Below are 47058 nucleotides of genomic sequence, written 5' to 3'. Positions count from 1 at the left end.
CGAGCAGAGGGCGGCGGCAGATCAAGGGGGCTGAGAATGCCAGCGGGAGACATCGGCTCGATATGGTGGCGATGGGCCGGCACCCGGCCCGTTGTGTCGGCCCCGCGCTGATCTGCCTGCTTATTTCGCGTTCAGATTCTTAGCCGCAATGGGGTCGATCCCGCGGTGCACCAACCGACGCGCCGCGAACGCCGCCTCGCGCGCCTCGGCAAGAGAGACGAGGCCGACGGGGCCGAGGCCGACGGGGCCGAGGCCGAGCTGACGCTGGCGGCCCTGCCAGCGGAACCGCAGTAGCCACGACTTATGGTCCGGTCCCCTGACCTGCAGCCACAGTCCGCCTCCGTCGCCGTAGCGACCCGGCTCCTCCAGTTTGCTGACGCGTAGCGCCGTCAGCTTGCCCCCGACCGCCATGCTTACCAGCCCGCACACCAGCCCATACCGCGGGGCTGGATGTCACCGGTCATCCTAGGGCATCGCTGGAACTGGTGGCGACGCAAATCCCCCGGATTCCGGGGCTTGTGAGGCGTCTCAGGGCGTGATTGGGCATCGGAGTGGCGGAGGGGATGGGATTCGAACCCACGATACAGGTTGACCCCGTATAACGGTTTAGCAAACCGTCGCCTTCAGCCACTCGGCCACCCCTCCGCAGGCGTGACAGGCTCACGACGTATGCAGGCCTGCTCTTACAGGCGGGCGGGCCGATCGTCAAACCGTCAGACGACCCGGCCGGCACCTTTTCGCCCCGGAAGCGGGCGCCCCCTTCAGGAGAGCGGTACCTCGAAGCCCCTGGCCGTCGCCGGCCGGGCCATCATGCGCGCATACCAGGCGGCGACATTCGGCAGGTCGTCGAAGGGCACCTGATGCCGCTCATGCCGCCAGGCCCAGCCGAGGATGGCGAAATCGGCGATGCTCGGCTCTCCCTCCGTCGCCACGAACTCCCGGCCCGCCAGCCGCCTGTCGAGCACGCCGTAGAGCCGCCTGGTCTCCGTATGGTAGCGCCTGAAGCCGTACTCCTTGGCCGGCCCGTCCGGCTGCAGCAGGAAATGGTGCACCTGGCCCGGCATCGGCCCGAACCCGCCCATCTGCCACATCAGCCATTCATAGACCGGCACCCGGGCGCGGAGGTCCTTCGGCATGAATCGTCCGGTCTTCTCCGCCAGGTAGAGCAGGATCGCGCCGCTCTCGAAGACCGTGATCGGCTGCCCGCCCGGCCCCTCCGGATCGATGATCGCGGGAATCCGGTTGTTCGGGCTGAAGCGCAGGAAGTCCGGGTTGAACTGCTCGTTCTTGGTGATGTCCACGGGCTTCACCCTGTACGGCAACCCCATCTCCTCCAGCGCCACGCTGATCTTGCGGCCATTCGGGGTGTTCCAGGTCCATAATTCGATCATCGGGCGCTCCGTTCCGGCGTCTCTCCATGGTCAGCCTAGCGAAGCCGCTGCCGCCCGGCGAGAGCAGGCCGTGTCCGCGCCGCCACGGCGGCCGGGAGACCTATCGCAAAACGCGAAATACCTTCCTTTCTGCATGCCGTTGCAGCACTTTCCTCCCCATACCGTTGCGCCAGGGGTACGAGCAGCGGCTCATCGGGGGAAGTATCGAATGCAAGCGGTGTTGTCGTCCGGTCCGCACCGGAAATCGGTGGGGCTTGCCTATCTGTTGCTGGCGCTGTTCGGCCTCTTCGGCCTGCACCGGCTCTATCTCGGCCGCAGCCTGTCCGCTGCCGGCATGGCGGCGATCACGGTCCTCTCCATCCCCCTGATCTGGAGCGGCCTCGGCCTGCTGGGCTTCGTCGCGACCGGCACCTGGGCCCTGGCCGATGCGCTGCTGATCCCGAGCATGGCGCGCGAGACGAAGGAAGGCATGCCGGCCCTCGCCTGAGGCAGGGGCCGGATCGCCACGGGGCGGAGCCGCCCCGCAGACCTGTCGGGGCCGCCCCCCTGGCCCCGGTCTTGCTTCCTCTCCCGGCCCCCGACGGGAGAGAGCCTTGTACAGACGAAGCTTCCTGGCTGCTGCCGGCCTGCTCGCCGCCCCGCCTATCGTCCGCGCCGACGAGACGCGCCTGCTGCGGTTCGTGCCCTATGCCGATGTGGCGATCATCGACCCCATCTGGAGCACGAACTACGCCACGCGCACCCATGCCCATCTGGTCTTCGAGACCCTCTACGGCGTGGATGAGGATCTGGTCCCGCGCCCGCAGATGGTCGCGGGCCATGTGGTAGAGGCGGATGGGACGCTCTGGCGCCTGACGCTGCGCGAGGGGCTTCGCTTCCATGACGGCACGCCGGTGCTGGCGCGGGACTGCGTGGCGAGCCTGCAGCGCTGGGCGAAGCGGGACGGCTTCGGCCAGGCGCTGATGGCAGCCACCGATGAACTCAGCGCCCCGGACGACCGCACCATCCTTTTCCGGCTGAAGAGGCCCTTCCCGCTGTTGCCCGCGGCCCTGAGCCGCCCGAGCGCCCTGGTCCCGGTCATCATGCCGGAGCGGCTGGCCAGCACCGACGCCTTCACCCAGGTGCCGGAGGCGATCGGCAGCGGCCCCTACCGCTTCCTGCCGCAGGAACGGGTGCCCGGCGCCCGCCTCGCCTATGCCCGCCATGCCGGCTATGTCCCACGCCCGGACGGCGTGCCCAGCATGACGGCCGGCCCGCGCATCCCGCATTTCGACCGCATCGAATTCCACGTCATCCCCGACCCCGCCACCGCCGCGGCGGCACTGCAGGCCGGGTCGGTGGACTGGGTGGAGCAGCCGCTGATCGACCTGCTGCCGGTGCTGCGCCGATCCCGCGACATCGCGGTCGAGGTAAAGGACCCCTGGGGCCTCATCGGCCATCTCCGCTTCAACCACCTGCACCCGCCCTTCGACAATCCGGCGATCCGCCGGGTGCTGCTGCAGGCCATCCGCCAGCAGGACTGCATGGAGGCTGTGGCGGGCAACGAACGGTCGCTCTGGCGCGCCGATATCGGCGTCTTCCCGCCCGGCACGCCGATGGCCAGTGAGGCGGGGCTCGGCCATCTGAAGGCGAAGCCCGACCTCCCCGCGCTGCGCCGGGCGCTGCAGCAGGCCGGCTACAAGGGGGAGCGGGTGGTGATGCTGGCCGGCACCGATGTGCCGCGCATCAACGCAGTTTCCGAGGTGACGGCGGAGGTGATGCGCCAGCTCGGCTTCAACCTGGACTATGTCGCGACCGATTGGGGCACTGCCAACCAGCGCTTCCCGGTGCGCCGCCCGCCATCCGAGGGCGGCTGGAACTGCTACTGCATCTATTCCTCGGGCTTCGACCAGATGAATCCGGCGGTCTACACCGCGCTGCGCGCCAACGGCCTGCGGGCCGGCATCGGCTGGCCGGACATCCCGAGGATGGAGGCGCTGCGCCAGGCTTGGCTGGATGCACCGGACGAGGCGGCGCAGAAGGCCATCGCGCAGGAGATCCAGGCTCTGGCGATGGAGCAGGCGATGTTCGTGCCGCTTGGGCTCTTCGCGCAGCCGGTCGCCTACCGAAAGACGCTGGTGGATATGCCGAAAGGGCCACCGCTGTTCACGGGGCTGCGGAAGACAGGCTGAGAAAGAGGAATCCGGGGGAGAGTATTCCCCCGGACCCTCTTCTGTTTCCGTGAGCTTGGCACCTGCCGGGCGGAAGCGCCCGGCCTCAGCCCAGCAGTTTCTTGACTGCCTCGTTGACCAGGGCCGGGTTGCCCTTGCCCTGCATGGCCTTCATGGTCTGGCCGACGAAGAAGCCGAACAGTTTCTCCTTGCCCGATTTGTACTCGGCCACCTTGTCGGCATTCGCCTCCAGCACCTGGGCCACGATGCGCTCGATCGCGCCGGTATCGGTGACCTGGCGCAGGCCGCGCTCCTCGACGATGGCGCCGGGCGACCTGCCCGTCTCCACCATCGCCTCGAAGACCTCCTTCGCCAGCTTGCCGGACAGCGTCCCGTCCTTCATCAGGTCGAGCAGCACGCCGAGATACTCGGCCTTCACCGGCGGCTCGGCGATGCTGGTCCTGGTGCGGTTGATGGCGGCAAACAGGTCGCCCATCACCCAATTCGCCGCGATCTTGGCATCGCGCCCCTTGGCCACCGTCTCGAAATAGGCGGCCGTCTCCTTCTCGAGCGTCAGCACATGCGCGTCATAGGGGCTGAGGCCCATGGCGACGTAGCGCGCGCGCCGCTCATCCGGCAGTTCCGGCAGGCTGGCCTTGAGCTGGTCCACCCAGTTCTGCTCCAGCACCAGTGGCGGCAGGTCCGGGTCGGGGAAGTAGCGATAGTCATGCGCATCCTCCTTGGAGCGCATGGAGCGCGTCACGCCGCGCGCCGTGTCGAACAGCCGCGTCTCCTGCTCGACCGTGCCGCCCTCCTCCCAGATCTCGATCTGCCGGCGCGCCTCGGCCTCCACCGCCTGCATGACGAAGCGGATGGAGTTGACGTTCTTCACCTCACAGCGCGTGCGGTAGCCCTCACCCGCCTTCCGGACGGAGACATTGACGTCGGCCCGCATCGAGCCCTCGTCCATGTTGCCGTCGCAGGTGCCGAGATAGCGCAGGATCTGCCTGAGCTTGGTCAGATAGGCGCCGGCTTCCTCCGGGCTGCGCATGTCGGGCTCGGAGACGATCTCCATCAGCGCGACGCCGGAGCGGTTCAGGTCGATATAGCTCTTGGTCGGGTGCTGGTCGTGCAGGCTCTTGCCCGCATCCTGCTCCAGATGCAGGCGGGTGATGCCGACCGTCTTGGTGCTGCCGTCGGCCAGTTCGATCTCGATCGCGCCCTCGCCCACGATGGGGTGGGCGTACTGGCTGATCTGGTAGCCCTGCGGCAGGTCCGCATAGAAGTAGTTCTTGCGGTCGAAGCGGGACCACAGATTGATCTGCGCCTTCAGGCCAAGGCCGGTGCGCACCGCCTGCGCCACGCATTCGCGGTTGATCACCGGCAGCATGCCGGGGAAGCCGGCATCGATGAAGCTCACCTGCGTGTTCGGCGCGGCGCCGAAGGCGGTGGCCGCGCCACTGAACAGCTTGGCGTTGCTCGTCACCTGGGCATGGACTTCCAGGCCGACGACGATCTCCCAGGGGCCGGTCCGGCCCTCAAGCGTATAGGACATGGCCTCGTTCCTTCTCTGCCCAGGCGAAGACGCGCTGCTGCTCCTCGGCCAGGAATGCGGCGGCATCGCCGCCGATGATGCGCCCCGCACGCTCCGCCGCGCGGGCGAAGCCGATCAGCGGCCTGCCGCGCATGGCGCCATGCGCGACGCTGTGCTTGTCCACCACGATGGCCGAGAGCAGCGGCCAGCCGCGCTCCGTCGCCCATCGGCAGAGCGCGAAGAGATGCGGGTCCATCCGCCGGCGCGCCGCGTTCCAGGGCAGGCCGCTGGCCGCGGCGACCTCGCCGTAGCTGAGGAAGCGCCGCTCCTCGGCTGCGCCCCGGATCAGGGCGAAGCTTGCCTCCAGGCGCAGCCCCTCCCCTGTTCCCTGGTTCGGCTGAGGGCGCCGTTCCTCCGTCACGGCCACATCCCCCCATCGTGGGGCGGCACCGCGCCGCGACGCTCGCCCGGCCGGGGAGACCTCGATCACACCCCTGCCCTCAGGGTCGGCACGGCGCGGAAATCCGCCGCCGTCTCGATCGCGGCACCGACGGCGAAGACCGTCTCCTCGTCGAAGGCGCGCCCGATCACCTGCAGGCCGAGCGGCAGGCCCTGCCGGTCCAGCCCCGCGGGCACCGCGAGGCCCGGCAGGCCGGCGAGGTTCGCCGTCACGGTGAAGACGTCGTTCAGGTACATCGTCACCGGGTCGTCCTGCTTCTCGTCCATCCCGAAGGCGGCCGAGGGCGTCGCCGGGGTGACGATGGCATCGACCGTCCGGAAGGCATCGTCGAAGTCGCGCTTGATCAGCGCGCGGATCTTCTGCGCCTTCAGGTAGTAGGCGTCGTAATAGCCCGCGCTCAGCACATAGGTGCCGATCATGATGCGCCGCTTCACCTCCGGCCCGAAGCCGGCGGCACGCGTCCGCTCATAGAGGTCCTTGAGGTCGCTGTCCTTCGCCGCCTCCCGCAGGCCGAAGCGCACGCCGTCATAGCGGGCGAGGTTGGAGGAGGCCTCGGCCGGCGCGACGATGTAGTAGGTCGGCAGCGCGTATTTGGTGTGCGGCAGGCTGATCTCGACCGTCTCGGCGCCCTGGTCGCGCAGCCATTGCAGGCCCTGCTCCCACAGCGCGCCGATCTCGGCCGGCATGCCTTCCAGTCGGTATTCCTTCGGCACGCCGATGCGCAGCCCCTTCACCCCGCGGGCGCAGGCGGCGGCGAAGTCCGGCACCGGGACATCGGCGCTGGTGCTGTCCTTCGGATCGAAGCCCGCCATGGATTTCAGCAGGATGGCGCAGTCCTCGACGGTGCGCGCCACCGGGCCGGCCTGGTCCAGGCTGCTGGCGAAGGCGACAACGCCCCAGCGGCTGCACCGGCCATAGGTCGGCTTGATGCCGGCGATGCCGCAGAAGGCGGCGGGCTGGCGGATGGACCCGCCCGTGTCGGTCGCGGTGGCACCCAGCGCCAGCCGCGCCGCGACGGCCGCCGCCGAGCCGCCGGAGGAGCCGCCCGGCACCAGCCGCGTGTCGGGGTCGTTGGCGCGCGACCAGGGGTTCTCCACCGGCCCGAAGGCGCTGGTGGTGTTGGAGGACCCCATGGCGAACTCGTCCAGGTTCACCTTGCCCAGGAACACGGCGCCGTCCCGCAGCAGGTTGGCGCTCACCGTGCTCTCATAGGGCGGGACGAAATTGCCGAGGATCCGGCTCCCCGCGGTGGTCAGCGTCCCCGCGGTGCAGAACAGGTCCTTGATGGCGAGCGGCACACCCTCGAGCGGGCCCGCCACGCCCTCGGCCCGGCGCGCGTCGCTGGCCCGGGCCTGGGCCAGCGCCTGCTCCGCCATCACCGTGATATAGGCGTTGAGTCGCGGGTTGAGCTTCTCGATGCCGTCCAGATGCGCCCTCGTCAGCTCGACGCTGCTGATGAGGCCCTCGTTCAGCGCCTCGATGGCGCCGCGGAGCGAGAAATCGGTCGGGTGCATTATTCGACCACCTTCGGCACGCCGAAATATTCGCCGCCTTCGCCGCCCTGGCGATCGGGGGCGTTGGCCAGGATCTTCTCCGGGATGCCGCCATCGGTCACGAGGTCGTCACGCATCCGGAGCGAGACGGCGCCGCCGCCCGCCATGGGCTCGACGCCGTCGGTCGGCACCGCCTGCAATTGCTCGATCCAGCCGAGGATGCCGTTGAGCTCGGCCTGCATGCGGCCGACCTCCTCCTCCTCCAGCCGGATGCGGGCAAGCGAGGCGATGCGCCTCACGGTCGCGGTGTCGAGGGACATGCGGGAATTCCAGAACCTACCGGGCCCAGGGCTATAACGGCCGCCATGGCCCTCTTCAACCTGACCGACCTTCGCGCCGCCCTGCCCCGCGGCCAGCGCCTGATTGGCCTCGATCCGGGATCGAAGCTGATCGGCGTCGCGCTGTCCGATGTGCTGCTGATGCTGGCCAGCCCCTATGGCGCGCTCAGGCGCGGCAAGCTGAAGGCGAATGCCGCGGAGGTGGCGGCGATTGCCCGGAAGGAGGGCGCCGGCGGGCTGGTCGTCGGCCTTCCCCTCGGCATGGATGGCTCCTTCGGCCCGGCGGCCCAGGCGGCCAAGGACTGGGCCATGGCCATGGGCGAGGCGACCGGCCTGCCCGTCGCCCTCTGGGACGAGCGGCTGTCCAGTTCCGCCGTGAATCGCATGCTCATCGGCGAGGCAGACCTCACCCGGGCGAAGCGGGCCGCGGTGGTGGATGCGGCGGCAGCCGCCTACACCCTCCAGTCGGCCCTGGATGCCACCGCCGCCCGCGGTTAGGTTGCGGCCGACCCACCGGCGCCGAGTCCGCATGTCCTTCTCCTACCGCATCCTGCCAGCCGGGCATCTCCTCGCCATCGAGGGGCTGGAGCCGCCGCATATCGGCGCGCTGCTCGACCTCGCCGAGAGCTACGCCCTGCTCAACCGCTCCGGGAAGACCCAGCGCGACCTCCTCCGGGGCCGCACGCTGATCAACCTGTTCTTCGAGGACAGCACCCGCACCCGAACCAGCTTCGAACTGGCCGGCAAGCGCCTGGGCGCGGATGTCATCAACATGTCCGTCTCGACCAGCAGCGTGAACAAGGGGGAGACGCTGATCGACACGGCCACCACCCTGAACGCCATGCATTGCGACCTGCTGGTGGTGCGCCATGCCCAGTCCGGCGCGCCGGCGCTCCTCTCCCAGAAGGTCTCGGCGAGTGTCATCAATGCGGGGGACGGAACCCACGAACACCCCACCCAGGCCCTGCTGGATGCCCTGACCATCCGCCGCCGCAAGGGGCGGCTGGAGGGGCTGACGGTTGCCATCTGCGGCGACGTGCTGCACAGCCGGGTCGCCCGCAGCAATATCCACCTTCTGACCGCGATGAATGCCCGCGTCCGGGTGGTCGGCCCGCCGACCCTGATCCCGGCCGAGGCGACGCGTCTCGGTGTCGAGGTCTTCCACGACATGAAGGCGGGCCTCGCCGGTGCCGATGTGGTGATGATGCTCCGGCTGCAGAAGGAGCGGATGACGGGCGGCCTCGTGCCCTCCTCCCGCGAATTCTTCCGCTTCTTCGGCCTCGACCGGGAGAAGCTGGGCGTGGCGAAGCCAGACGCCATCGTCATGCATCCCGGCCCGATGAACCGCGGCATCGAGATCGACAGCGCGATCGCCGACGATCCGGAGCGCAGCGTGATCGGCGAGCAGGTGGAGATGGGCGTCGCCTGCCGCATGGCGGTGCTGGACGTGCTGGCACGGGACCTGCGGCGGAATGCTTGAACACGCAAACCCGGACCGGTCCAGGCCGGGTTCCGGCCTGGTAGGGGGGCCTGGGGGGACAAAGTCCCCCCAGTTGATCGCTGCATGACAGACACTCTCTTTGTTGGTGCCCGCCTGCTCGACCCCGCCTCGGGGCTCGATGCGGTGGGCGACCTGCTGGTCCGCGACGGGCTGATCCTCGATCACGGCAACACTCTCGGCCGCCCCGACGGGGCCGAGGCGGTGGACGCCGCCGGCCTCTGCCTTGCCCCCGGCCTGGTCGATCTCCGCGCCGCCATCGGCGAGCCGGGCGCGGAGCACCGCGAGACCATCGCTTCGGCCGCGCAGGCCGCGGCGGCGGGCGGGATCACCACCCTCTGCGTCCTGCCGGACACCGACCCGGCGCTGGACGACCCCGCGCTGGTGCAATTCGCCCTTCGCCGCGGCGAGGCAACCGGGTCGCTGACCCTCCTCCCCTACGGCGCCGCGACCAAGCGGTGCGAGGGCAGGGAACTCGCCGAATACGGGCTGCTGAAGGAAGCCGGGGCGATCGCCTTCACCGATGGGCGCCGGGCCATCGGCAATGCGCGGACCATGCGCCTCGCCCTCTCCTATGCCCGGGCCTTCGGCAGCTTCATCATCCAGCACCCCGAGGAGCCCAGCCTGGCCGCCGGCGGCGCCGCGACCGAGGGCGAGCTGGCGACCCGGCTCGGCCTGCCCGGCATCCCGCCCGCCGCCGAGGCCATCATGGTGGCGCGCGACATCGCGCTGGCCCGCATCACCCGCGGCCATGTGCATTTCGCCCATGTCAGCACGGCGGCGGCGCTCGACCTGATCCGGGCGGCGAAGGCGGAGGGGCTCTCGGTCACCTGCGACACCGCGCCGCCCTATTTCGACCTGAACGAGACGGCGATCGGCGACTGGCGGACCTATGCCAAGCTCTCCCCGCCGCTCCGGCCGGAGGCCGACCGGCTGGCGGTAGTGGCCGCGCTGAAGGACGGCACCATCGATGCCATCGCCTCCGACCACCAGCCGCGCGACGCCGATGACAAGCGCCTTCCCTTCGCCCAGGCGGAGGCCGGCGGGGCCGGGCTTGCCACGCTGCTCGGCGTGACCCTGGCGCGGGTGCATGGCGGCGATCTCGGCCTGCTGGCCGCGCTCGACCTGCTGACCGCGAAGCCGGCGACGCTGCTGGGCCTGCCGGTGGGGCGGCTGGCCAAGGGCGCGCCGGCCGATCTGGTGCTGATCGACCTGGAGCGGGGCTGGCAGGTGAAGGACGGCCAATTGCCGGGCAAGGCGCAGAACTCGCCCTTCGATGGCCGGGCGCTGGAGGGCCGGGTGGCCGGCACCTGGAAGGCCGGAAGGCGGGTCTTCGGATGAGCGCGCTCCTCGCCCTCGCCCTCGGCTACCTGCTGGGCTCCATCCCCTGGGGTCTCCTGCTGACCAAGGCGGCCGGACTCGGCGACATCCGCAGCATCGGCTCGGGCAATATCGGCGCGACCAATGTGCTGCGCACCGGGAACAAGGCCCTCGCCGCCGCCACCCTCGGCCTCGATATCCTGAAGGGCGTGGCGGCGCTGCTGATCGCCAACGCCCTCTGGGGAGAGACGGCGGGGCTGGTCGCCGGCTTCGGCGCCATGCTCGGGCATGCCTTCCCAGCCTGGCTCGGCTTCAAGGGCGGCAAGGGGGTCGCGACCGGCGGCGGCGTGCTGCTGGCGGCGGCCTGGTGGCTGGGGCTCGGTGCCCTCCTGGTCTGGCTGGCGACGGCCTTCGCCACGCGCATCTCCTCGGCCGGCGCCATGGCGGCCTGCGTGGCGGCGCCGGTGATCGCGGCCATTGCCGGACGCTGGGACCTAGCGCTGTTCTCGGCCGGGATCGCCGCGCTGGTGATCTGGCGGCACAAGGCGAATATCGCGCGGCTGCTGGCCGGGACGGAGCCGCGGATCGGCCGGAAGGTTTGACGGCGCTTCCCTCGGCCAGCACAATGCGGCGCATTCCTCGGCGCCGCGGCCAGCTCTGGGGAGAGTAGCCGCTTCAACCCATCGGCCGTGTGCTGCGCGCCTCCGGGATGGAAGGGTTGGGCTGCGGCATCGGCGCCGGTGTGCCTTCCGGCACCACGCCGCCATGAGCAGCACGCTTCCGCCGGGCGCGCGCAGCCGGTCGGGTGAGCGGCCAGTACAGCGCCTCAAGCCCGCATCACCGATGCGCCACCGGCCGAGAGACGCAATTCCTGGTTGTGGACGGCAGCAGAACGAAAGCGTAGTGGTGGATGCGGGATGGCAACAGACTCCCGCCGGACAACAACACGCTGCCATGGCCGTGACCCGACCGATCCCGCCGACCGCAAGAGGCTGTCCGCCGCCGCTCGCCCGGCCAGGCTGGCCGATGCCATGCCAGCCCGGGCGCGTCCGATGACGCGGGACGGCGACCGGGACCTGCCCCCCGCCGAGGCGATCGCCCGCCTCCGCCTTGCCCGCACCGAGGGCATCGGCCCCCTCACCTTCGGCCGGCTGCTGGAGCGGCACGGCACAGCCACCGCCGCGCTCGCCGCCCTGCCCCGCCTCGCCGCCCGCCGCGGCGCGCCCTTCGCCCTCCACCCCGAATCGGAGGCCCGGCGCGAGATGGAGGCCCTGCACCGCATGGGCGCCCGCCTTCTCTTCGCCGGCCTGCCGCCCTACCCGCCCCTGCTGGCGATGCAGGAGGACGCGCCGCCCGTCCTCGCCCTGCTCGGCGACCCGACCACCCTGTCCCTGCGGGCCGTCGCCCTGGTCGGTGCCCGCAATGCCTCGGCGGCCGGCCGTCGCATCGCGGAGGATCTGGGGGAATCGCTCGCCGCGGCCGGCCTTGCGGTGGTCTCCGGCCTGGCGCGGGGGATCGACGCCGCCGCGCATCTGGGTGCCCTGCGCAAGGGCCGCACCATCGCCTGCATCGCCGGCGGCCTCGATGAGCCCTACCCGCCCGAGCATGCCAGGCTGCAGGCCCGCATCGCCGATGAGGGCGGCGCCGTGCTGGCCGAGGCGCCGCTCGGCACCGCCCCCCTTGCCCGCCACTTCCCGCGCCGCAACCGCATCGTCGCCGCCCTCTCCCTCGGCGTGGTGGTGGTGGAGGCGGCGCCGCGCTCCGGCAGCCTGATCACCGCCCGCTTGGCCCTGGAAGCGGGGCGGGAGCTCTTCGCCGTGCCGGGCAGCCCGCTCGACCCGCGCGCGCGGGGCGCCAACGACCTGATCCGCCAGGGCGCGCACCTGACCGAATCGGCCGAGGACGTGCTGGCCCATCTGCCCGAGGCGCCCCGCCCGGCCCGGCTTTTCACCCCGCCGCCGGCCTGGGAGAGCGCCGATGCGGCCGAGGAACTCGTTCCATCGGTGCCGTCGACTCCGGAAACATCTTCTCAAGTCCTTGATTTGATTGGGGGCAGCCCGATAGCGGTTGACGAGGTGATGCGGCGCTGCCACCTCTCGCCCTCCGCGATCCAGGCGATCCTCCTTGATCTCGAACTGGCTGGACGGGTGGAACTGCTGCCGGGCAACCGCGTGGCGCTCACCGGTCGGGACCAGAACGGGCGCTAGGGGCCGCCCGCCGCGCTGCCCGCCGCAACCCCAATCCCCGGGTCGGCCACAGGATGTGTGGAGTCCATGCCGGACGTCGTCGTCGTCGAAAGCCCCGCCAAGGCCAAGACCATCAACAAGTATCTCGGCCGGGACTTCACGGTGCTGGCAAGCTTCGGCCATGTCCGCGACCTGCCCCCGAAGGACGGCTCCGTCCGTCCGGAGGAGGATTTCGCCATGGATTGGGAGTCGGAGGACCGCGGCGAGCGGCAGGTCAACGAGATCGCCCGCGCCCTGCGCGGCGCCCGGCGCCTCTTCCTCGCCACCGACCCGGACCGGGAGGGCGAGGCGATCTCCTGGCATGTCCAGGACATGCTGGCCCGCAAGGGGGCGCTGAAGGGCGTCGAGGTCCGCCGCATCACCTTCAACGAGATCACCAAGCGGGCCGTCCAGTACGCCATCGACCATCCCCGCGACCTGGATGCGCCGCTGATCGACGCCTATCTGGCGCGCCGCGCGCTGGATTACCTGGTGGGCTTCACCCTCTCGCCGGTGCTCTGGCGCAAGCTGCCGGGCAGCCGCTCGGCTGGACGGGTGCAGTCGGTCGCGCTGCGCCTGATCTGCGAGCGGGAAGCCGAGATCGAGGCCTTCCGGGCGCGGGAATACTGGACCGTCGAGGGCCGCTTCACCACGCCGGCCGGCGCCCCCTTCACCGCCCGGCTGACGCATCTCGACGGCAGGAAGCTCGAGCAGTTCGACCTGCCGGACGAGGCCAGCGCCCTGCGCGCCAGGGCCGCGGTCGAGGCGGGCGAGTTCGGCGTCCTCTCGGTCGAGAAGCGCCGGGTCCGCCGCAACCCGCCGCCGCCCTTCACCACCTCGACGCTGCAGCAGGAGGCCAGCCGCAAGCTCGGCTTCGGCGCGCAGCTGACGATGCGGACCGCGCAGCAGCTCTATGAGGGCGTCGAGATCGGGGGCGAGACGGTCGGCCTCATCACCTATATGCGGACCGACGGCGTGCAGATGGCGCGGGAGGCGATGTTCGCCATCCGCGACCATGTGAAGGAGGCCTTCGGCGCCGACTACCTGCCGGGCGCGCCCCGCGAGTACCAGAGCAAGGCGAAGAACGCCCAGGAAGCGCATGAGGCGATCCGCCCGACCGATGTGCGCAACACGCCGGAGCGCGTCGCCCGCTATCTCGATGACCGGCAGCGCAAGCTCTATGAGCTGATCTGGAAGCGCGCCGTCGCCAGCCAGATGCAGTCGGCCGAGCTGGACCAGACCACGGTCGAGATCGCGGATGCGGCGAGGAAGACCATCCTGCGCGCGACGGGCTCGGTCATCGCCTTCGACGGCTTCCTGAAGCTGTACCGGGAGGATCAGGACGATTCCGAGGCCGACCGGCGCGCCGGTCTGGTGACGGGCGCGGCCGAGGACGAGGACAGCCGCACCCTGCCGCCGATGCGGGAGCGCGACCCGCTGAAGCGCGGCGAGGTCACGGCGCTGCAGCACTTCACCCAACCGCCGCCCCGCTATTCCGAGGCCTCGCTGGTCAAGAAGCTGGAGGAGCTCGGCATCGGCCGGCCCTCCACCTATGCCTCCATCCTGCAGACCCTGCAGGACCGGGACTATGTGAAGCTGGAGAAGCGCCGCTTCATCCCGGAGGATCGCGGCCGCCTGGTCACCACCTTCCTGGTGAAATTCTTCGAGCGCTACGTGGACACCGGCTTCACGGCGGGGCTCGAGGAGCAGCTCGACGACATCTCGGGCGGCAAGATCGACTGGCGCGCGGTGATGCGGGCCTTCTGGGACGAGTTCAAGAAGGCGGTCGATGCCACCAAGGACCTGAAGATCAGCGACGTCATCGACGCGCTGGACGAGGAGCTGGGGCCGCACTTCTTCCCCGAGCGCGAGGGCGGCACGGATCCGCGCGCCTGCCCGGCCTGCAGCAACGGCCGGCTCGGCCTGCGGCTCGGCCGCACCGGGGCCTTCATCGGCTGCAACAACTACCCGGAATGCCGCTACACCCGCCCGCTGATCGCCCCGGGCGCCGAGGGCGAGGGCACGACGGGCCTGACCGAGGGCCCGCGCGAGCTGGGCCGCGATCCCGCGACCGGCGAGCAGGTGACGGTCCGCCGCGGACCCTATGGCGTCTATGTCCAGCTCGGCGAGGGCGGCACGGACGAGAAGGGCAAGCCCACCAAGCCGCGCCGCGCCAGCCTGACGCGGGACATGGACCCGGACACGCTCGACCTCGACCGGGCCCTGCGCCTGCTCTCCCTGCCGCGCGTCATCGGCCGCGACCCGGAGAGCGGCGAGGAGATCCAGGCCGGCCTCGGCCGCTTCGGGCCGTACATCAAGGTCGGCAGCATCTTCCAGTCGCTGGAACCGGGGGACGATGTCCTCTCGCTCGGCATGAACCGGGCGATGGAGCTGCTGGCCAAGGCGCGGGCCAAGGTCCGCTTCGTCGGGCCGCATCCGAAGGACGGCACCCCGGTCGAGATCCGCAAGGGGCGCTTCGGCCCCTATGCCCAGCACGGCAAGACGGTGGCGAACCTTCCGCGCAATGCCGCGATGGAGGAGATCACGCTGGATGAGGCCGTCGCCCTGCTGGCCGAAAAGGGCAAGGAGTTGGCGCCGAAGGGCAAGGCCGGGGCCAAGGGCAAGGCCAAGTCTGCCACGAAGCGCGCCGCGCCGAACGGCGCCGAGGCCGAGGCGGCGCCGGCGAAGCCGGCCGCCCGCAAGGCGCCGGCGCGCGCGACCCCGGCGCGGAAGGCGGCCGAGTGCGCAGCGCCCGCCGCCAAGGCGCCGGCCCGCCCGGCCGCCTCCCGCAAGCCGGCTGCGGCCGCCAAGCCCACCGCGAAGACGCCCGCCGCGAAGAAGCCGGCGGCGCCCAAGAAGACGGGCAAGGCCTGAGATGGCCCGCCGCCCCGCCGGCGGCGCGCCTGCCCGGCCAGCCCGGCGCAAGCCGGGCGGCCCCGAAGCCCCGCTGCCCTCGAAGGAAGCGCTGCGGCGCTTCCTCCAGGCCAGCCCCGGCAAGGTCGGCAAGACCGAGATCGCCCGGCATTTCGGCCTCTCCTCCGACCAGCGCCCCGCCCTGCGGGAATTACTGAAGGCGCTGAAAGCGGAAGGCAGCGCCGCCCCCGCCGGCCGCCGCGGCGTCACCGCGCCCGGCCGCCTGCCGGAGATGGCGGTGATCGAGGTGACCGGCACCGACCCGGATGGCGACCCGATCGCCCGCCCCCTCGGCTGGAAGCCGGAGGAGCAGGGCCGCATGCCGGTGATCTTCATGCGGCCGGAACGCGCCGGGCAGCCGGCCCTGGCGCCGGGCGAGCGGGTGCTGGCCCGCCTGAAGCGGATCGGCGCCGGGAAATATGAGGGCATGACGGTCAAGCGCGTCGGGGGCGCCGCCCCGGCCCGCATCCTCGGGATCTACGAGGAAGGCCGGATCATCCCGACCGACCGCCGCCACAAGGCGGAATGGGCCGTGGCGCCCGGCGAGGCCGGCGGCGCCCATCCCGGCGAGATCGTGCTGGCGGAACCCCTGCCCGGCCGTGCCCTCGGCCTCAGGCCCGCGCGCATCGTCGAACGCCTCGGCCGGCTGGGCGAGGCGAAGTCGATCTCGCTGATCTGCATCCACGCCCATGGCATTCCGGAGATCTTCCCGAGCGAGGCGGTGCTGGAGGCGGAGCGCGCCAGAGGCGTGACCACCCGCGGGCGCGAGGACCTGCGCGACTTCCCTCTCGTCACCATCGATGGCGAGGATGCCCGCGACTTCGATGATGCGGTCTGGGCGGAGCCGGACGGCACCGGCTGGCGCGTGATCGTCGCCATCGCCGATGTGGCGCATTACGTGACGCCCGGCAGCGCGCTGGACCGCGAGGCCTGGGCGCGCGGCAACAGCGTCTACTTCCCCGATCGCGTCGTGCCGATGCTGCCGGAGGCGCTCTCCAACGGCTGGTGCAGCCTGCGCCCGGGCGAGCCGCGCGGCTGCCTCTTCGTCGAGATGCGCTTCGATTCCGGCGGGACGAAGAGCAGCCACCGCTTCGGGCGCGGCATCATGAAGAGCGCGGCGCGCCTGACCTATGAGCAGGTGCAGGCCGCGCATGACGCCGGGGAGGACCCGACCGGCACCGTCGCGCCGCTCTATGGCGCCTTCCGCGCGCTGCTCGCGGCGCGCGACCGGCGCGGCACGCTCGACCTCGACCTGCCGGAGCGGCGCGTCCGCCTCGACGCCGAGGGCCATGTGCTGGCGGTGGAGCCGCGCGCCCGCCTCGACTCGCACCGGCTGATCGAGGAGTTCATGGTCGCCGCCAATGTCTGCGCGGCGGAGGAGCTGGAGCGGATCGGGGCGCCCTGCATGTACCGGGTGCATGACCGCCCTTCCGACCAGAAGCTGGAGGGCCTCCGGCAATTCCTCGACGCCTTCGGCATCTCCCTGCCGCAGGGCGACCGTCTCCATCCGCGCGACTTCGCGCATGTGCTGGAACTGGTGCAGGGAAAGCCGGAGGAGCGGCTGGTGCATGAGACGGTGCTGCGCAGCCAGTCCCAGGCTGCCTATGCGCCGGACAATATCGGCCATTTCGGCCTGGCGCTGGCGCGCTATGCGCATTTCACCAGCCCGATCCGGCGCTACGCCGACCTGCTGGTGCACCGCGCCCTGATCCGCGGCCTGGCGCTCGGGCATGACGGGCTGGAGGAGACCGAGGCGGCGCGCTTCCCCGATACCGGCGAGCATATCACCCAGACCGAGCGCCGCGCCGCTGCGGCCGAGCGCGATGCCGTGGACCGCTATCTTGCGGCATACATGTCGCAGCATGTCGGAGAGGTGTTCGAGGCGCGCATTAGTGGGGTGACACGCTTCGGCCTGTTCGTCACCCTGGAGGCGAATGGCGCGAGCGGAATCGTTCCTCTCGCGTCCCTGCCGGATGATCGATGGACCGAGGACCAGGCCAGGCATGCGCTGTCGGGCCAGCGGACGGGGCTCACCTTCACGCTGGGCCAGGCGGTGGAGGCACGCCTCATCGAGGCGACGCCCCGCACCGGCGGCATGGTCTTCCACCTGATGCAGGGCATGCCCGCCGCCCGGCCGCCGCGTGCCGCCAGGGCAAGGCCCGCGAGGGGCGCAGGCCGCCGCTCCTGACCCTGTTGCTGTTCCTGCTGTTCCCCGCACCGGCGGGGGCGCAGGAGGGCGTCTTCCCGCGCGAGCAGGTGCAGGCGGTGCTGACAGCCGCCATGGGCGCCGTGCTGGAGCGGCACCTGGAACGCGCGACACCGGCCGAGCTCGGCCTCTGGAGCATGCGCGGGCTGGAGGTGCTGGAGCCCGCCCTGCAGACCGAGTTGCAGGGCGGCACCCTGCTGCTCGCGGCGCCGGACCGGTTGCTCTCGACCCGGCCCATGCCGGCGCTGCCCGCCACCGGCCCACCCGAGCTGGCGGCCGGGCCGCTCGCCCTCGCGCTCACCGGCATGTTCGAGGCCGCTTGGCGTGCCTCCCCCGCCCTCCGCCGGGCGGGGCCCGAGCGGATGCTGCGCAGCGCCTTCGAGGAGCTGTTCAATCATCTCGACCCCTACAGCCGCTACATGACGCCGGAGGAGGCCGCCGCGGCGCGCGCCCGCCGCGTCGGGCAGAGCGGCCTTGGCCTGCGTCTCGCCGCGGGGCGGGGCAATGCGGTGCGGATCGCCGCCATCACCGCCGACTCGCCGGCGGCCGAGGCAGGGCTCAGGACCGGCGACCGGGTGCTGGAGGTGGATGGCGTCCCGGTCTCGACCCGCGATCTGGCCGCCGCCGCCGCCCTGCTGGAGGGCCCGGCGGGCACCGAGGTCCAGCTCCGGATCGAGCGCGGCAAGCGCCGCTTCAACGTGCTGCTGCTGCGGAGCACCCTACCGGCCGGGACGCTGCAGGTGCAGCGGCGGGACGACATCCTGTGGGTGCAACTGGAGGGTTTCTCCAGCACCACCGACCTGCACCTGGCCGAAGCGCTGGCCGAGGCCTTCCGCGGCGCCGGGCCGCGCGGGGTGGTGCTCGACCTCCGGGGCAATCGCGGCGGGCTGCTGGGCCAGGCGGTGGCCAGCGCCTTCCTCGCCAATGGCGTGGTGGCGATGACCAGCGGCCGGCATCCGGATGCGGTGCGCAGCTATGTCGCGGCCGGGCCGGACCTGGCGCGCGGCGCGCCGCTGGTGGTGCTGGTGGATGGCCGCACCGCCTCGGCGGCCGAGATCGTGGCGGCGGCGATCGCCGATCGCGGCCGGGGCGTGGTGGTGGGCAGCGCGACGACGGGCAAGGGGCTGATCCAGGCGGTGGTGCCGCTGCCCCATGGCGGGGAGTTGCTGGTCACCTGGTCCCGCGTCCTGGCGCCGCGGGGCTGGCCGATCCAGGGGCTCGGCGTGCTGCCCGCGCTCTGCACCAGCCTCGGCGCGGAGGCGACCGCGGTGGCGCTCGGCCGGCTGCGGCTGGGCGAGGCGCCGATGGGCCGGGTCCTGGCGCGACTGCGGGCGGCCCGGGCGCCGGTGCCGGGCAGCGAGGTGACGGCGCTGCGCAACGCCTGCCCCCCGGCCGAAGGGCGCCCGGCCGATCTGGCGGCCGCCCGCGCCCTGATCGAGCAGCCGGAGGCCTACCGGGCGGCGCTCACGCGCTGAACGGCGCGGCACATGCCCGGAATCGCCGGCACGACGGCATCGCCGGGTGGAATTCCGGGGGTGGCGCATCGCCATCCGGCCCCGAATCGGCAAGCTTCTCCTTGACGTGGCGCCCCCGGCCGCTACTGTCCGGCCCCTTCCGCCAGCCCGGCAGACCGAACACGCGAAGGCTTCGCCATGGCCAAGTCCAACACCATCCAGATCAGGCTCGTCAGCAGCGCCGATACCGGCTTCTTCTACGTGACCAAGAAGAACGTCCGGAACACCACCGCCAAGCTCGAGAAGAAGAAGTACGACCCGGTCGCCCGCAAGCACGTCGTCTTCCGCGAAGCGAAGATCAAGTAGGACAGGCGGCGCCACCGGGCACCCAGACGAGATGCGCCGCATCCTGTCCGGGCACCCGCTGGCGCCGTGGCACATGCCGGATTCGGTGGGCGGCCGGGGCGACCCGGCCGCTTTTCGCGTCCGGGGCATGCCGCTGCAGGTTGCAGGCGGCGACAGCGGACCGGCCTTCATGCCGTCGTCCGCGACCCGCTGCGGGGGCCGCCGGGACGCCTCCCTCGGCGGCGCCCGGCATCAACCCGCCGCCGGGGCCTCCGGCGGCGCGGCGATGAAATCCCCCGGCACCGCCTGCTCCACGCGGTTCCGCCCGGCCGCCTTGGCGCGATAGAGCGCGGCATCGGCGGCGGCGATGGCACCCGGCACGGAACAGCCGACCGGCGCGATCGCCAGCCCGATGCTGACGGTGACGGGCAGCAGGCTCGGCCCGATCGAGATGGGATCGTTGCTCAGCGCAAGGCGCAGCCGCTCCGCCACCATCGCGGCATAGTCGGTCGGCGCGCCGGCCAGCACCACCATGAACTCCTCGCCGCCATAGCGCGCCAGCACATCCGCGGCGCGCAGGTGGGATTTCAGCCGCTCCGCCACCTCCTTCAGCGCCATGTCCCCGGCGGCATGGCCATGGATGTCGTTGATCGACTTGAAGCGGTCGACATCCAGCAGCATCACCGCCGCGTCCGAGCCGCGCAGCACCCCATCCAGGTGCCGCCGGACATAGCGCCGGTTGCGCAGCCCGGTCAGCGGGTCGGTGACCGCCAGTTCCAGCGAGCGGTCGAGGTCGTCCCGCAGCCGCTCCTGGTACCATTTGCGGCGGACCTGATTGCGGGCGCGGGCGCGCAACTCGTTCGGGTCGATCGGCCGCAGCACATGGTCGCTCGCGCCGAGGTCGAAGCCCCGCAGCACCAGGCCGCGCTGGGCGGCATCGGCGGCGAGCAGCACCGGCAGGTCACGCGTCGCCGCCTCGGCCCGCAGCCGCGAGGCGAGGCGCAGCACATCCCCGCCTTCCTTCGACAGGCACAGCACCGCCAGGTCGAACCGGCCTTCCAGCAGGGCGACCCGCGCCGCCTCGGGCCGCGTCTCCTGCTGCACCGCGATGCCATCCGTCGCCAGCGCCCCGGCGATCCGGGCGGCCTCCCCGGCATCCTCGGACAGGACGAGCGCCCGGGCGCCCTCGATGGTGGCGAGCGGCTCGGGCGGCGGCTCGATGCCGAGCTGGCGGGCGGCGTCGCTGCGCTGCCGCCAGGCATCGAGCACCTGCTTCACGCGCAGCAGGGCCCGCAGCCGGCCGAACATGGTGGCATCGTCCACCGGCTTGGAGAGGAAGTCGTCGGCGCCCGCTTCCAGGCCGCGCACGCGCTCGGCCTGGTCGATCAGCGCGGTCACCATCACCACGGGCAGGTGGGCGGTCTGCGCATCCGCCTTCAGCCGGCGGCAGACCTCATAGCCGTCCATGCCCGGCATCATGACGTCGAGCAGGATGACATCGGGCGACCAGCGCGCCGCCATGGCCAGCGCCTCCGGCCCGTTCGAGGCCAGCGCGACCTCGTAGTATTCGGCCAGCAGCTTCGCCTCGAGCAGGCGGAGATTCGCCTGGATGTCATCCACCACCAGGATGCGCGCGGTCATATGACGGCACCGTGAAATCCAGCCGCGGTGCTCGTCACGGAACCGCGCAGGGCCTTCGCTGCCTTTTTCGCTACCCCTAGAGAAACGGCCTGCCGGGCATCTCCGGCTGCGACGGGACGAGAATGGAGAGCGGCATGTCGGAATTGATGGCGGAGAGGCAGGGCGCGCAGCGGAAGACGAGCAATGCAGCCCTCTTCTTCAAACGCTGGCTCGCCAACCCGTTGCAGATGGGATCCGTCATCCCGTCCTCCCCCAGCCTCTGCAACCGCATCGCCGGCCTGGTGACGCGCGACCCGGATGAGGTGGTGCTGGAACTCGGCGCCGGGACGGGCGTGGTCTCGCGCGCCCTGCTGGCGGCCGGCGTGCCGGCCGAGAAGCTGGTGGTGGTCGAGATCGTGCCGGAAATGGCCAGTCACCTGCGCGAGGTCCTTCCGGGAGTGAAGGTGATCTGCGGCGACGCCTTCGAACTGGCGCGCACCCTGCCGGAGCGGCTGCACGGCAAGGTCGGCACCGCGATCTGCGGCATTCCGCTGGTGCTCCTGCCGCTTGCGCAACAGCAGCGCTTCGTCGATGCGGTCGAGGCGGTGGCGCCGGGGCGCGGCTTCCTGCTCTATACCTATTGCATCACCTCGCCCCTGCCATACGGCAAGCTGGCCCTGCACGCCCGGCGCGAGGCCTGGACGCCCTTCAACTTCCCACCCGCCAGCGTCTGGCGGTATCAGCCTGTACGATAGGGGCCGCATGCGCCTCGCCCGTGAGGTAAAGCCGGCAGGCGGTCCGCCACTGGCCGGTGCAGGAGCCCTCTAGCACACACGCGGCACCGGGATGAAGGCGCGCCGGCATGCCGGCGCGCGCCAATCCGGAACTCAGCCGCTGCTGAGCGCCACCTCCTGCCCATCCGCCCGGCGCAGCCGGGCGACCAGCCGGATATGCGGGCTGCGGCGCACCCGCACCGCCTCCTCCAGGCCCCGCTCGGCAAGCGAACCCTTCACCGCCTCGGCATCCGGGTGCTCCGCCTCCAGCGCCAGCAGCCGCACATGGCTGTCCGGGATGCGTGAGGAGGCGCCCTCCCCCTTCCACTCGATCAGGGCGGGGATCAGGTTGTCCATGTCCTGCCGCTGGGGCGGGAAGGCCATGCGCCAGGAGAGGTCGCCGCGGCTCATCTCCCGCACCTCGCCGGCCCGGGGGCCGAGGCGGGCGACCACCGCATCCAGCACCGGGGTGCGCGCCACCCAGGCGATCAGCCGCGGCTCCGCCTCCAGCATCACCTTCACCGCGGGGTCATCGAGGTCGAAGAGCCGGCCATGCTGCGGGTCCGGCTGGCTGGGATCGGGGGCGATCACCTCGAGATAGGTTCCCCGGCCAAGGCCGAGCAGCATGTTGTGTGTGCCGAAGCCCTCATGCCGCCCACCCGCGCGCGGCTTCACGCCGAGATGCTGCTCGATGAAAGCCGCGCCTTCCTCGAGCGTCCGTGCGCCCAGCACGATGTGGTCGATCTCGGCCATCCTGTCTCCCCTTGCCGCCGCGACGCTGCCCCGGGCCCGCCATGGGCCCCGGGCGTGGTTTCGGCGCGAATTCGCGCCGGCGGGCCCTCCGCCCCCCGGCGATCCGCTCCGGCGGTCAACGCACCGCGAATTGCGTCCTGCCGAACATCGCCTCGCGCGCCGCATCGGCCATGGAGCCCCGACGCCGGCTCTCGGCCGGCACCTGGACGCCAAGCTGCACCGCGGGGCGCGCGGCCATGGCATCATGCCAACGCTGCAGATGCGGGTAATGCGCCAGATCAATTCCGCGACGATCCGGATCTGCATCCAGGGGAAGGCGCGGATTTCGGCCATGGAGCAGCCTTCCCCCGCCAGGTGGAGGCTGGCCGGGCGCCGTTTGCCGGGCTGCCGGGCGACCGCCTTCGTGGAAGGCTCGACCGCATCGGGGATCGGCGCCGGCGCATGGCTGGCGGAATGGCTTCGATATCGGAATACCGGACCGGCACCGCCCAACCGGACCACGGCGCGTACGGGCGCGTACGGGCCTGGCCTTCGAAAGCCGCGGGGCGCCCGGGCGCGAATGGCCGGCTCTTGCCGTGGAGGTCACCGGGCCGAATACAGCTTTGTAAAACAAGGAAAATTTCCGTCTATTTGTGAAATGGACTTGCCGGTTGTGCGCTGCGGCAAGGTATTCTGGCCGTGATCCGGCAGCCTGCCGGCACGTCTTCCGGAGCCGTCACTCCCATGTCCAGCAGCCTCTTCCCCTCCATCAGCAGCCTTCCTGCCGGCACCGTCGTCTCCGCCCTCATGGCGATCCAGATGAAAAATCTGGACGCCCTGGTCGCGGTGCAGAAGATGGCGATGGAGGGCCTCGGCGCCCTGGCGAGGCAGCAGCAGGAGATGCTGGCGGCCAGGCTGACGCAGGCCGCTGCCCTGCCTGACACGCTGACAGAGGCCGATCCGCGCATCGTCCTCGCCCGGCCCTTCGATGCCGTGAAGACCGCCATCCTGGACGGCACGGCCCAGGCGAACCTGCTCGGCGAACTGGCCGCGCGCTCGGGCGCCGAGGTGGCCGGCCTCCTGCAGGAGCGCTTCCTCTCCGCCCTGGACGAGGCCAAGGCCGCGCTGCTGCAGGCCGTCCCCGCCACCAGGGACTGACCGGCCGCGCGCCGCCCGGGCGGAACCCGCCGGGGCGGCGAATCGCTGGGGCCGATGCTCCACGGGATCGGCCGGCCGCCGTCCCTTCCCCCGGGAGATGTCGTGATGCGGCTGCGAACCCTCCTGCTGGCCCTGGTGCTCAGCCTCATGCAGGCCGGCAAGGCGTCTGCCGCCGACCGGCTGGGCCGCTACCCCGTGGATCCGGCACAGGTCTCGGTGGCCGGCATCTCCTCCGGCGCCTTCATGGCGAACCAGCTCCACATCGCGCATTCGGCCGACATCATGGGGGCCGGCCTGGTGGCGGGCGGGCTGTATGGCTGCGCGGTGCTGCGCGCCGACGATTCCGGCATCACCGCCCTCGCCAGCCTCGCCACCGGCGCCTGCATGCGGGCGCCCGCCCGGCTGCTGCCGGCCGCGACCTATGCCGCACGGATCCGGCGCTTCGCCGCGCTGGGCTGGATCGATCCCGTGGAGACTCTCGGGCGCAGCCGGCTCTACGCCTTCACCGGCCGGTCGGACACCGTGGTGCATCCGGAGACGGTGCGGCGCGCCGTCGCGGTCTACGGGCTGCTCGGGCTGCCGACGGCCGCAACCAGCTTCAGTGACGGCGCGCTGGCCGCGGGGCATGGCTGGGTGACCCAATCCTATGGCATGGCCTGCGGCGACACCCGCCCGCCCTACATCAATGATTGCGACTACGACCAGGCGCAGCAGGTGCTGCAGACCCTCTACGGACCGCTGGAGGCCGCGGCGACGCAGCCATCCGGCCGCCTCATCGCCTTCGACCAGACGGAATTCGCGCCGGGCGGCGACGCGGCGGGCCATGGGCTCTGGCATACCGGGCAGCTCTACCTGCCGGCCGCCTGCGAGGCAGCCGGGGCGAATTGCCGGCTGCACATGCTGATGCATGGCTGCCAGCAATCCGCGCAGGTGATGGGCGACCGTTTCTACCGGAATATCGGCATCAACGAATGGGCCGACACGAACCGGATCGTGGTGCTGTACCCGCAGGCCCGGTCGGTCAGCGTGGCGGATTTCCGCCGCCCCCGGCCGACCGACCTGTTCCAGGTGAATCCGGAGGGCTGCTGGAATTGGTGGGGCTACGCCTATGACAGCCGCTACCTGTTCAAGGACGGGGTGCAGGTCCGCGCCCTGTGGGAGATGGTGCAGCGGGTGACGGGGCGGGCGAATCGCTAGAGCGGATCGCGGACGGGCATGGACGCCCGCGAGGGTGAAGCTTTTCTACAACCAATGACCTGCAGCGGATCGGCATTCAGTTCCGAACGCCATCCGCCATCGGCCGGACCGGGATCCTGGCCGGACGCGCCGGCCTTTGGGCGGGCGCGGGTTGCCGATCCGCCGTTGCGCGGCCGGCGGCGGGGCGCGGCTCAGCCCGGCGCCGGGACCCGCGCGGGTGGCCTGCGCTGCCGGGGCGGCGATGCCTCGCGCCGCCGCTCTGCCGCGGGTTGCCGCCGCCACTCCCAGGGCGGCGTGCGGTCGGCCTCCGGCAGGGCCCAGAGGCCGCGTTTCGCGGCACGCGCCTCGGCCTGCGCTCGCACCAGCGCAGGATCATCGGTATAGCGGCGATCGACCCAGGCGGCGCCGCGCCGCACCATGTCCAGGTTCAGCTTGCGCTCGCCGGCATAGACCTGGCCGATGGCCCGACCGTAGCGGTCGGTGTCCTCCACGATGACCGCGACCTGCTTCCGGTAGGCGAGATCGGCGAGCGCCTGCCGGGCCTTGCGGCCATAGGGCTGGCCGCGCTCCGGCGTGTCGATATCGGCAAGCCGGACCTTCTTCTGCTGCAGGTCCCGGGTCAGCAGGGTCAGGGTGTCGCCATCGGTGATGCCGACCACCCTGCCCTTGAGCTCCTCGGCGGACAGGGCGGTGGCGAGCAGCAGGCCGGCGAGGCCGAGCAGGCTGCCCCGGAGAAAGGGAGGCATCCTGCATAGATAGCCAAATTCACAATACGAAGCGATGCCCGGCGCGGATCGCGGACGGGCGTGACCCTGCCCGGCAATCCCCAATCCGCAGCGGGTGGGACTTCGCGCCGCACCCGCCGCGCCGTCATGCGCTGCCCCCGCCGCGGGCCGCGCCGGCGGGCCGGCGCGGCCGCGCCCTCAGGCATTGCCGTTCAGATAGGCCATCGCCGCCTGCACGCCCCCCGCCTTGTGCGGCACGCCGGAGGCGGCCAGGCCCATCTCCACCCCGCCCAGCGTGCCGATCAGGGCAAGCGGACCGAAATCGCCGAGATGGCCGATGCGGAACACCCGGTCGTTCAGCCGGCCGAGGCCGTTGCCGAGCGACATGTTGAACTTCTCCAGGATCACGCCGCGCAGCGCATTGGCGCTGTGCCCTTCCGGCAGCCGCACCGCCGTCAGGGAGGAGGAGTAGTGCCGCGGCTCCTCGCACTGGATCTCGAGGCCCCAGGCGCGCACGGCGCGGCGGGTCGCCTCGGCGAAGCGGTCGTGGCGGGCGAAGACCTCGTCCAGCCCCTCCTCCAGCAGCATGTCCACTGCCGCATCCAGCCCGTAGAGCAGGTTGGTCGCGGGTGTGTAGGGGAAGTAGCCGGTGGCGTTCGCCGCCAGCATCGGCCGCCAGTCCCAGAAGCTGCGCGGCAGCTTCGCCGTCTCCGCCGCCTTCAGCGCCTTCTGGCTGACGGCGTTGAAGGACAGGCCCGGCGGCAGCATCAGCCCCTTCTGGCTGCCGGCCACCGTGACATCCACGCCCCACTCGTCATGCCGGTAGTCGATGGAGCCGAGCGAGCTGATGGTGTCCACCAGCAGCAGCGCCAGATGGCCGGCGGCGTCGATCGCGCGGCGCACCTCATCGATGCGGGAGGTGCAGCCGGTGCTCGTCTCGTTGTGGACGACGCAGACAGCCTTGATCTCGTGCGCCTTGTCCTCGCGCAGCGCCGCCTCGATCGCCGGGACATCGGCGCCGCGGCGCCAGTCGGTCGGGAGGAACTGCGCCTTGAGGCCGAGGCGGTCCGCCATCTCCTGCCAGAGATGCGCGAACCAGCCGGTCTCGCACATCAGCACGCGGTCGCCGGGCGAGAGGGTGTTGGTCAGCGCGGCTTCCCAGGCGCCGGTGCCGGAGGCGGGGTAGATCACCACCGGCCCCTCGGTCTTGAAGACCGCCCGCACCTTCTCCAGCAACTGCTTGCCGAACCGGCCGAAATCCGGCCCGCGATGGTCCATGGTCGGGTTGTCCATGGCGCGCAGCACGCGGTCGGGCACGTTGGTCGGGCCCGGGATCTGCAGGAAGTGCCGGCCGGCGACGGGCTTCGACTGGTAATAGGCCATGGCTGCGGTTCCTTGTCTGTCTGGCCGGCCGCGTCACGGCGCCAGATGCCTGGCGCCCCGCCGATCGGTCGGCCTTCCTCGGGGTCCTGTCGGGGCCGGTTGGGGGCCTGGGGCCTCGCCGGCGGCGATGTCGGGGCGGTTATGGCGCCGATCCATCCGGAAGCGCCAATGAGAAGGCCTTCTAGGATTGATGAGCATTATAGATCGGACAGAGGGCGCGCGCGGCACTACATGAGGGGCAACACCCCCACTACCAGCCCGGATTCCGGAATGAACGCCTTCACCATCCCCAAGGACCGCATCGGCGACAGCCGCCTGGCCGAGCGCCTGCGGCGGGAGACGCAGGGCGAGGTGCTCTGGACCCCCGGCGACCGCGGCCGCTACGCGACGGATGCCAGCATCTACCAGGTGGAGCCGGTGGGCGTGCTGGTCCCCCGCAGCATCGCGGATGTCGAGGCGGCGATGGCCATCTGCCGGGAGGCGGGCGTGCCCGTCCTGCCCCGCGGCGGCGGCACCAGCCAGTGCGGCCAGACTGTCAACCGCGCGCTGGTCATCGACTGCACGAAATACCTGCGCAATGTGGTCGCGGTGGAGCCCGAGGCGCGCACCGCGACGGTCCAGCCCGGCATCGCCCTCGGCGCGCTGAACGAGGCGCTGAAGAAGCACGGGCTGTTCTTCCCGGTCGATCCCTCCACCTGGGCCCGCTGCACCATCGGCGGCATGGCCGGCAACAACTCCTGCGGCAGCAAGTCCATCCGCTACGGGCTGATGGCGGACAATGTCCTCGGCATCGACGCGCTGCTGGCCGATGGCAGCCGCTTCCGCTTCGCCGACCTCCCCGACAATCTGGGCGCCGATATCCCCTCCGGCATCGCCGAGCTGATCCAGCGCCTGCGTGCCCTCGGCGCGCGGGAGGCCGAGGAGATCGCCGCCCGCTTCCCCGACCAGCTCCGCCGCGTCGGCGGCTACAACCTCGATGCCCTGACCCCCGCGGCGCGCGCCGCCGGGCGGGGCAGCCTGGCGCGGCTGCTGGTGGGCAGCGAGGGGACGCTGGCCTTCTCCGCCGCGCTCGACCTCAGGCTCTGGCCGATCAAGCCGCGCAAGGCGCTCGGCATCTGCCAGTTCCCCACCTTCCGCGCCGCCATGGCGGCGTCCCAGCACCTGGTGACGCTGGACCCGGAGGCGGTGGAGCTGGTGGACCGGACGATGATCGATCTCGGCCGATCCATCCCGATCTACCGCGCGACCATCGACCGCATGGTCGTCGGCGAGCCCGACTCGCTGCTCATCGTCGAGTTCCACGGGCAGGAGGACGCGCCGCTCGCCGCCGCGCTCGACCGGCTCGAGGAGATGATGGCCGATCTCGGCTATCCCGGCAGCGTCGTGCGCTGCATCGATGCCGGCTTCCAGGCGGCGGTCGCCGAAGTGCGCGAGGCTGGGCTCAACATCATGATGAGCATGAAGGGGGACGGGAAGCCGGTCTCCTTCATCGAGGACTGCGCCGTCGCCCTGCCCGATCTCGCCGACTACACCGAGCGGCTGAACGGCGTCTTCGAGAAGCACGGCACCAGGGGCACCTGGTATGCCCATGCCAGCGTCGGCTGCCTGCATGTCCGCCCCGTCCTGAACATGAAGGACCCGGGCGATGTGCGGAAGATGCGCGAGATCGCCGAGGAATGCTTCGCGCTGGTCCGCGAGTACAAGGGCAGCCATTCCGGCGAGCATGGCGACGGCATCGTCCGTTCCGAGTTCAACGAGCCGATGTTCGGCCCGCGCATCGCCCGCGCCTTCGAGCAGGTGAAGGACGCCTTCGATCCTGCCGGCCTGCTCAATCCCGGCCGCGTCGTGCGCGCGCCGAAGATGGATGACCGCACCCTGTTCCGGTACCACCCGGACTATGCCGCCGACCCGTCGGTGACGCCGGTGCTCGACTGGTCCGCCTGGCCAGGGCCCCAGGGCGGGTTCCTCGGCGCGGTCGAGATGTGCAACAACAACGGGACCTGCCGGAAATTCGACGCCGGCACGATGTGCCCAAGCTACCGCGCCACGCGGGACGAGCAGCACCTGACCCGCGGCCGCGCCAACACGCTCCGCCTCGCGTTGACGGGCCAGCTTGGCCCGGATGCGCTGGCCTCGGAGGAGGTGCATGCGGCGCTCAGGCTCTGCGTTTCCTGCAAGGGCTGCCGGCGCGAATGCCCCACGGGCGTGGACATGGCGAAGATGAAGATCGAGGCCATGGCGGCCCGGGCCCGGAAGCATGGGATCAATGCCAAGGACCGGCTGATCGCGACGCTGCCGCGCTGGGCGCCCTTCGCCAGCATGGCGCCCTTCCTCGCCAATGCGCGGGACCGCATCCCCGGCCTTGCCGGCCTCTCGGAGCGCCTCTTCGGCTTCGCCGCCGGGCGCAGCCTGCCGCGCTTCCGACACGACGCCTTCCATGACGCGGAGCTGCCGGCGCCAGACGGACGGAAAGGCGAGGTCATCCTCTTCCCGGACGTCTTCAACCGCTATTTCGAGCCGGCGAATCTCCGCGCCGCCGCCCGCGTGCTGCAGGCCGCGGGCTACCGCGTCGCCGTCGCCCGGCCGCCGAAGGGCGCCCGGCCGCTGGACGAGGGCCGCACCCTGCTCGCCGCCGGCTTGGTCGAGGAGGCGCGCGCCGAGGCCCGCCGCACGCTGGAGGCGCTCTCGGCCTTCCCCTCCCCCGTCATCGGCATCGAGCCTTCCTCCCTGCTCACGCTGCGCGACGAGTTCCCTGCCCTGCTGCCGGGCGAGGCGTCCCGCGCGCTGGCCGACCGCGCCCTGCTGCTGTCCGAGTTCCTGGCGCGCGAGAGGCCGAAGCTCAGCCTGAAACCGGTCGCCCCGGCCGCGCATATCCACGGCCATTGCCACCAGAAGAGCTTCGGCGCCTTCCCGGCCGCGGTCGCCATGCTCTCCCTGGTGCCCGGGCTGAAGGTGACGCCGATCACCTCCTCCTGCTGCGGCATGGCCGGCAGTTTCGGCTATGAGGCGGAGAACCTGGAGGTCTCCAAGGCCATGGCCGAACTCTCCCTGCTGCCGGCGGTGCGCGCCGCCCCGGCGGACCACCTGATCGTCGCCGACGGCACTTCCTGCCGCCACCAGATCGCCGATCTTTCGGGGCGGGAGGCGCTGCACAGCGTGCGCGTGCTGGAGAGGGCGCTGGCATGACGGCACCCGCGGACATCCTGGACTTCTGGTTCGGCGCAGACCTCGCCGCCTGGCAGCCGCGGTGGTTCGTGGTGGACCCGGCCTTCGATGCCGGGATCCGCAGCCGCTTCGGCACCCTGCTGGCCCCGGCGCGGGAGGGCACTTTCGATGCCTGGGGCGCGACGCCGGAGGGCGCGCTTGCCCTCTGCCTCGTGCTCGACCAGTTCCCGCGCAACCTGCATCGCGGCACGCCGGAGGCCTTCGCCTCCGACGCCCATGCCCGGACCGTCGCCCGGCAGGCGGTGCTGCGCGACCGCCACGACCTCCGCCTGCCCGCGACCGCGCGCTGCTTCCTCTACCTGCCCTTCGAGCATTCGGAGGACCCGGCCGACCAGGACCTCTCGGTCGCGCTCTTCGAGGGGCTGCGGGACGACCCCATCCATGCCGCCCCGGGCGGCAGCATCGACTATGCCTGGCGGCACCGCGCCGTCATCCGCCGCTTCGGCCGTTTTCCGCACCGCAACGCCGCGCTCGGGCGGGCGAACACCCCGCAGGAGGCCGCCTACCTGGCCCTGCCCGGCGCAGGCTTCTGACACTCGCATTGGTTGTGGCGACGCCGAACATACAACTTTTAGTGAAGCCGCCCGGCATGGCGGTTCCAAATGCCCCGCCCACGCCTTCATGCCAGGGCAAGCTTGGCATGGCGGTGGCGGTCAACGGCATTGAGATTCCCGACAACGGTATTCCCAAGATCGACCCCGACCCTGCGCGGCCGCCTGCTGCTGCTGGTCGCGGCCGTCGCCCTGCCCCTGCTCACCCTGGCCGCCCTGGCGGTCTGGCAGGCCTATGACGGCGAGCGCACCCATATCGGGGAGCAACTGACCACCCAGGCCCGTGTCATGGCTTTCTCCATCGACCGGGAATTCGACCGGGCGGAGGCGCTGCTGCGCCTGCTCGGCACCGCCCCCACGCTCCGCGACGGCGACTTCACCGCCTTCGAGGCACAGATGCGTGCCCTGTCCGAGGCGCAATTCGATGGCGAGCACCTTTCCCTGACCACGCCGGACGGCACGCAGATGATCAACACCGCCTGGCCGCCCGGCACCCGCCGGCCGGGCGCCCTGAGCTCGGCCGCGGCACGGGAGACGCTGGCCACCGACCGGACGGTGATCTCCGACCTCTATACGGGCATCGCGACCGGCAGGCCGACGGTCGGCGTGGTGGTGCCGGTGCCGGGGCCTGAGGGTTTGCCGCCCGCCGCCTATGCCCTGAACGCCACCCTGCCCCTGCCACGGCTCGCCCGGGTGCTGACGGAGCAGGGCGTGGCGGCAGGCCGGGCCGCGGCGGTGCTCGACCGCGCCGGTCGGGTCGTGGCCCGGACCCACCGGCCGGAGGAGACGGTCGGCCTGGCCGCCGTACCGGTGGTCCTGCGGGCCATCACCGCCCCAGGCGCCGCGCCGGCGCAGTTGATCGAATCCCCGACGCTGGATGGCGTCCCCTCCGTCATCGCGCTCGGCCGGGCGCCGCGCTCCGGCTACTGGGTCGCGCTGGCGGCGCCGGAGGCGGCCTTCAGCGAGCCCCTCCGCACCGCCCTGGCGCAGTTGCTGGCGATCGGCGCGGCGCTGCTGGCGGCCGGCCTCGCGCTTGCCTTCGCCCTGGCCCGGCAGGTGCGCGCCTCGCTGCGGGTGCTCGCCCAGCTCGGCACCACCGGCGCACCGGCCCCGCAGCCGGCCGGGCTGCGGGAGGTGGACGATGTCGCGGCGGCGCTGGCGGCGGCCGAGCGGCGGCGGCGGGTCTTGGTGGCGGAGTTGAACCACCGCGTGAAGAACGTGCTCGCCACCGTGCAATCGGTTGCCCTGCAGACCCTGAAAGGCCGCAGTGGCGATGTCGCCGGCTTCGCCAGCGCACTGACCGGCAGGCTGCGGGCGCTCGCCGCGGCGCATGACCTGATCACCGCCGGCTCCTGGGAAGCCGCGCCGGTCGGCGCGGTGCTGCACGGCGGGCTGGCGCCCTGGCTGTCGCCGGATGGGGCGGAGGCGCGGATCCGGATCGAGGCGCCGGCTGCCGCCGCGCGGATCGGGCCGCTGCAGGCCCAGACGCTGGTGCTCGCGCTGAACGAGCTGGCCATGAATGCGGTGAAGCATGGCGCCCTGTCAGCTCCGCGCGGTGAGGTGACATTGCGCTGCACGGAGGACCTCGGGGGGACGCTGGCGGTCGAATGGACCGAGAGAGGCGGCCCGGCCTTGCCGGGCGCGCCGGACCGGCAGGGCTTCGGCACGCGGCTGCTGCGCCGGGCGCTGGCGCAGGATCTCGGGCCGGGCAGCACGGTGGCGCTGGATTTCGCGCCCCAGGGCCTGCACGCGCGGATCACCTTCCGCCCGGGTGTCGAACCCGGACGACCGGCCAGCTGAGTTCGGGGTGCGACGCGACGGACCGGGGCGGAAGGCCGATTTGTGCACCGCATCAATTTCTTGCAGCGCAGCATGCCGGCCGCTAGTCTGACGGCAACGAGGAGCAACCCAGCCACCGGCCCGCCTGTCAGGTCCATGCCGGACCGTGCCGCCCCGCATCGCGCGGGCCCGGTCGCCGGCTCTAGGGGGTCATATGCTCCGTCGTACGCTGCTGGGCGCCGCCCTGGCCACGCCCGCCCTGCTCCGCGCCACCAAGGCCAGCGCCAACACGCCGGTCGATGTCGAGCTGGTCCTGGCCGTCGATGTCAGCCGCTCGGTGGACCCGGAGGAGCAGGAACTGCAGTTCAGCGGCTATGAGAAGGCCTTCCGCGACCGGACGCTGATCGAAGGCATCATGGGCGGGCCAGTGGGCTCCATCGCCTGCATGATGTTCACCTGGTCGGACTGGCACATCCAGAACGTGGTCGTCCCCTGGACCAGGCTGGACAGCCCGAGAACCGCCCACGGCTTCGCCGATGCCATCGCCGCCGCGCCGCGGCGCACCTGGCTCTATACCTCCATATCCGGCGCCATGGATTTCGCCGCGAAGCAATTCGGCCAGGGCTTCGAGGGCACCCGCAGGGTCGTCGACATCTCCGGCGACGGCGTGAACAATTCCGGTCGGCCGGTGGCCGAGGCACGGGAGGCGGCGCTCTCCCAGGGAATCGTGCTGAACGGCCTCGCCGTGCTGGACCGGCAGCCCAGCCCCTTCGCCCAGACCTCCGGCCTGCCGCCGCTCGACGAATACTACCGGGATGAGGTGATCGGCGGCCCGGGCGCCTTCCTGGTGGTGGCGGAGGGCTTCGCCGCCTTCGAAACGGCGGTACGGCGCAAGATCATCCGCGAGATCGCGGCGCGCCCGCTGCCGGGCGCGCTGGTCGAACGCTTCGCCTGACGCGGACAGCCATCGGGGGTGACCCGCCAGCGGCCCCCTCGACCGCCGGGCGGCCTGCTCCGCAAAGCCCGGCCAGAGCGGATCGCCGGCGGGCGTGAAGGCCCCGGGAAGGCGAATCTGCCCTGCCATCCATGAACGACAGCGGATCGGCATGCAGGACGGAAGGTCGATCCGCTGTGGGCCGCATCTGCGGCGGCGCCCGATCGCGCGCCGGCATGGGGGGACATTCATGCCGCCGGATCGAGGCCGGCGGCCCGATTTCGGAAGCGCATCCGGGCGGAGGCGCCGCGCGTGCTGCGACGCGGCGCGGCCTCGCGCGGCGAGTCGACCCCCGGCCCTGCCGCACCGGTCCATTTATTTCGCATTGATCGCAATTATACCCGATGGTCGGAGGTCGTGTTTGTATATCCTCGCCCAGGTGGACACCGTCGCGCCGGGCATTAGGGGTCGCTTCACGCCATGCGTGGCTACTGCCGATGCGAGAAGGACAGGCAGGATGCCGCTCAACCCCATCCGACACCCCATGGCAATCGCCGCCGGCCAGCTCGACCGCGGGCTGCGGCGGCGACTCGCCGCCGACCTGCGGACGGCCCTGGTGCGGGGTGAGCTGACATTGCACTACCAGCCGCGGGTCCGCCTGCGCGATGGCGAAACCACCGGCGCCGAGGCGCTGCTGCGCTGGCACCATGCGCGGCGGGGATCGGTGCCGCCCGCCGCCTTCATTCCCGTCGCCGAGGGGTCGGACCTGATCGTCGCGCTCGGCGGCTGGGTGCTGCGGCAGGTCGCGACCGCCGCCGCCGCGCGGCCCTGGCTCGGCCGGGTCTCGGTCAATGTCTCCGCCCGGCAGATCCTCTCCCGCGCGCTGCCTGGCCAGGTGGAGGCGGCCCTGGCCGAGAGCGGCCTGCCGGCCGAGCGGCTGGAGCTGGAGCTGACCGAGACCCTCGCGCTGCAGGAGGGGCCGGAGGTCGCCGCCATGCTGGCGCGGCTGCGGGACAGGGGCATCGCCATCGCCCTCGATGATTTCGGCAGCGGCTATGCCTCGATCGGTCGGCTGCGGCGGCTGCCCTTCACCACTCTGAAGCTGGATCACAGCCTGATCGCCTACCTGCCCGGGCAGGCGGCGGATCTGGCCGTGCTGCGGGCGGTGCGCGATCTCGGCCATGCCCTCGGCCTCCGGCTGGTGGCGGAGGGGGTGGAGCGGCCGGAGCAGCGCGACCTCCTGGCCGGGCTCGGCTTCGACGAGGCGCAGGGATACCTGTTCGGCGGGCCGGTGCCGGTGGATGCGCTGGTCCCGGACGCCCTGCCGGGCCTTGCGCCGGCAGCCGGAAGCCCCACCGTAACGGCTGCATGTCCTCCCCCCGAATCGCCGTCATCGGCGCCGGCCTAGCCGGCCTCGCCTGCGCTCGCGCCCTGGCCGCGCGCGGCGCCGCCATCCGCCTGTTCGACAAGGGCCGCGCCGCCGGCGGAAGGCTGGCCACGCGGCGGGCCGAGGCCGCCGGCCAGGCGCTGCAGTTCGACCATGGCGCCCAGTACCTGACCGCGCGGACGGAAGGCTTCGCCGCCCTGCTGGCGGCCTGCGGCGCCAGCCCCTGGGGCGAGCCCGGCCGCTTCGTCGGCACCCCCGGCATGTCCGCCCTGCCGCGGGCCATGGCCCGCGGGCTCGACCTGGCCGCGGCGCGCCATGTCACGGCGATCGAGGGCCGGCCAGGCGCCTGGGTGGTCCGGCACCTGGATGCCGCGCTGCTGCGCCCGGGCCGCCCCCGGCCCGCCACGGAGCCAGAGGCCGAGGGTCCCTTCCAGGCCATCGCCATCGCCCTGCCGCCGGTCCAGGCCGCCCCGCTAATCGCCCCGCACGCGCCCGAATGGCCGGCCCGGCTGGCGGCGGTGCGGATGGCGCCCTGCTGGACCGTCATGGCCGCCTTCGCCACCCGCCTGCCCCTGCCCGATTCGCTGCGGCCGGCGCCGGGCGGCGCCATCGGCTGGGCGGCGCGGGACAGTTCCAAGCCGGGCCGCCCGGCTGGCGCCGAATGCTGGGTGGTGCAGGCCGGCCCGGACTGGTCCCGGGCCCATCTGGAGGATCCGGCGGAGGCAGTGGCGCCGGCCCTGCTCGCCGCGCTCGGCGCCCTGGCCGGGGCCGACCTCCCTGCCCCCGCCCATGCCGCGGCGCATCGCTGGCGTCATTCGCTGGTGGAGGCGCCGCTCGGCGAGGCCTGCCTGGCCGACCCGGCGCTCGGCCTTGGCCTCGGCGGCGACTGGTGCCTGGCCGGGCGGGCTGAGGCGGCCTTCGAGAGCGGCACGGCGCTCGCCGCCGCGCTGCTGCCGTGACCGCGTCGGAGACGCTGGCGGCGGTGCGGGCGGAGGCCTTCCGCCTGCTTGCGCGCGGCGTCGCCGACCGGCGCAGCGCCTTCCACACCCCGACGCTCGCCACCATCGGCCCGGACGGCGCCCCGCAGCTTCGCACCCTCGTGCTGCGGGGCTTCGACGCCGCCAGCCGGACGCTTCGCCTGCACACCGACCGGCGCAGCGCCAAATGGGCGGCGCTGGCCGCCGAGCCGCGGGCGGCGCTGCAGGTCTATGATGCCGGGGCGCAGATCCAGCTCCGCCTCTCGGGCCGGGCGAGGCTGCATGCCGAGGACGACACCGCCGATGCCGCCTGGGCGGCGAGCCGGGCGGGCAGCCGGTCCTGCTACGCGGTGGAGCCCGGGCCGGGGATGCCGGTGCCGGCACCGCCGCCCGCGCCGCCCGGGGACACCGGCGGCCGCGCCCATTTCGGCGTCATCCACCTCGCCTTCGACCGCATGGAATGGCTCCATCTCCGCCGTTCCGGCCATCGCCGCGCGGTCTTCGCCTGGGGGCCGGAGGGGCTGCACGAAACATGGCTGGTGCCCTGACCGGCCCGGCCTATCCTCCCGCACCATGCCGATTCCCGAGGAGGATGCGATCGCATCCGAAATCCTGCGCCAGACCGCCGCGCGCGGCCCGGACAGGTCGATCTGCCCGAGCGAGGTGGCCAGGGCGCTCGCCGACGGCGATGACGGCCCCTGGCGGCCGCTGATGGGCCGCGTCCGGCAGGCCGCCATGGCCCTCGCGCGCCAGGGCCGCGTCGAGATCCTGCGCAAGGGCAAGCCCGTGCCGCCCGTGGAGGTGCGCGGCGTCACCCGCCTGCGCCAGCCGGGGCCGGCCGGGCCGGAAGGCGGGGCGCCGGCATGAGCGGGCCGATCGGCGCCCTGTTCGGCAGGGGCATCGGCGGGCTGCCGCCGGCCACGCCGCTCGACTTCGCCGCGCTGCGGCTGCCGCCCTCGCCCAATACCTGCCTCGCCGCGCCACCTGGCGGGCATGCCCAGGCCCATATCACCGTGCCGCCCCTGCCGGTGGATGCCGCCACCGCCTGGCCGGCGCTGCGGGCGCTGGGCGATGGCTTGCCGCGCGTCTTCCGCTACGGCGAATGGCCGGAGCGGCGGCAGGCGCAATGGGTCGCCCGCACGCCGCTGATGAACTACCCGGACATCGTGACGGCGGAGCTGGTGCCGGGCCCGGCCGGCGCCGGCCTCTTCCTCTATTCCCGCAGCCTCTTCGGCTGGTCGGATCTCGGCGTGAACCGCAGGCGGGTCGAGGCCTGGCTCGCCGCGCTCGAGGCCGCGCTGCGGCGGCGCTGAAGGCCGCGGCGCCTCCCGGCCCGACCGCGCCCCATGCCCTCCCCTTCGCCGGCGACCAGCCGCGCCCTGCCACCCGGGTGGAGCCCCGGCCGGGCCCCAGCGCCCCGGGCCGCCGGCCTGCCCCCCTCCCACGCCTGATCCCGGAGATCGCGCATGCGGCGCATCGGCTCCTTCCTGCATGACGCCTGGCGGATCGCCGGGCCCTATTGGCGCAGCGAGGAGCGCTGGCGCGCCCGCCTGCTGCTCGGCGTGGTCGTCGCGCTGAACCTTTCGCTCGTCGGCATGACGGTGCTGCTGAGCTACTGGAACCGGGAGTTCTTCAACGCGCTGGAGCAGAAGGACGCCGAGGCCTTCTGGGCGCTGCTCTTCTGGTGGCGGCAGACCGAGAGCGGGCCGATGCCCGGCTTCGTCTTCGTCGCGGCGCTCTACATCCTGATCGCGGTCTACCAGCTCTATCTCCGGCAGGCGCTGCAGATCCGCTGGCGCGCCTGGATGACGCGGCGGGTGCTCGACCGCTGGCTGGCCGACCGCGCCTATTACCGCATCGCCCTCACCGATCCGGGCACCGACAACCCGGACCAGCGCGTGGCCGAGGACCTGCGCCTGTTCGTGGACGACTCGCTCGCGCTCGGCCTCGGCCTGATGCGCTCGGTCGTCACCCTGGCGAGCTTCATCCTGGTGCTCTGGGGCCTCTCCGGCCCGGCCACCATCCTCGGCATCGAGATCCCGGGCTACATGGTCTGGGTGGCGCTGGCCTATGCCGTGGTGGGCACCGCCCTGGCGCATCTGGTCGGGCGGGCGCTGATCCCGCTGAACTTCCACCAGCAGCGGGTGGAGGCGGATTTCCGCTACGCCCTGGTGCGGTTCCGCGACAATGCCGAGGGCATCGCGCTCTATGGCGGGGAGGAGGACGAGAAGCGCGGGATGCTCGCGCGCTTCCAGGCGCTGATGGAGAATTGGTGGCGGATCATGGTCATCACCAAGCGGCTGACCTTCTTCACCGCCGGCTACAGCCAGGTGGCGATCGTCTTCCCCTTCGTGGTCGCCGCGCCGGCCTATTTCACCGGCCGCATCCCGCTCGGCGGCCTGACCCAGACGGCGAATGCCTTCGGCGAGGTGCAGGGAGCGCTGTCCTGGTTCGTGGACAACTACCGCAGCCTGACGGAGTGGCGGGCGACGGTGAAACGGATCACCGGCTTCCTCGACGCGATCGAGGCGGCGCGCGGCGCCAGGGCGCCGGGCGCCGGGGTCCATGCGGAGGCCGAGGCGCGGCCGGACCTGGCGCTGGACGGCGTGACGCTGGCCCTGCCGGATGGCCGCGTGCTGCTGGAAGGTGCCGAGGCCCGGATCGCACCGGGCGAGGCGGTGCTGGTCGCCGGCCCCTCCGGCTCCGGCAAGTCCACCCTGTTCCGGGCGATCGCCGGCATCTGGCCCTTCGGCGCCGGGCGGGTGCGGGTGCCGGCCGGCGCCTCCGTGCTGTTCCTGCCGCAGCGGCCCTACCTGCCGCTCGGCACGCTGCGCCGGGCGGTCTGCTACCCGCGCGATGCGGCGGCCTTCCCCGAGGCTGAGGTGCGGGAGGCGCTGGAGGCAGCGGGGCTCGGGCATCTCGCGCCGCGGCTGGAGCAGGAGGATGCCTGGGACCGCCGCCTCTCGGGCGGCGAGCAGCAGCGGGTGGCCCTGGCCCGCGCGCTGCTGCTGAAGCCCGACTGGCTGTTCCTGGACGAGGCGACGGCGAGCCTCGACCCGGAGGCGGAGGCGCGGTTCTACCGCCTGCTGCAGGAGCGCCTGCCGGGGACGACGCTGGTCTCCATCGCCCACCGCCCGGCGGTCGCGCAGTACCACCGGCGGGCGCTCCGGGTGCGGGAGGGGCGGCTGGTGGCAGGGACGGCGTAGAGCAGATCGCGGCAGGCCGTGAACGACCGGGCGCGTGAAGCTGCTCGAAAGGCCGGAAGCACCAGCGGATCGGCGTTCGGTACGAACGCAGCCCGCTGTAGCCGGGCGGCCCGCCGGGCTTTCGCCGAACGGTTGCGCGGAACCGCGCCGGAACATCCGGCACGGTTTTCGCGCCAGCCCCCCTTTCCTCCGCGGGGCGGGGGCGCTATTGCGCCGCCCCCATGCAGGATCCGCCCTGCGTGCCGGGCCGCTAGCTCAGTTGGTAGAGCATCCGACTCTTAATCGGACGGCCGTAGGTTCGAATCCTACGCGGCCCACCATCCGCCTTCCGTCCCATCGGGCCCACCGCCCCGGAACCGCACCGGCGACAGACCGGTTCCCGCCCGCGGGAAACCTCCTCCGCATCTCCCCCGTTCTGCCGCCGCGAGCCGCCGGGACGTCCGGCCGGCGGAGGGGTGGTGCATGTTCGGCAGGTTCTGGTCGCTGATCCGCGAAAGCGTGGAGGATTTCATCGAGGATGACGCGATGAGCCGCGGCGCGGCCATCGCCTACTACACGATCTTCTCCATCGCCCCGCTGCTGGTCATCGCGACCGCCATTGCCGGCCTCTTCTTCGGCGAGGACGCCGTGCAGGGCGCGATCGCCGCCCAGCTCCGTGACCTGGTGGGGGAGCGGAGCGCCGAGGCGGTGCAGGCCATGGTGCGCGGCGCGAGCAACAGGACCTCCGGCACCATCGCCACGCTGATCGGTGTGGTCACCCTGCTCTTCACCGCGAGCGGCGTCTTCGTCGAGCTGCAATCGGCGCTGAACCTGATCTGGCGCGCCCCGACGCCGCCGGGGGACACGGTGACGCGGCTGGTGAAGGCCCGCATCGCCAGCCTCGGGCTCGTCGCCGCGACGGGCTTCCTGCTGCTGGTCTCGCTGCTGGCCAGCGCCGCGCTCTCGGCTTTCGCCACCTGGTTCGGCGGGCTGCTGCCGGAGATGCGGCTCATCCTCGCCGGGCTGAACTTCCTGATCTCCTTCGCCACCATCTCCGCGCTCTTCGCCGCCATCTACAAGATCCTGCCGAACCGGCCGCTGGCCTGGCGGGATGTCGCGGTCGGGGCGGTGGTGACCGCCTTCCTCTTCACGGTCGGGAAGTCACTGATCGGCTGGTATATCGGCAGCAGCACCATCGCCTCCGCCTATGGCGCGGCGGGGTCGCTGATGGTGGTGCTGCTCTGGGTCTACTACTCCGCGCAGGTCTTCCTGCTCGGCGCGGAGTTCACCAAGGTCTGGGCCGGAATGAAGGGCAGCGAGGAGGCGCGGAAGGCGCTCGAGGCCGAGCCGCTGATCCCCTCGCGCAGCCGCCGCCAGCGGCGGGAGGGGGAGCGGAAGAGCGCAGCCCCCTCCCTCGGCGCCGCGGCGCTGACCGCGGTGGCGCTCACCATGCTGAAGCGCAGGCGCTGAGCGGCCGGGGACCTCCAGCGGATCGCGTTCATATCTGAACGCCCATCCGCTGGTGCTTTTTGTCTTTCGAGCGGAGTCGCGCTGCGGGGCGGTCACGCCTCTCCGCGATCCGCTGTAGACCGCTGTTTGTAGAGCGGATTCACGCTGTGGGGCGGTCACGCCCCTCCGCGATCCGCTCTATCCCGCCTCCCGCACCACCCGCAGCACGTCCTCGGCGTAGCGCTCCAGCTTGCTGCGGCCGACGCCCGGGATCATCGCCAGGTCCTCGGCATCCTGCGGCCGCATGGTGGCGATGGAGGCCAGCGTCTCGTTCGAGAAGATCATGTAGGCCGGCAGGCCCTGCGCCTCCGCCTCCCGCTTCCGCCAGCCGCGCAGCGCATCGAAGAGCGGGTCGCCCGCCATGGCCGGCGGCGTGCCGCGGCCGGCGCGGTCGCGCGGCGCCGCGGCCGTCACCGTCTCCGCCCGCAGCATGACCTTCTGCTCGCCCTTCAGGATCGGCCGCGCGGCGTCGGTCGGCACCAACTCGCCATGGCTTTCGATCGCCACATCAAGCGCGCCCATGGCGACAAGTTGCCGGGCCACACCGCGCCAGGCCTGGTCGGAGAAATCCTTGCCGACGCCGAAGGTCGGCAGCCGGTCATGCGCGAATTGCGCGACCTTGTCGGTCATCCGCCCGCGCAGGACATCCACCAGATGCCCGACGCCGAAACGCCGGCCGGTGCGCAGCACCGCGCTCAGCAGCTTCTGCGCCGGGACCGTGCCGTCGAAGAGCCGGGGCGGGTTGCGGCAGACATCGCAGGCGCCGCAATTCTCCGGCCCGTCTTCGCCGAAGCAGCGCAGCAGAATGCGGCGCCGGCAGGTCGCGGCCTCGGCGATCGAGACCATCGCCTCCAGCCGCGCGCGCTCGATCCGCTTCTGCTCGTCCGGCGCCGGGCTCTCCTGGATGCGGTGGCGGGCGAGCGCGATGTCGCCGGCGCCGTAGAGCAGCAGGGCCCGGGCCGGCAGCCCGTCCCGCCCCGCGCGCCCGATCTCCTGGTACCAGCTCTCCGGGCTGCGCGGCAGGTCGAGATGCGCGACCCACCGGACGTCCGGCCGGTCGATGCCCATGCCGAAGGCGATGGTCGCCGCCATGACGACGGCGTCGCCGCGGGCGAAGCGCCGATGCGCCTCCCGCTTCGCCTCCGGCTCCATCCCGGCATGGAAGCAGAGCGCGTCATGGCCGTCGGCGCGCAGCCATTCCGCCGTCTGCTCGGTCCTGGCGCGGCTGCCGCAATAGACGATGCCGGCCCCCGTGCCGTCCGAGGCCGCCTTGATGAAGGCCCTGAGCTGCCCTCGCTCGCTCTCCCGCGGCGCGGCGCTGATGAAAATGTTCGGCCGGTCGAAGCCGCCGCGGAAGACCGGGCTGTCCGAGAGGCGGAGCTGCGCGCGGATGTCCTCGACCGTGCGCGGGTCGGCCGTCGCCGTCAGGGCCAGCCGCGGCACGCTCGGGAAGCGCTCGGCCAGCAGGCCGAGGCCGCGGTATTCCGGCCGGAAATGATGGCCCCACTGGCTGACGCAATGCGCCTCGTCGATGGCGAAAAGCGCGAGGTCGCGGCGGGAGAGGAAATCGAGCGTTCCGTCGAGCGTCAGGCGCTCGGGCGAGACGTAGAGCAGCTTCACGGCGCCCCGCCCCAGGTCGCGCCGCACCTCCCGCGCCTGCTCCTCCGGCAGGTCGGAATGCAGCGCCGCCGCCGCGATGCCCTGCTGGCGCAGGGCCGCGACCTGGTCCTCCATAAGGGCGATCAGCGGCGAGACGACGATGCCGAGGCCGGGGCGGCAGAGCGCCGGCACCTGGAAGCAGAGCGACTTGCCGCCGCCCGTCGGCATGAGGACGAGGCCGGACCCGCCCGCCATGACATGGCGGACGATCTCCTCCTGGCGGCCGCGGAAATCGGGATGGCCGAAGACGCGGTGCAGGATCTCCTCGGGCGCCTCGCCCGTGGTCTCCTGCCTCGGCTGGTCGAGCATGCCCGCGCCTATAGCACGCCGCGGCGGATTGCCATGGCCCGCGGTGGGGCATTACGGCCCGATGACGATCTCCACGCGGCGGGATTCGGTCGGGAAGCTCTCATAGGGCACCGCGCCACGCGACTCGATGCGGATCCGGCGGCGGTCCACGCCGCCCTCGGCCAGGTGGTCGGCGACATGCCGGGCGCGGGCTTCGGCCAAGCTGCGGTTGAAGGCCGGCGTGCCGCTGTCAGGCGCGGCGAAGCCGCGGACCCGAACCGGGGTGCCCGGCCGCTCCTTCGCCTGGGCGGCGACCTCGGCGACGAGGGCGGCGCCGTTCTCGTCCAGCGCCGCGCTGTCCTGGTTGAAGAAGACCGCCGTGACCCGGGCGGGGCCGGGTGCCGGGGCCTGGCAGGCGCCGAGCGCCAGCAGCGGCAGGGCAGCAAGGGCGAGGCGACGGCGCATGGCATGACTCCGGTTCGGTCAGGACCCGGATTGCGCCGGAAAACCCGGCCCGGCGTCAACCGCAGCCCGAGCGGCAACCGCCGCGGTGGCGACCCCTCCGGACCCGGCGCTCAGCGCGAGCAGGCCGCCCCGCCGAGGACGCAGAATTTGGCGCAATGCGGATGGTTCAGCGCGACGGGCCGGGCCGCCTCGGCCAGCGTCGCGCCCAGTTCGAATTGCGGATCGTAGGGCAGCAGGGTGCAGGCCAGCACCGCGGGTCGCGCCGCGCCGCGCCGCTTCACCACCATCCGGGCGGAGGCGCACATCAGGCTGTCCGGGCTCTTCTTCAGGATGCCCCAGCAGGCGGTGGTAATCTCCGGCACATCGGCCATCGCATCCATCTCCGGGAAGAGCATCAGCGCCACGGGATCTTGGGCATCGATCGGGATGCCGTGCCCGGCGAAGAGCCGGGCGAAGCCGGCACGCATCGCCGCCTCCCCCTCCTCCCCGAAGGCCGCGCGTCCCGCGACATGCACGCGGAAGCCTTCGCGCGCGAGCCATGCCAGCCCTTCCAGCGCGCTCGCGAAGCTGCCCTCCTGCCGCTCCAGGTCGTGCAGCCGGGCGGAATGGTGGTCGAGGCTGACGCGCAGCGTCAGACGCTCGCCGAACTCCGCGCGCAGCGCCAGCAGGGACGCGGCGTGGTTGCGCATCGGCTTCATGGCATTGGTCAGCACCAGGGCGCGGAAGCCCCGCGAGAGCACCTCCCGCAGCATTGCCGGCAGGTCGCGGTTGAGGAAGGGCTCGCCGCCGGTGAAGCCCACCTCCTCCACCGGCAGGGCGTCCCGCGCGATTTCCTCGAGATAGTCTCGCAGCTCCGCCGCCGAGAGATAGGCGAGCGCGTCGTTGCGCGGGCTGCTCTCGATGTAGCAGTTGCGGCAGGTGATGTTGCAGAGCGTGCCGGTATTGACCCAGAGCGTGCGCAAGGCCGAGAGCGCGACGGCTGCCCGTGCCTCGCCCTTCGCCGTCACCAGCGGGTCGCCGAACTTCCGGGGGTCGAGGGGACGGGACGCGGGGGCGGCAATCACGGACACGCGGCGCGGGCTCCTCTGGCGGCCTGTGAGACTTCGGCCGGGTGGCGCCGGCGGGAACCGGCCGAGCCTATCACAGATGCTTGTCGCCGCATGGCGGGCGGTTCACCCGGCGCGTCGGCATCCTTGATTCCACGCAAGGCGGGGGCGGCGGGACCGCGCCAGCCTGCGCCCAGGCCCCGAGCGGCCTGCCAGAAGCAACAAGACGGAGGAATAAATGCTTTCCCGCTTCCTTGCATCCCGCAATGACCTCACCCGCGGCGACGATCCCTTCTCCCAGCTTCAACGCGAACTGACCCGCGCCGTGGATGACGTGTTCCGCGGCGCCGGTGGCCTGCGCTCGCCCTTTGGCGCCGGCTTCGCCCCGAGTCTCGACGTGAAGGAGACGCCGCAGGGGCTGGAGCTGACCGTCGAGTTGCCGGGTGTCGCCGAGGAGGACATCGACCTCTCGCTGGATGGCGAGGTGCTGACGCTGCGCGGCGAGAAGAAGGAGGAGAAGAAGACCGAGGAGAAGGGCGTGCATGTGCAGGAGCGCAGCTATGGCAGCTTCCAGCGCAGCCTGCGCCTGCCCTTCGCGCCGGAGCCGGGCAGCGTTTCGGCCAGCTTCGACAAGGGCGTGCTGCACGTGACCCTGCCGAAGCCGCCACAGGCCCAGGCGAAGGAAAATCGCATCCCGATCAAGGGCGGCACGCAGCAGGGGCCGATGGGGAACGCCGCCACGGGCTGAACCGGGGCCCGGGAGGGCCCACAGGCCCTCCCGCACCTGGTCCCGCCCCCCGGTGCGGCGCCGCGCGAAACCGCCATCGGGGGAACCGGCCCGATGCGGCACCACCTGCCGGCTGGTGCCGAGGCGGAGGACCGGCGACAGGCCCGCCTGCCGCACCATCCTCCGGCGACAGGCACCATCGCCGGCTGAACATTCCCGCGGGAGGGGCGGCTCGCCCGCCCCCCCTGCCGACATCCGTCGAGGAGGCCGCCCATGTCCAGCCCACTCCCCGCCTGGCTGCGCGATCCGCCGCGCCAGCTCTTCTTCACGGGCAAGGGGGGCGTGGGGAAGACCTCCCTCGCCTGCGCCACGGCCATCACGCTGGCGGAGGCCGGCCGGCGCGTCCTGCTGGTCAGCACCGACCCCGCATCGAACCTGGACGAGATGCTGGGCCAGCCGCTGACGGATGCGCCGCGGCCGATCCCGGGCGTGCCGGGCCTCTCGGCACTGAACATCGACCCCGAGGCCGCGGCCGAAGCCTATCGGCGCCGGGTCCTCGACCAGTTCGGGCCGCAGGCCGGCGCGGAGGAGCGCGCCACGGTTCGGGAGCAGCTCTCCGGCGCCTGCACCACCGAGATCGCCGCCTTCGACGAATTCGCCGGGCTGCTGGCCGGCGGGGCCGAGGGCTTCGACCATGTCATCTTCGACACCGCGCCCACCGGCCACACGCTGCGGCTGCTCAGCCTGCCCAAGGCCTGGACCGGCTTCCTCGAGGGCAATGACCGCGGCGCCTCCTGCCTCGGCCCGCATTCCGGCCTGAAGATGCAGGAGGCGCGATTCCAGGCGGCGCTGCGGGCGCTCGGCGACGCGGCGCGCACGCGGATCGTGCTGGTCACCAGGCCGGAGCGCTCGGCGCTGATCGAGGCGGCGCGCACGGCGGCGGAACTCGCAGCGCTCGGCCTCGGCAACCAGCACCTGGTGGTGAATGGCGTCTTCCATGCCAGCCAGCCGGGCGACGCGCTGGCGGCCTCGGTCGAGGCGCTGGGGCGGGAGGCCCTGGCCGCCCTGCCGGCGGCGCTGCGGGACCTGCCGCGCGAGGAGGTGCCGCTCAGGGGCTTCGACATGGTCGGGCTGCCGGCCCTGCGCGCCCTGCTGCGACCGGGCGAGGCGCCGCCCGCCGCCCCGGCCCTGGCGGACGCGCCGCCGACACCCGAACTGCCGGGGCTCGACCGCATGGTGGCGGAGCTTGCCGGGAAGGGCAGCGGGCTGCTCATGGTGATGGGCAAGGGCGGGGTCGGGAAGACCACCGTCGCCGCGGCCTGCGCGGTGGGCCTGGCGCGGCGCGGCCTGGCGGTCCATCTCAGCACCACCGACCCCGCCGCGCATCTCGACCTGACGCTGGCCGGCGGCGCCCTGCCGGGCCTCACCGTGGACCGCATCGACCCGAAGGCGGAGACGGCGCGCTATGTCGAGCGCATCATGGCGACGCGCGGCCGCGACCTGGATGCGCAGGGGCGCGCCCTGCTGCGGGAGGACCTCCGCTCCCCCTGCACCGAGGAGGTGGCGGTCTTCCATGCCTTCTCCCGCATCGTGGCGGAGTCCCGCAGCGCCTTCGTCGTGCTGGACACCGCACCGACCGGCCATACCCTGCTGCTGATGGACGCGACCGGCGCCTATCACCGGCAGATGACGCGCCACCTCGACCCACAGGCCGCCGCCGCAGGACGCATCGTCACGCCGCTGATGCGACTGCAGGACCCGGCTGCCACCCATGTGGTGCTGGTGACGCTGCCGGAGACGACCCCGGTCTCGGAGGCGGCGGCCTTGCAGGAGGATCTGCGGCGCGCGCGCATCGAACCCTGGGCCTGGGTGGTGAACCGCAGCCTGCTCGCCGCCGGCACGCGGGACCCGCTGCTGCGGCAGCGGCTGGCGGGGGAGCGGCAGCAGTTCGAGCGGCTGCGCGGCGGCCTCGCCCGCCGCCTCTTCGTCCTGCCCTGGCAGGCGAGCCCGCCGGTCGGGATGCCCGCGCTGGAGGCGCTGGTGGCCTGATCGCATCGGCCCGGATGCGTGGCCGCAGGCGGGCAGGAACGCGCCCCTGCGACGGGCCCCGGCCGTGACGCGGACATCCTCGGCACCGCGATGAGCGGCGCTGCCGGCACGCGCCGGACCCTTCGCTGCCGCGTGATGGGGGACACGCGCAGCACGCCCCCACCGCGAGCGGCATCGCCGCCGCTGCAGACGAATGCATCCTTCGGGGTTGTGCTGCGAAGGCAGGCACCCCATCTTGGGGCGGTCAGCCTCGTTTGGTTCGGCCTGCTCTCCATAGCTCGTGATCGAGCGCCGAGCCCGGTGTCCGTCTCCCCTCGATGTTCGATCCGCCCGGCAATGTCGCGGGGCGGTACCTATTTCTA

General features: G+C 72.2%; 42 protein-coding genes and 2 tRNA genes. 29 read left to right on the top strand and 15 right to left on the bottom strand.

The window, feature by feature from the left end; genetic code table 11:
* Window positions 1-120: 120 nt before the first annotated feature.
* The 3 genes from LHA35_RS22340 to LHA35_RS22330 all read right to left on the bottom strand — a co-directional run bounded on the left by LHA35_RS22340 (window position 121) and on the right by LHA35_RS22330 (window position 1391).
* Window positions 121-411, bottom strand: a complete 291-nt coding sequence (locus LHA35_RS22340; protein WP_226612201.1) for an Arm DNA-binding domain-containing protein — start codon at window positions 409-411, stop codon at window positions 121-123.
* 141 nt (window positions 412-552) lie between these two features.
* A tRNA-Ser gene (locus tag LHA35_RS22335) sits at window positions 553-645 on the bottom strand.
* Between the two features lie 116 nt (window positions 646-761).
* Window positions 762-1391, bottom strand: a complete 630-nt coding sequence (locus tag LHA35_RS22330; protein WP_226612200.1) for a glutathione S-transferase family protein — start codon at window positions 1389-1391, stop codon at window positions 762-764.
* A gap of 220 nt (window positions 1392-1611) precedes the next feature.
* Between LHA35_RS22330 and LHA35_RS22325 the strand changes: the two genes are divergently transcribed.
* Complete coding sequence (locus LHA35_RS22325) at window positions 1612-1878, top strand: NINE protein (protein WP_226612198.1); 267 nt, start codon at window positions 1612-1614, stop codon at window positions 1876-1878.
* Window positions 1879-1984: 106 nt separating this feature from the next.
* A complete protein-coding gene (locus LHA35_RS22320; protein WP_226612196.1) occupies window positions 1985-3562 on the top strand; it encodes an ABC transporter substrate-binding protein in 1578 nt (525 codons plus the stop codon).
* An 85-nt stretch (window positions 3563-3647) separates the two neighbouring features.
* On the opposite strand, the gene gatB is transcribed toward LHA35_RS22320, so the two are convergent.
* From gatB to gatC, 4 genes are all read right to left on the bottom strand, one after another.
* Window positions 3648-5096, bottom strand: a complete 1449-nt coding sequence (gene gatB, locus LHA35_RS22315; RefSeq protein WP_226612195.1) for an Asp-tRNA(Asn)/Glu-tRNA(Gln) amidotransferase subunit GatB — start codon at window positions 5094-5096, stop codon at window positions 3648-3650.
* On the bottom strand, window positions 5080-5496 hold the full coding sequence (locus tag LHA35_RS22310; protein WP_226612193.1) for a hypothetical protein: 417 nt from the start codon (window positions 5494-5496) through the stop codon (window positions 5080-5082). The genes gatB and LHA35_RS22310 overlap by 17 nt, the downstream gene beginning before the upstream one ends.
* A 65-nt stretch (window positions 5497-5561) precedes the next feature.
* Window positions 5562-7049, bottom strand: coding sequence for an Asp-tRNA(Asn)/Glu-tRNA(Gln) amidotransferase subunit GatA (gatA, locus tag LHA35_RS22305; protein ID WP_226612191.1), 1488 nt, complete (start codon window positions 7047-7049; stop codon window positions 5562-5564).
* Window positions 7049-7348, bottom strand: a complete 300-nt coding sequence (gatC, locus tag LHA35_RS22300) for an Asp-tRNA(Asn)/Glu-tRNA(Gln) amidotransferase subunit GatC (protein ID WP_226612190.1) — start codon at window positions 7346-7348, stop codon at window positions 7049-7051. Before gatC ends, gatA begins: the two co-directional genes overlap by 1 nt.
* A 45-nt stretch (window positions 7349-7393) precedes the next feature.
* Between gatC and ruvX the strand changes: the two genes are divergently transcribed.
* The 9 genes from ruvX (at window position 7394) to rpmG (ending at window position 19348) form a co-directional block, all read left to right on the top strand.
* On the top strand, window positions 7394-7864 hold the full coding sequence (ruvX, locus tag LHA35_RS22295) for a Holliday junction resolvase RuvX (protein ID WP_226612188.1): 471 nt from the start codon (window positions 7394-7396) through the stop codon (window positions 7862-7864).
* A gap of 31 nt (window positions 7865-7895) precedes the next feature.
* On the top strand, window positions 7896-8846 hold the full coding sequence (locus LHA35_RS22290; protein ID WP_226612186.1) for an aspartate carbamoyltransferase catalytic subunit: 951 nt from the start codon (window positions 7896-7898) through the stop codon (window positions 8844-8846).
* An 84-nt stretch (window positions 8847-8930) separates the two neighbouring features.
* Complete coding sequence (gene pyrC, locus LHA35_RS22285; protein WP_226612184.1) at window positions 8931-10205, top strand: dihydroorotase; 1275 nt, start codon at window positions 8931-8933, stop codon at window positions 10203-10205.
* Window positions 10202-10786 (top strand): glycerol-3-phosphate 1-O-acyltransferase PlsY, encoded by a 585-nt coding sequence (gene plsY / locus LHA35_RS22280; protein ID WP_226612182.1) that lies wholly within the window; start codon window positions 10202-10204, stop codon window positions 10784-10786. The genes pyrC and plsY overlap by 4 nt, the downstream gene beginning before the upstream one ends.
* 450 nt (window positions 10787-11236) lie before the next feature.
* On the top strand, window positions 11237-12391 hold the full coding sequence (dprA, locus tag LHA35_RS22275) for a DNA-processing protein DprA (RefSeq protein ID WP_226612180.1): 1155 nt from the start codon (window positions 11237-11239) through the stop codon (window positions 12389-12391).
* Window positions 12392-12457: 66 nt separating this feature from the next.
* Window positions 12458-15283, top strand: coding sequence for a type I DNA topoisomerase (gene topA, locus LHA35_RS22270; RefSeq protein WP_226612179.1), 2826 nt, complete (start codon window positions 12458-12460; stop codon window positions 15281-15283).
* Between the two features lies 1 nt (window position 15284).
* Entirely contained in the window at window positions 15285-17510 is a 2226-nt protein-coding gene (rnr, locus tag LHA35_RS22265) for a ribonuclease R (RefSeq protein ID WP_226612177.1), read from the top strand.
* 5 nt (window positions 17511-17515) lie between these two features.
* Window positions 17516-19003, top strand: coding sequence for a S41 family peptidase (locus LHA35_RS22260; RefSeq protein ID WP_226612175.1), 1488 nt, complete (start codon window positions 17516-17518; stop codon window positions 19001-19003).
* A gap of 177 nt (window positions 19004-19180) precedes the next feature.
* Window positions 19181-19348: a 50S ribosomal protein L33 gene (gene rpmG / locus LHA35_RS22255; protein ID WP_226612173.1), complete on the top strand. Its 168-nt coding sequence runs from the start codon at window positions 19181-19183 to the stop codon at window positions 19346-19348.
* 231 nt (window positions 19349-19579) lie between these two features.
* Here the strand turns inward: rpmG and LHA35_RS22250 are convergent, their stop codons facing one another.
* Entirely contained in the window at window positions 19580-20968 is a 1389-nt protein-coding gene (locus LHA35_RS22250; protein WP_226612171.1) for a PleD family two-component system response regulator, read from the bottom strand.
* Between the two features lie 134 nt (window positions 20969-21102).
* Here LHA35_RS22250 and LHA35_RS22245 point away from each other — a divergent pair, with 134 nt between their 5' ends.
* Window positions 21103-21702, top strand: a complete 600-nt coding sequence (locus LHA35_RS22245) for a class I SAM-dependent methyltransferase (protein WP_226612169.1) — start codon at window positions 21103-21105, stop codon at window positions 21700-21702.
* Between the two features lie 132 nt (window positions 21703-21834).
* Here LHA35_RS22245 and LHA35_RS22240 read toward each other — a convergent pair whose 3' ends face one another.
* Together LHA35_RS22240 and LHA35_RS28780 are read right to left on the bottom strand one after the other, a co-directional pair.
* Entirely contained in the window at window positions 21835-22473 is a 639-nt protein-coding gene (locus LHA35_RS22240) for a VOC family protein (protein ID WP_226612167.1), read from the bottom strand.
* Between the two features lie 115 nt (window positions 22474-22588).
* On the bottom strand, window positions 22589-22711 hold the full coding sequence (locus tag LHA35_RS28780) for a hypothetical protein (protein ID WP_264185717.1): 123 nt from the start codon (window positions 22709-22711) through the stop codon (window positions 22589-22591).
* A 6-nt stretch (window positions 22712-22717) separates the two neighbouring features.
* Here LHA35_RS28780 and LHA35_RS22235 point away from each other — a divergent pair, with 6 nt between their 5' ends.
* From LHA35_RS22235 to LHA35_RS22225, 3 genes are all read left to right on the top strand, one after another.
* Complete coding sequence (locus LHA35_RS22235; protein ID WP_226612166.1) at window positions 22718-23155, top strand: hypothetical protein; 438 nt, start codon at window positions 22718-22720, stop codon at window positions 23153-23155.
* 41 nt (window positions 23156-23196) lie between these two features.
* Window positions 23197-23610 carry a phasin family protein gene (locus LHA35_RS22230; RefSeq protein ID WP_226612164.1) on the top strand — a complete coding sequence of 138 codons (414 nt, stop codon included), beginning with the start codon at window positions 23197-23199 and terminating at the stop codon, window positions 23608-23610.
* 105 nt (window positions 23611-23715) lie between these two features.
* Complete coding sequence (locus LHA35_RS22225) at window positions 23716-24807, top strand: extracellular catalytic domain type 2 short-chain-length polyhydroxyalkanoate depolymerase (RefSeq protein WP_226612162.1); 1092 nt, start codon at window positions 23716-23718, stop codon at window positions 24805-24807.
* A 191-nt stretch (window positions 24808-24998) separates the two neighbouring features.
* Here LHA35_RS22225 and LHA35_RS22220 read toward each other — a convergent pair whose 3' ends face one another.
* Together LHA35_RS22220 and LHA35_RS22215 are read right to left on the bottom strand one after the other, a co-directional pair.
* Window positions 24999-25553, bottom strand: a complete 555-nt coding sequence (locus LHA35_RS22220; protein WP_226612154.1) for a thermonuclease family protein — start codon at window positions 25551-25553, stop codon at window positions 24999-25001.
* Between the two features lie 177 nt (window positions 25554-25730).
* On the bottom strand, window positions 25731-26915 hold the full coding sequence (locus LHA35_RS22215; RefSeq protein WP_226612152.1) for a pyridoxal-phosphate-dependent aminotransferase family protein: 1185 nt from the start codon (window positions 26913-26915) through the stop codon (window positions 25731-25733).
* A 270-nt stretch (window positions 26916-27185) separates the two neighbouring features.
* Between LHA35_RS22215 and LHA35_RS22210 the strand changes: the two genes are divergently transcribed.
* The 12 genes from LHA35_RS22210 to LHA35_RS22155 all read left to right on the top strand — a co-directional run bounded on the left by LHA35_RS22210 (window position 27186) and on the right by LHA35_RS22155 (window position 40423).
* Window positions 27186-30101 carry an FAD-binding and (Fe-S)-binding domain-containing protein gene (locus LHA35_RS22210; RefSeq protein WP_226612150.1) on the top strand — a complete coding sequence of 972 codons (2916 nt, stop codon included), beginning with the start codon at window positions 27186-27188 and terminating at the stop codon, window positions 30099-30101.
* Window positions 30098-30673: a DUF924 family protein gene (locus LHA35_RS22205; RefSeq protein WP_226612144.1), complete on the top strand. Its 576-nt coding sequence runs from the start codon at window positions 30098-30100 to the stop codon at window positions 30671-30673. Before LHA35_RS22210 ends, LHA35_RS22205 begins: the two co-directional genes overlap by 4 nt.
* Window positions 30674-30802: 129 nt before the next feature.
* On the top strand, window positions 30803-32491 hold the full coding sequence (locus LHA35_RS22200) for a sensor histidine kinase (RefSeq protein ID WP_226612142.1): 1689 nt from the start codon (window positions 30803-30805) through the stop codon (window positions 32489-32491).
* A gap of 193 nt (window positions 32492-32684) precedes the next feature.
* On the top strand, window positions 32685-33425 hold the full coding sequence (locus LHA35_RS22195) for a DUF1194 domain-containing protein (protein WP_226612140.1): 741 nt from the start codon (window positions 32685-32687) through the stop codon (window positions 33423-33425).
* 496 nt (window positions 33426-33921) lie between these two features.
* Window positions 33922-34812, top strand: a complete 891-nt coding sequence (locus tag LHA35_RS22190) for an EAL domain-containing protein (RefSeq protein ID WP_226612138.1) — start codon at window positions 33922-33924, stop codon at window positions 34810-34812.
* Window positions 34773-35750, top strand: coding sequence for an NAD(P)/FAD-dependent oxidoreductase (locus tag LHA35_RS22185; RefSeq protein ID WP_226612137.1), 978 nt, complete (start codon window positions 34773-34775; stop codon window positions 35748-35750). Before LHA35_RS22190 ends, LHA35_RS22185 begins: the two co-directional genes overlap by 40 nt.
* On the top strand, window positions 35747-36316 hold the full coding sequence (locus LHA35_RS22180) for a pyridoxamine 5'-phosphate oxidase family protein (RefSeq protein WP_226612135.1): 570 nt from the start codon (window positions 35747-35749) through the stop codon (window positions 36314-36316). Before LHA35_RS22185 ends, LHA35_RS22180 begins: the two co-directional genes overlap by 4 nt.
* Before the next feature lie 25 nt (window positions 36317-36341).
* Window positions 36342-36635: a DUF3253 domain-containing protein gene (locus LHA35_RS22175; RefSeq protein ID WP_226612133.1), complete on the top strand. Its 294-nt coding sequence runs from the start codon at window positions 36342-36344 to the stop codon at window positions 36633-36635.
* The gene (locus LHA35_RS22170; RefSeq protein ID WP_226612131.1) at window positions 36632-37081 is read left to right on the top strand and encodes a DUF1499 domain-containing protein; all 450 of its coding nucleotides are present in this window, start codon (window positions 36632-36634) and stop codon (window positions 37079-37081) included. Before LHA35_RS22175 ends, LHA35_RS22170 begins: the two co-directional genes overlap by 4 nt.
* Window positions 37082-37234: 153 nt before the next feature.
* Window positions 37235-38974, top strand: a complete 1740-nt coding sequence (locus LHA35_RS22165; protein WP_226612129.1) for an ABC transporter ATP-binding protein/permease — start codon at window positions 37235-37237, stop codon at window positions 38972-38974.
* A gap of 244 nt (window positions 38975-39218) precedes the next feature.
* Window positions 39219-39294 (top strand) — tRNA-Lys (locus tag LHA35_RS22160).
* Window positions 39295-39436: 142 nt separating this feature from the next.
* Window positions 39437-40423 carry a YihY/virulence factor BrkB family protein gene (locus LHA35_RS22155; protein ID WP_226612128.1) on the top strand — a complete coding sequence of 329 codons (987 nt, stop codon included), beginning with the start codon at window positions 39437-39439 and terminating at the stop codon, window positions 40421-40423.
* A 177-nt stretch (window positions 40424-40600) separates the two neighbouring features.
* On the opposite strand, the gene recQ is transcribed toward LHA35_RS22155, so the two are convergent.
* The 3 genes from recQ to LHA35_RS22140 all read right to left on the bottom strand — a co-directional run bounded on the left by recQ (window position 40601) and on the right by LHA35_RS22140 (window position 43944).
* Window positions 40601-42430 (bottom strand): DNA helicase RecQ, encoded by a 1830-nt coding sequence (gene recQ / locus LHA35_RS22150; RefSeq protein ID WP_226612126.1) that lies wholly within the window; start codon window positions 42428-42430, stop codon window positions 40601-40603.
* Window positions 42431-42481: 51 nt separating this feature from the next.
* Window positions 42482-42874: an OmpA family protein gene (locus LHA35_RS22145; protein WP_226612124.1), complete on the bottom strand. Its 393-nt coding sequence runs from the start codon at window positions 42872-42874 to the stop codon at window positions 42482-42484.
* Window positions 42875-42984: 110 nt separating this feature from the next.
* Entirely contained in the window at window positions 42985-43944 is a 960-nt protein-coding gene (locus LHA35_RS22140; protein ID WP_226612123.1) for a radical SAM protein, read from the bottom strand.
* Window positions 43945-44158: 214 nt separating this feature from the next.
* On the opposite strand from LHA35_RS22140, the gene LHA35_RS22135 reads away from it, so the two are divergent.
* Both LHA35_RS22135 and arsA read left to right on the top strand, forming a co-directional pair.
* Window positions 44159-44668, top strand: a complete 510-nt coding sequence (locus tag LHA35_RS22135) for an Hsp20/alpha crystallin family protein (protein ID WP_226612121.1) — start codon at window positions 44159-44161, stop codon at window positions 44666-44668.
* Between the two features lie 252 nt (window positions 44669-44920).
* Window positions 44921-46696, top strand: coding sequence for an arsenical pump-driving ATPase (arsA, locus tag LHA35_RS22130; RefSeq protein WP_226612119.1), 1776 nt, complete (start codon window positions 44921-44923; stop codon window positions 46694-46696).
* The last annotated feature ends 362 nt before the right edge of the window (window positions 46697-47058 follow it).

The organism is Roseicella aerolata, assembly GCF_020523605.1.
GTDB lineage: Bacteria > Pseudomonadota > Alphaproteobacteria > Acetobacterales > Acetobacteraceae > Paracraurococcus > Paracraurococcus aerolatus.
This window is presented reverse-complemented; position numbering and strand designations above follow the sequence as displayed.

Coding starts and splice junctions, on each gene's coding strand:
- LHA35_RS22340 (WP_226612201.1), bottom strand. CDS start 411: ATGGCGGTCGGGGGCAAGCTGACGGCGCTACGCGTCAGCAAACTGGAG.
- LHA35_RS22330 (WP_226612200.1), bottom strand. CDS start 1,391: ATGATCGAATTATGGACCTGGAACACCCCGAATGGCCGCAAGATCAGC.
- gatB (WP_226612195.1), bottom strand. CDS start 5,096: ATGTCCTATACGCTTGAGGGCCGGACCGGCCCCTGGGAGATCGTCGTC.
- gatA (WP_226612191.1), bottom strand. CDS start 7,049: ATGCACCCGACCGATTTCTCGCTCCGCGGCGCCATCGAGGCGCTGAAC.
- gatC (WP_226612190.1), bottom strand. CDS start 7,348: ATGTCCCTCGACACCGCGACCGTGAGGCGCATCGCCTCGCTTGCCCGC.
- ruvX (WP_226612188.1), top strand. CDS start 7,394: ATGGCCCTCTTCAACCTGACCGACCTTCGCGCCGCCCTGCCCCGCGGC.
- LHA35_RS22290 (WP_226612186.1), top strand. CDS start 7,896: ATGTCCTTCTCCTACCGCATCCTGCCAGCCGGGCATCTCCTCGCCATC.
- pyrC (WP_226612184.1), top strand. CDS start 8,931: ATGACAGACACTCTCTTTGTTGGTGCCCGCCTGCTCGACCCCGCCTCG.
- plsY (WP_226612182.1), top strand. CDS start 10,202: ATGAGCGCGCTCCTCGCCCTCGCCCTCGGCTACCTGCTGGGCTCCATC.
- dprA (WP_226612180.1), top strand. CDS start 11,237: ATGACGCGGGACGGCGACCGGGACCTGCCCCCCGCCGAGGCGATCGCC.
- topA (WP_226612179.1), top strand. CDS start 12,458: ATGCCGGACGTCGTCGTCGTCGAAAGCCCCGCCAAGGCCAAGACCATC.
- rnr (WP_226612177.1), top strand. CDS start 15,285: ATGGCCCGCCGCCCCGCCGGCGGCGCGCCTGCCCGGCCAGCCCGGCGC.
- rpmG (WP_226612173.1), top strand. CDS start 19,181: ATGGCCAAGTCCAACACCATCCAGATCAGGCTCGTCAGCAGCGCCGAT.
- LHA35_RS22250 (WP_226612171.1), bottom strand. CDS start 20,968: ATGACCGCGCGCATCCTGGTGGTGGATGACATCCAGGCGAATCTCCGC.
- LHA35_RS22245 (WP_226612169.1), top strand. CDS start 21,103: ATGTCGGAATTGATGGCGGAGAGGCAGGGCGCGCAGCGGAAGACGAGC.
- LHA35_RS22240 (WP_226612167.1), bottom strand. CDS start 22,473: ATGGCCGAGATCGACCACATCGTGCTGGGCGCACGGACGCTCGAGGAA.
- LHA35_RS28780 (WP_264185717.1), bottom strand. CDS start 22,711: ATGGCCGCGCGCCCCGCGGTGCAGCTTGGCGTCCAGGTGCCGGCCGAG.
- LHA35_RS22235 (WP_226612166.1), top strand. CDS start 22,718: ATGCCAACGCTGCAGATGCGGGTAATGCGCCAGATCAATTCCGCGACG.
- LHA35_RS22230 (WP_226612164.1), top strand. CDS start 23,197: ATGTCCAGCAGCCTCTTCCCCTCCATCAGCAGCCTTCCTGCCGGCACC.
- LHA35_RS22225 (WP_226612162.1), top strand. CDS start 23,716: ATGCGGCTGCGAACCCTCCTGCTGGCCCTGGTGCTCAGCCTCATGCAG.
- LHA35_RS22220 (WP_226612154.1), bottom strand. CDS start 25,553: ATGCCTCCCTTTCTCCGGGGCAGCCTGCTCGGCCTCGCCGGCCTGCTG.
- LHA35_RS22215 (WP_226612152.1), bottom strand. CDS start 26,915: ATGGCCTATTACCAGTCGAAGCCCGTCGCCGGCCGGCACTTCCTGCAG.
- LHA35_RS22210 (WP_226612150.1), top strand. CDS start 27,186: ATGAACGCCTTCACCATCCCCAAGGACCGCATCGGCGACAGCCGCCTG.
- LHA35_RS22205 (WP_226612144.1), top strand. CDS start 30,098: ATGACGGCACCCGCGGACATCCTGGACTTCTGGTTCGGCGCAGACCTC.
- LHA35_RS22195 (WP_226612140.1), top strand. CDS start 32,685: ATGCTCCGTCGTACGCTGCTGGGCGCCGCCCTGGCCACGCCCGCCCTG.
- LHA35_RS22190 (WP_226612138.1), top strand. CDS start 33,922: ATGCCGCTCAACCCCATCCGACACCCCATGGCAATCGCCGCCGGCCAG.
- LHA35_RS22185 (WP_226612137.1), top strand. CDS start 34,773: ATGTCCTCCCCCCGAATCGCCGTCATCGGCGCCGGCCTAGCCGGCCTC.
- LHA35_RS22175 (WP_226612133.1), top strand. CDS start 36,342: ATGCCGATTCCCGAGGAGGATGCGATCGCATCCGAAATCCTGCGCCAG.
- LHA35_RS22170 (WP_226612131.1), top strand. CDS start 36,632: ATGAGCGGGCCGATCGGCGCCCTGTTCGGCAGGGGCATCGGCGGGCTG.
- LHA35_RS22165 (WP_226612129.1), top strand. CDS start 37,235: ATGCGGCGCATCGGCTCCTTCCTGCATGACGCCTGGCGGATCGCCGGG.
- LHA35_RS22155 (WP_226612128.1), top strand. CDS start 39,437: ATGTTCGGCAGGTTCTGGTCGCTGATCCGCGAAAGCGTGGAGGATTTC.
- recQ (WP_226612126.1), bottom strand. CDS start 42,430: ATGCTCGACCAGCCGAGGCAGGAGACCACGGGCGAGGCGCCCGAGGAG.
- LHA35_RS22145 (WP_226612124.1), bottom strand. CDS start 42,874: ATGCGCCGTCGCCTCGCCCTTGCTGCCCTGCCGCTGCTGGCGCTCGGC.
- LHA35_RS22135 (WP_226612121.1), top strand. CDS start 44,159: ATGCTTTCCCGCTTCCTTGCATCCCGCAATGACCTCACCCGCGGCGAC.
- arsA (WP_226612119.1), top strand. CDS start 44,921: ATGTCCAGCCCACTCCCCGCCTGGCTGCGCGATCCGCCGCGCCAGCTC.